General features: G+C 33.4%; 56 protein-coding genes and 1 tRNA gene (1 of these 57 running past the window's edge). 27 read left to right on the top strand and 30 right to left on the bottom strand.

Annotated features, from left to right (window positions below):
* The 11 genes from CSW08_RS06360 to hemA form a co-directional block, all read right to left on the bottom strand.
* Window positions 1–817, bottom strand: the 5' portion of a protein-coding gene (locus CSW08_RS06360) for a CNNM domain-containing protein (protein WP_106659077.1). It extends 302 nt beyond the left edge of the window; only the first 817 of its 1,119 coding nucleotides appear in the window; it begins with the start codon at window positions 815–817; the stop codon falls past the left edge of the window.
* 23 nt (window positions 818–840) lie between these two features.
* On the bottom strand, window positions 841–1,830 hold the full coding sequence (hemB, locus tag CSW08_RS06355) for a porphobilinogen synthase (RefSeq protein ID WP_106659076.1): 990 nt from the start codon (window positions 1,828–1,830) through the stop codon (window positions 841–843).
* A gap of 25 nt (window positions 1,831–1,855) precedes the next feature.
* Window positions 1,856–2,194, bottom strand: coding sequence for a ribonuclease E inhibitor RraB (locus tag CSW08_RS06350; protein ID WP_106659075.1), 339 nt, complete (start codon window positions 2,192–2,194; stop codon window positions 1,856–1,858).
* 1 nt (window position 2,195) lies between these two features.
* Window positions 2,196–3,098 carry an oxygen-dependent coproporphyrinogen oxidase gene (hemF, locus tag CSW08_RS06345; protein WP_106659074.1) on the bottom strand — a complete coding sequence of 301 codons (903 nt, stop codon included), beginning with the start codon at window positions 3,096–3,098 and terminating at the stop codon, window positions 2,196–2,198.
* Window positions 3,098–4,399 carry a Na+/H+ antiporter NhaA gene (gene nhaA / locus CSW08_RS06340; protein ID WP_106659073.1) on the bottom strand — a complete coding sequence of 434 codons (1,302 nt, stop codon included), beginning with the start codon at window positions 4,397–4,399 and terminating at the stop codon, window positions 3,098–3,100. The genes hemF and nhaA overlap by 1 nt, the downstream gene beginning before the upstream one ends.
* 10 nt (window positions 4,400–4,409) lie before the next feature.
* Window positions 4,410–5,435 (bottom strand): uroporphyrinogen decarboxylase, encoded by a 1,026-nt coding sequence (gene hemE / locus CSW08_RS06335; RefSeq protein ID WP_106659072.1) that lies wholly within the window; start codon window positions 5,433–5,435, stop codon window positions 4,410–4,412.
* A 30-nt stretch (window positions 5,436–5,465) separates the two neighbouring features.
* Window positions 5,466–5,822 carry a four helix bundle protein gene (locus tag CSW08_RS06330; RefSeq protein ID WP_106659071.1) on the bottom strand — a complete coding sequence of 119 codons (357 nt, stop codon included), beginning with the start codon at window positions 5,820–5,822 and terminating at the stop codon, window positions 5,466–5,468.
* Window positions 5,823–5,848: 26 nt separating this feature from the next.
* Window positions 5,849–7,432, bottom strand: coding sequence for a hydroxymethylbilane synthase (gene hemC / locus CSW08_RS06325; RefSeq protein ID WP_106659070.1), 1,584 nt, complete (start codon window positions 7,430–7,432; stop codon window positions 5,849–5,851).
* Between the two features lie 50 nt (window positions 7,433–7,482).
* Entirely contained in the window at window positions 7,483–8,169 is a 687-nt protein-coding gene (locus CSW08_RS06320) for a potassium channel family protein (protein ID WP_106659069.1), read from the bottom strand.
* A 12-nt stretch (window positions 8,170–8,181) separates the two neighbouring features.
* Window positions 8,182–9,921, bottom strand: a complete 1,740-nt coding sequence (locus tag CSW08_RS06315; protein WP_106659068.1) for a TrkH family potassium uptake protein — start codon at window positions 9,919–9,921, stop codon at window positions 8,182–8,184.
* 83 nt (window positions 9,922–10,004) lie between these two features.
* Window positions 10,005–11,267 (bottom strand): glutamyl-tRNA reductase, encoded by a 1,263-nt coding sequence (gene hemA, locus CSW08_RS06310; protein ID WP_106659067.1) that lies wholly within the window; start codon window positions 11,265–11,267, stop codon window positions 10,005–10,007.
* A 190-nt stretch (window positions 11,268–11,457) separates the two neighbouring features.
* Here hemA and CSW08_RS06305 point away from each other — a divergent pair, with 190 nt between their 5' ends.
* From CSW08_RS06305 to CSW08_RS06265, 10 genes are all read left to right on the top strand, one after another.
* Window positions 11,458–12,357 (top strand): AraC family transcriptional regulator, encoded by a 900-nt coding sequence (locus tag CSW08_RS06305; protein ID WP_106659066.1) that lies wholly within the window; start codon window positions 11,458–11,460, stop codon window positions 12,355–12,357.
* 6 nt (window positions 12,358–12,363) lie between these two features.
* On the top strand, window positions 12,364–13,101 hold the full coding sequence (locus tag CSW08_RS06300) for a ThuA domain-containing protein (protein ID WP_106659065.1): 738 nt from the start codon (window positions 12,364–12,366) through the stop codon (window positions 13,099–13,101).
* Window positions 13,102–13,128: 27 nt separating this feature from the next.
* Window positions 13,129–13,290, top strand: coding sequence for a hypothetical protein (locus CSW08_RS18240; RefSeq protein WP_203226853.1), 162 nt, complete (start codon window positions 13,129–13,131; stop codon window positions 13,288–13,290).
* A gap of 30 nt (window positions 13,291–13,320) precedes the next feature.
* Window positions 13,321–14,355, top strand: a complete 1,035-nt coding sequence (gene hemH, locus CSW08_RS06295) for a ferrochelatase (RefSeq protein WP_106659064.1) — start codon at window positions 13,321–13,323, stop codon at window positions 14,353–14,355.
* A gap of 3 nt (window positions 14,356–14,358) precedes the next feature.
* The gene (locus tag CSW08_RS06290) at window positions 14,359–15,729 is read left to right on the top strand and encodes an MATE family efflux transporter (protein WP_106659063.1); all 1,371 of its coding nucleotides are present in this window, start codon (window positions 14,359–14,361) and stop codon (window positions 15,727–15,729) included.
* Between the two features lie 3 nt (window positions 15,730–15,732).
* Complete coding sequence (locus CSW08_RS06285) at window positions 15,733–16,278, top strand: CopD family protein (RefSeq protein ID WP_106659062.1); 546 nt, start codon at window positions 15,733–15,735, stop codon at window positions 16,276–16,278.
* Window positions 16,279–16,406: 128 nt separating this feature from the next.
* Window positions 16,407–17,864 (top strand): sensor histidine kinase, encoded by a 1,458-nt coding sequence (locus tag CSW08_RS06280; RefSeq protein WP_106659061.1) that lies wholly within the window; start codon window positions 16,407–16,409, stop codon window positions 17,862–17,864.
* 121 nt (window positions 17,865–17,985) lie between these two features.
* A complete protein-coding gene (locus tag CSW08_RS06275; RefSeq protein ID WP_106659060.1) occupies window positions 17,986–19,131 on the top strand; it encodes a Gfo/Idh/MocA family protein in 1,146 nt (381 codons plus the stop codon).
* A gap of 57 nt (window positions 19,132–19,188) precedes the next feature.
* Window positions 19,189–19,560, top strand: coding sequence for a copper resistance protein NlpE N-terminal domain-containing protein (locus tag CSW08_RS06270; protein ID WP_106659059.1), 372 nt, complete (start codon window positions 19,189–19,191; stop codon window positions 19,558–19,560).
* A gap of 22 nt (window positions 19,561–19,582) precedes the next feature.
* Window positions 19,583–20,365, top strand: coding sequence for an enoyl-CoA hydratase/isomerase family protein (locus CSW08_RS06265; RefSeq protein WP_106659058.1), 783 nt, complete (start codon window positions 19,583–19,585; stop codon window positions 20,363–20,365).
* Between the two features lie 140 nt (window positions 20,366–20,505).
* Here the strand turns inward: CSW08_RS06265 and CSW08_RS06260 are convergent, their stop codons facing one another.
* Window positions 20,506–21,189 (bottom strand): hypothetical protein, encoded by a 684-nt coding sequence (locus CSW08_RS06260; protein WP_157831432.1) that lies wholly within the window; start codon window positions 21,187–21,189, stop codon window positions 20,506–20,508.
* 4 nt (window positions 21,190–21,193) lie between these two features.
* On the bottom strand, window positions 21,194–23,119 hold the full coding sequence (locus CSW08_RS06255; protein WP_106659056.1) for a hypothetical protein: 1,926 nt from the start codon (window positions 23,117–23,119) through the stop codon (window positions 21,194–21,196).
* A 252-nt stretch (window positions 23,120–23,371) separates the two neighbouring features.
* Here CSW08_RS06255 and CSW08_RS06250 point away from each other — a divergent pair, with 252 nt between their 5' ends.
* Window positions 23,372–24,445 (top strand): PA0069 family radical SAM protein, encoded by a 1,074-nt coding sequence (locus CSW08_RS06250; protein ID WP_106659055.1) that lies wholly within the window; start codon window positions 23,372–23,374, stop codon window positions 24,443–24,445.
* 60 nt (window positions 24,446–24,505) lie between these two features.
* Here CSW08_RS06250 and CSW08_RS06245 read toward each other — a convergent pair whose 3' ends face one another.
* On the bottom strand, window positions 24,506–25,117 hold the full coding sequence (locus CSW08_RS06245; protein WP_106659054.1) for a hypothetical protein: 612 nt from the start codon (window positions 25,115–25,117) through the stop codon (window positions 24,506–24,508).
* Between the two features lie 556 nt (window positions 25,118–25,673).
* The gene (locus tag CSW08_RS06240) at window positions 25,674–26,282 is read right to left on the bottom strand and encodes a hypothetical protein (RefSeq protein ID WP_106659053.1); all 609 of its coding nucleotides are present in this window, start codon (window positions 26,280–26,282) and stop codon (window positions 25,674–25,676) included.
* A 719-nt stretch (window positions 26,283–27,001) separates the two neighbouring features.
* On the opposite strand from CSW08_RS06240, the gene CSW08_RS06235 reads away from it, so the two are divergent.
* Complete coding sequence (locus CSW08_RS06235; RefSeq protein ID WP_106659052.1) at window positions 27,002–27,874, top strand: AraC family transcriptional regulator; 873 nt, start codon at window positions 27,002–27,004, stop codon at window positions 27,872–27,874.
* A gap of 1 nt (window position 27,875) precedes the next feature.
* On the opposite strand, the gene CSW08_RS06230 is transcribed toward CSW08_RS06235, so the two are convergent.
* The 6 genes from CSW08_RS06230 to CSW08_RS06205 form a co-directional block, all read right to left on the bottom strand.
* Entirely contained in the window at window positions 27,876–29,162 is a 1,287-nt protein-coding gene (locus CSW08_RS06230) for an SGNH/GDSL hydrolase family protein (RefSeq protein ID WP_106659051.1), read from the bottom strand.
* 170 nt (window positions 29,163–29,332) lie between these two features.
* Entirely contained in the window at window positions 29,333–29,977 is a 645-nt protein-coding gene (locus CSW08_RS06225; protein ID WP_106659050.1) for an HD domain-containing protein, read from the bottom strand.
* A 58-nt stretch (window positions 29,978–30,035) separates the two neighbouring features.
* Complete coding sequence (locus tag CSW08_RS06220; protein ID WP_106659049.1) at window positions 30,036–31,040, bottom strand: acyl-ACP desaturase; 1,005 nt, start codon at window positions 31,038–31,040, stop codon at window positions 30,036–30,038.
* A gap of 9 nt (window positions 31,041–31,049) precedes the next feature.
* A complete protein-coding gene (locus tag CSW08_RS06215; RefSeq protein ID WP_106659048.1) occupies window positions 31,050–31,790 on the bottom strand; it encodes a lysophospholipid acyltransferase family protein in 741 nt (246 codons plus the stop codon).
* A gap of 27 nt (window positions 31,791–31,817) precedes the next feature.
* On the bottom strand, window positions 31,818–32,207 hold the full coding sequence (locus CSW08_RS06210) for a hypothetical protein (protein ID WP_106659047.1): 390 nt from the start codon (window positions 32,205–32,207) through the stop codon (window positions 31,818–31,820).
* Between the two features lie 144 nt (window positions 32,208–32,351).
* The gene (locus tag CSW08_RS06205) at window positions 32,352–32,762 is read right to left on the bottom strand and encodes a BrxA/BrxB family bacilliredoxin (protein WP_106659046.1); all 411 of its coding nucleotides are present in this window, start codon (window positions 32,760–32,762) and stop codon (window positions 32,352–32,354) included.
* A 214-nt stretch (window positions 32,763–32,976) separates the two neighbouring features.
* On the opposite strand from CSW08_RS06205, the gene CSW08_RS06200 reads away from it, so the two are divergent.
* From CSW08_RS06200 to CSW08_RS06180, 5 genes are all read left to right on the top strand, one after another.
* A complete protein-coding gene (locus CSW08_RS06200; protein WP_106659045.1) occupies window positions 32,977–33,717 on the top strand; it encodes a TerB family tellurite resistance protein in 741 nt (246 codons plus the stop codon).
* 130 nt (window positions 33,718–33,847) lie between these two features.
* Window positions 33,848–34,387, top strand: a complete 540-nt coding sequence (locus tag CSW08_RS06195; RefSeq protein ID WP_106659044.1) for an RNA polymerase sigma factor — start codon at window positions 33,848–33,850, stop codon at window positions 34,385–34,387.
* 12 nt (window positions 34,388–34,399) lie between these two features.
* On the top strand, window positions 34,400–35,302 hold the full coding sequence (locus CSW08_RS06190; RefSeq protein WP_106659043.1) for a hypothetical protein: 903 nt from the start codon (window positions 34,400–34,402) through the stop codon (window positions 35,300–35,302).
* Between the two features lie 38 nt (window positions 35,303–35,340).
* Window positions 35,341–36,183, top strand: a complete 843-nt coding sequence (locus CSW08_RS06185) for a hypothetical protein (protein ID WP_106659042.1) — start codon at window positions 35,341–35,343, stop codon at window positions 36,181–36,183.
* Window positions 36,184–36,210: 27 nt separating this feature from the next.
* Window positions 36,211–36,633, top strand: a complete 423-nt coding sequence (locus CSW08_RS06180; RefSeq protein WP_106659041.1) for a WG repeat-containing protein — start codon at window positions 36,211–36,213, stop codon at window positions 36,631–36,633.
* A 94-nt stretch (window positions 36,634–36,727) separates the two neighbouring features.
* Here the strand turns inward: CSW08_RS06180 and CSW08_RS06175 are convergent, their stop codons facing one another.
* Both CSW08_RS06175 and CSW08_RS06170 read right to left on the bottom strand, forming a co-directional pair.
* Window positions 36,728–36,967, bottom strand: a complete 240-nt coding sequence (locus CSW08_RS06175; protein ID WP_106659040.1) for a hypothetical protein — start codon at window positions 36,965–36,967, stop codon at window positions 36,728–36,730.
* 53 nt (window positions 36,968–37,020) lie between these two features.
* Complete coding sequence (locus CSW08_RS06170) at window positions 37,021–38,040, bottom strand: S66 peptidase family protein (protein WP_106659198.1); 1,020 nt, start codon at window positions 38,038–38,040, stop codon at window positions 37,021–37,023.
* Window positions 38,041–38,212: 172 nt separating this feature from the next.
* Here CSW08_RS06170 and metG point away from each other — a divergent pair, with 172 nt between their 5' ends.
* From metG to CSW08_RS06145, 5 genes are all read left to right on the top strand, one after another.
* Window positions 38,213–40,354: a methionine--tRNA ligase gene (gene metG, locus CSW08_RS06165; protein WP_106659039.1), complete on the top strand. Its 2,142-nt coding sequence runs from the start codon at window positions 38,213–38,215 to the stop codon at window positions 40,352–40,354.
* A 108-nt stretch (window positions 40,355–40,462) separates the two neighbouring features.
* Window positions 40,463–40,981, top strand: coding sequence for a ferritin (locus CSW08_RS06160; RefSeq protein ID WP_106659038.1), 519 nt, complete (start codon window positions 40,463–40,465; stop codon window positions 40,979–40,981).
* Between the two features lie 419 nt (window positions 40,982–41,400).
* The gene (locus tag CSW08_RS06155) at window positions 41,401–41,871 is read left to right on the top strand and encodes a lipocalin family protein (protein WP_106659197.1); all 471 of its coding nucleotides are present in this window, start codon (window positions 41,401–41,403) and stop codon (window positions 41,869–41,871) included.
* An 8-nt stretch (window positions 41,872–41,879) separates the two neighbouring features.
* Entirely contained in the window at window positions 41,880–42,584 is a 705-nt protein-coding gene (locus tag CSW08_RS06150; RefSeq protein WP_106659037.1) for an OmpA family protein, read from the top strand.
* 80 nt (window positions 42,585–42,664) lie between these two features.
* Window positions 42,665–44,791, top strand: a complete 2,127-nt coding sequence (locus CSW08_RS06145) for a Tex family protein (RefSeq protein WP_106659036.1) — start codon at window positions 42,665–42,667, stop codon at window positions 44,789–44,791.
* A gap of 66 nt (window positions 44,792–44,857) precedes the next feature.
* On the opposite strand, the gene CSW08_RS06140 is transcribed toward CSW08_RS06145, so the two are convergent.
* Window positions 44,858–45,355 carry a hypothetical protein gene (locus CSW08_RS06140; protein WP_106659035.1) on the bottom strand — a complete coding sequence of 166 codons (498 nt, stop codon included), beginning with the start codon at window positions 45,353–45,355 and terminating at the stop codon, window positions 44,858–44,860.
* 590 nt (window positions 45,356–45,945) lie between these two features.
* Complete coding sequence (locus CSW08_RS06130; protein WP_106659033.1) at window positions 45,946–46,377, bottom strand: fructose 1,6-bisphosphatase; 432 nt, start codon at window positions 46,375–46,377, stop codon at window positions 45,946–45,948.
* A 322-nt stretch (window positions 46,378–46,699) separates the two neighbouring features.
* Between CSW08_RS06130 and mfd the strand changes: the two genes are divergently transcribed.
* On the top strand, window positions 46,700–50,107 hold the full coding sequence (mfd, locus tag CSW08_RS06125) for a transcription-repair coupling factor (RefSeq protein WP_106659032.1): 3,408 nt from the start codon (window positions 46,700–46,702) through the stop codon (window positions 50,105–50,107).
* Window positions 50,108–50,140: 33 nt separating this feature from the next.
* Window positions 50,141–51,469 carry a thioredoxin-like domain-containing protein gene (locus CSW08_RS06120; protein WP_106659031.1) on the top strand — a complete coding sequence of 443 codons (1,329 nt, stop codon included), beginning with the start codon at window positions 50,141–50,143 and terminating at the stop codon, window positions 51,467–51,469.
* Here CSW08_RS06120 and CSW08_RS06115 read toward each other — a convergent pair.
* Together CSW08_RS06115 and CSW08_RS06110 are read right to left on the bottom strand one after the other, a co-directional pair.
* A complete protein-coding gene (locus CSW08_RS06115; protein ID WP_106659030.1) occupies window positions 51,466–51,825 on the bottom strand; it encodes a YraN family protein in 360 nt (119 codons plus the stop codon). The two genes, CSW08_RS06120 and CSW08_RS06115, sit on opposite strands and share 4 nt — an antisense overlap.
* A gap of 36 nt (window positions 51,826–51,861) precedes the next feature.
* Complete coding sequence (locus CSW08_RS06110) at window positions 51,862–54,111, bottom strand: TonB-dependent receptor (RefSeq protein ID WP_106659029.1); 2,250 nt, start codon at window positions 54,109–54,111, stop codon at window positions 51,862–51,864.
* 106 nt (window positions 54,112–54,217) lie between these two features.
* On the opposite strand from CSW08_RS06110, the gene CSW08_RS06105 reads away from it, so the two are divergent.
* Window positions 54,218–54,877 carry a metal-dependent transcriptional regulator gene (locus CSW08_RS06105; RefSeq protein WP_106659028.1) on the top strand — a complete coding sequence of 220 codons (660 nt, stop codon included), beginning with the start codon at window positions 54,218–54,220 and terminating at the stop codon, window positions 54,875–54,877.
* A gap of 1 nt (window position 54,878) precedes the next feature.
* Window positions 54,879–55,700 (top strand): ZIP family metal transporter, encoded by an 822-nt coding sequence (locus tag CSW08_RS06100; RefSeq protein ID WP_106659027.1) that lies wholly within the window; start codon window positions 54,879–54,881, stop codon window positions 55,698–55,700.
* A gap of 66 nt (window positions 55,701–55,766) precedes the next feature.
* Here the strand turns inward: CSW08_RS06100 and CSW08_RS06095 are convergent.
* The 3 genes from CSW08_RS06095 to CSW08_RS06085 all read right to left on the bottom strand — a co-directional run bounded on the left by CSW08_RS06095 (window position 55,767) and on the right by CSW08_RS06085 (window position 56,504).
* A tRNA-Arg gene (locus tag CSW08_RS06095) sits at window positions 55,767–55,838 on the bottom strand.
* A gap of 79 nt (window positions 55,839–55,917) precedes the next feature.
* Window positions 55,918–56,115 carry a helix-turn-helix transcriptional regulator gene (locus CSW08_RS06090; RefSeq protein WP_106659026.1) on the bottom strand — a complete coding sequence of 66 codons (198 nt, stop codon included), beginning with the start codon at window positions 56,113–56,115 and terminating at the stop codon, window positions 55,918–55,920.
* Complete coding sequence (locus CSW08_RS06085; RefSeq protein ID WP_106659025.1) at window positions 56,112–56,504, bottom strand: hypothetical protein; 393 nt, start codon at window positions 56,502–56,504, stop codon at window positions 56,112–56,114. Before CSW08_RS06085 ends, CSW08_RS06090 begins: the two co-directional genes overlap by 4 nt.
* A gap of 274 nt (window positions 56,505–56,778) precedes the next feature.
* Here CSW08_RS06085 and CSW08_RS06080 point away from each other — a divergent pair, with 274 nt between their 5' ends.
* Window positions 56,779–57,657, top strand: a complete 879-nt coding sequence (locus CSW08_RS06080) for an IS982 family transposase (protein ID WP_106658080.1) — start codon at window positions 56,779–56,781, stop codon at window positions 57,655–57,657.
* The last annotated feature ends 14 nt before the right edge of the window (window positions 57,658–57,671 follow it).

The following is a 57,671-nucleotide window of genomic DNA, read 5'->3' as shown; positions in this document are numbered from 1 at the left end:
CATTCGCCATTTCCCTGAAAACATCATCTTTTAATACCAATCCTGTAATGTTATCGATTTCATCTTGAAATACGGGGATACGAGAAAAACGAACGTGCTGGTTTTCTTTAAAAAATTCTTCAACGGTCATATCTTCACTAACCGTTTTAATAACGGTACGTGGTGTCATAACATCTTTTGCCTGAATGTTTTTAAAAGTCAGTAAGTTTTTAATCACCGTACTTTCTGAGGCTTCAAAAAGACCTTCTTCTTCAGCTATTTGCGTCATGGCATAAAACCCGTCCCGACTCATAACACTATGATGCCCTTTGCCACCAATAAGTTTGGTAGTTAATTGTAGGAGCCATAAAATTCCTGTCCACTTTAATGGAAATATCAAGAGGTTTAAACTCACGGCTGTAAAGTTGCCCAATTGTCGCCAATATGTTGCACCAATCGTTTTAGGGATTATTTCAGAAGCTACTAAAATAAAAATAGTCATAACAGAGGAAACCACACCTACCATCAAATCTTCAGTAAATGGAAAGCCTAAAAACATCGTTTTTTCATTTCCGTAGATTTCTGCATAGGCTGTTTTGGCTTGTACACCCACTAAAATAGCGCCTACCGTATGTGCTATGGTATTAAAGGTTAAAATGGCTATCAGTGGTCGATCCACATCCTTTTTATAATTTGCTAAGATAACAGCAAACGATTTGCCTTCTTTTTTATTGATATTCAAATAAGTAGGTGTTAAGCTTAGAAATACAGCTTCAATAATGGAGCACCAAAAAGAGAAAACGATAGCGATTAGCGCATAGACTATTAGTAGTCCCATAACTATTTAAATTTTTGTTAAAGCTATGAAATTAATTTTACAATTTCCTTTGCAAAATAACTAGCAATGAGGTCGGCTCCTGCACGTTTTATAGCTGTAACTTGTTCTAGCATAACGGCATCGTGGTCTATCCAACCTTTTTCGGCAGCCGCTTTTAACATGGCATATTCACCAGAGACTTGATAAACCGCTACAGGTACATTCACAACATTTTTTATGTCTCTAACAATGTCTAAATAACAAAGCCCGGGTTTTACCATCACAATGTCGGCGCCTTCATCAATATCCATTTCGGTTTCACGTATGGCTTCAAAACGATTGGCATAGTCCATTTGATAAGTTTTTTTGTCTTTAGGGATATTTATCATATCAACTGGAGCAGAATCTAAGGCATCACGAAAAGGGCCATAAAACGACGAGGCATATTTAGCCGAATAACTCATTATGCCCGTATCTGTAAAACCCCCTTGTTCCAATGCTTCACGGATGGTCACTATACGGCCGTCCATCATATCACTCGGTGCTACAAAATTAGCACCTGCTTTGGCATGGGATACGCTCATTTCAGCCAACAAATCAACGGTTGCATCGTTCACAATAATGCCATTTTCTATAATACCATCGTGTCCGTAAGACGAATAAGGGTCTAAAGCCACATCGGTCATTACCAACATATCTGGACAAGCATTTTTTACGGTTTTAATGGCACGCTGCATTAATCCATTCGGATTTAAAGCTTCTGTGCCTTTGTTGTCTTTTAAATTATCTGGGACTTTTACAAATAGCAACACCGATTTTAATCCCAGTTTCCAAAGTTCCTTCACTTCTTTTTCCAGCAAGTCTAAACTAAAACGGAAGTAATTAGGCATGGATGCGATTTCCTCCTTAATGCCTTTGCCTTCAACCACAAAAAGCGGCACTAAAAAATCGTTTGGAGAGATTATGGTTTCACGAACTAAAGAGCGAATGGCTTCGTTGGTTCTTAATCGTCTGTTTCTTCTTAATGGGAACATGTTGTGTAATGTTAAAGGTTCAATGTTAATTTAGCTGTTGATGGTTTTCAATGGAAGTTTCCCAACCGTCATAACAGCCGTTATATTTTTCTGCAATTTCAGTAAATCTTTCAAAATATAAACTGAATACATCTTCATTAATAGCTTCTTTACTAAAAACAATAAGCAACAATTTATCAAAATCTTTTCTGATTTCAAGGTCCTTATACTGAGTTTTAAAACCAACATTGTTTAAGTGTAACTCGCACTTTTCCAAGTTGGTTAGGTTCTCAAAATAGAACCATTGGGTAACTTCACGTTTTTTATTAAACCTATCACCAAAAAGATTTAAAATATGAATGACTCTTCTGTTTAACTTTATCATTTTATAACCAATCTACAGGATTCTTTAAAACGTATAATAACTTTTCTTCGTCACTTCCTTTTTCAGGATGATGGTCATAAACCCATTGTACATGAGGTGGCAAACTCATTAAAATACTTTCTATGCGTCCGTTGGTTTTAAGTCCGAAAAGCGTGCCTTTATCATGGACTAAATTGAATTCCACATAACGCCCGCGTCTAATTTCCTGCCAAGTTCTCTGAGCATCCGTATAAGGTAAATCTTTTCGCTTTTCAACAATAGGCACGTAAGCATCTAAAAAGCTATTGCCAACATCTGTCACAAAGTGATACCAATCTTCTACGCTGATAGCTTCAGTAGCTTTGCAATAATCGAAAAACAAACCGCCAATGCCCCTGGCTTCTTCACGATGTGCATTGTAAAAGTAGTCGTCGCAACGTTTTTTATAATCTTTATAAAAATGCTCATTATGACGGTCGCAAGCCGTTTTACAAGTTTTATGGAAATGTATGGCATCGTCTTCAAAGAGGTAATAAGGGGTTAAATCTTGTCCGCCACCAAACCAAGAATCTACAATGTCTCCATCAGCATCATACATTTCAAAATACCGCCAATTAGCGTGAACCGTTGGCACCATGGGATTTTTGGGATGAAGCACCAAGCTCAATCCACAAGCAAAAAAATCGACATCACCAACATTAAAATACGCTTGCATGGATTTTGGAAGTTTCCCATGCACACCAGAAATATTAACACCACCTTTTTCAAAAACATGTCCGTTTTCAATCACACGGGTGCGTCCGCCACCGCCTTCAGGCCGTTCCCAAATATCTTCTTTAAAACAAGCTTTCCCATCTACTTTTTCTAATTTAGAAGTAATAGTATCTTGAAGGGAGTGAATGTATTTGAAGAATGTATCTTTCATTATATTGATTTAGTTGTTTTGACACTCAAAATAATATAACCAATGATGGCCGATACTAAAGACCCGATAAGAATACCAATTTTTGCAGAATCCAAATAAACAGGGTCATCTATAAAGGCCAAACTGGCAATAAAAATAGACATAGTAAATCCAATACCGGCCAAAAAGGAAACACCTATAATTTGCCTGAAGCTAATATCCAAAGGAACTTCAACAAGTCTTATTTTTTTTGCTAGGAATATAATGCTAGAAATACCTATGCTTTTACCAATAATTAGAGCGGCTACAATATTTATAACTAAAGCGGTATCTAAATGAATATCACTATTAATGATAACTCCTGCATTTGCCAATGCAAAAATGGGTATGATGAAATAAGCAACCCAATCGTGTAAGTTATGTTCTAAATGCTGAAGTGGCGATTGGTATCTTTTTGTCCAATCTTCCAAATTATCAATTTCATTAATTTGCTCTACTGAAAGGATGGGTTTTTTCAAAATAGAAGCCATTTTAATATTATTGGTAATGGTTACCAAATTATCTACAAACTCAGGTGTTTTAATCTTTTGTCCAATGGGAACAGAAAAAGCAAGTAAAACACCGGCAAGAGTTGGATGTATGCCAGCTTTTAAAAATAATGTCCAAATAACGATTCCAAATACAACCATTATAAACTTAGAGTAATAGCCTTTAAAAGATAAAAGATATAAAATGGCTAGTAGTATAATGGCAGCTATCAATAGCCCAAATTTAATACTTCCGCTATAAAACAAAGCGATAACCAAAACAGCTCCAAGATCATCAACAATGGCAAAAGCAGTTAAGAACACTTTTAAACTTAAGGGCACTTTATCGCCGAGAAGTTTGAGTACAGCTAAAGAGAAGGCAATATCTGTAGCCATAGGGATTCCCCAACCTTTAAATGTTTCGGGATTTTGATTTAAAACTATAAAAATACCAACAGGAACTATCATGCCCCCAAGTGCACCAAATAATGGAAAAGCTAATTTTTTAATAGAGTTTAATTCGCCTATTAAAAACTCCCTTTTAATTTCTAAGCCTATTAAAAAAAAGAAAATGGCCATGAGCCCATCATTAACCCATAAAATTAAGGGTTTATATAGCTCAAAATTTTGTGTTTTAAATCCTATTTTATATTGCCAAAGCGATTGATAACTTTCAGAAAGCGGAGAGTTCGCCCAGGCTAAGGCAACAATAGTTGCAATCATCAATAAGATACCACTAAAGCTTTCTATCTTGACAAATTTTTGAAATGGAGATAAGATTTTTTCAGGTATCATGTAATTGGTTTTAGTTTTTATATTCTTTCACGGCATCAATAAATGCTTTGGCATGGTCTAACGGAATGTTAGGTAAAATACCATGGCCCAGATTAACGATGTATTTGTCTTTGCCAAATTCGTTTATCATTTGATGCACCATTTTTTTGATTTCGGCAGGTGGCGATAATAAACGAGCAGGGTCAAAATTACCTTGAAGGGTTATGTTACCGCCTGTTAAATAACGGGCATTTCTAGGAGAACAAGTCCAATCGATTCCTAAAGCGGAAGCATTACTTTTTGCCATCTCACCAAGTGCGAACCAACAACCTTTACCAAAGGCTATAACTGGAGCATCATCTTTTAAGGCTTCAATTATTTGATTGATGTATTGCCAAGAAAATTCTTGATAATCTACAGGCGATAACATGCCTCCCCAAGAATCGAAGATTTGAACAGCGTCAACACCAGCTTTCACTTTTTCTTTTAAATAGGCAATGGTAGTGTCTGTAATTTTTTGAAGCAATACATGGGCTGCTACAGGATTTGTAAAACAGAATTCTTTGGCTTTATCAAATGTTTTGCTGCCTTGGCCTTGTACGCAATAACAAAGAATTGTCCATGGTGAACCAGCGAAACCAATAAGAGGAATCTCATCATTTAATAATTCCTTAGTGGCTTTTATGGCTTGATAAACATAATCCAACGCTTGTGTGACATCTGGAACAATGACGTTATCAACATCTTTTGCGGTGCGAACCGGATTCGGTAAATAAGGACCGAAATTTGGTTTCATTTGTACCTCAATATTCATGGCTTGCGGAATCACCAAAATATCGCTAAATAAAATAGCGGCATCCATACCGTAACGGCGAATAGGCTGCACGGTAATTTCGCTTGCAATTTCTGGTGTTTGGCAACGCGTAAAGAAATCGTACTTTTCGCGTAGGGCTATAAATTCTGGCAAATAACGGCCTGCTTGGCGCATCATCCAAACGGGTGGTCGGTTTACGGTTTCTCCTTTTAATGCTCTTAAAAATAAATCGTTTTTTATCATATCTAGCTTTTGGCTTTTGGCTATTAGCCTTTAGCCGTGTTTTATTTTATTGATTAAACTATTGATCATTTTTGCTTCTTTTTCAATGGCTTTAAAAATAGGTTCTAAGACTTCAAGCTTTATAAAACCTAGTTCTTGAGTAATAATTAATTGAGTCTCTAATTCAAATAAAGAACCTATGGCAATTTCTAAGAAGCGTTTAAATTCAACTTCACTATTTCTACTACAACCTTCTGCTATGTTAGAAGGAATTGATATTGATGTTCTAGTTATTTGACTTCTTAAACCAAATTTTTCTTCGGAAGGCAGTTTTTCAGACAATAGATAAATTTCCTTTACAAGGTCAATACCATTCTTCCAAATATCAAGTTTTCTAAAATCTCTCATTTTTTAATTTTGCTAAAGGCTAAAGGCTAAAGGCCAATATAATATTCATTCACCAATTCAATAACACTTTCAACTGTTGGTACTTTTGCAATCCGAACATCATCAAAATGTTTCTTGGCTTCGGTTGCCGTGGTTTCACCAATACAAAAAGCAATACCATTGGCGTGGTTCTTTTCTAAATAACTCTGAACGGTTGAAGGACTATAAAACATAACACCTTCAATGGAATCAGGAATTTTTATAGCATCCAACTTTGTTTGATAGGCTTCAACTTCGGTTACTTTAATATTATTTTCTTCTAAAATAGTTGGTAAATCATCCAGCCTTAAATCACTACAAAAATAAGTGACTTCTGTACCTTCCATATAGTCCACTAAATAATGGGCCAGCTTTTTAGCACTATTTTCCGAATGGGTTACTTTACCTATCTTTTTTTCAACTAATTGTTTGGTACGTCTGCCAACACAATATATATTTTTAAACTGTAATTCAATGGCAGAATAATTTGTGGTTAAAGATTCCACCGCATTTTTACTGGTTATTACCACGTTTTTGATTTCATTTTTCAGGAAACGTGGATGAATTCTATTCAAACTTATTTTTATGAAGTCGCCACTGTCAACCACTACTTTTTCATGAAATAAAAGCCGCTGACCTTCCGTAAGTGATTTTGTTGAATAGACATTCGTTTTTTTATTGGAATGCTTGATGGCGTCCATAAGGCGTTTGCCACCACGTTCAATCACAAAATTGGCACAAAATTCTGCCATGTCATGATGCTCGCCCAATTTTTTAACCCTTGTAACATCAATTCTTTTAGAGCCATCGGTGCTTAATAATACACCTTTAAAATTCACCTCTTCATTTTTAATATACGCAAGTGCTCCAATAGGTGCTGTACAGCCACCTTCTAGCTTATTTAAAAATGCGCGTTCAATGGTGGTACATATTTCGGTTTCTTCATGGTTAAGTTCTTTACAAATAGTTCTTATCTCTTCGTCATCTTGTAAAGCCGTAATCATAATGGCACCTTGCGCTGGGGCGGGAATCATCCATTCTAAATTTATGGCTTCTTCAGGTCTTAAACCAATTCTGCCTATACCGGCAGCGGCAAAAATGGCCCCATTCCAATCCTCGTTATCTTCTAATTTTTGTAATCTGGAATTTACATTGCCCCTTAAATCTACAATAGTGTGTGTTGGAAATCTATTTAACCATTGTGCACGCCTACGTAAACTTCCTGTGGCAATGATGCCTTTTTTTGAACTTAAAAACTCTTCATTATCTTTAAAAATCAATGTGTCATGTACGTTGCCACGCTTTATAACAGCCGCTTGAACAATCCCTTTTGGTAAAACAGTTGGAACGTCTTTTAAGGAATGTACAGCGATATCAATATCATGGTTTAACATGGCAATATCTAAAGTACGGGTAAAAATCCCTGTAATTCCAAGTTCGTATAAAGGTTTATCCAATACCAAATCGCCAGTAGATTTTACAGGAACTAATTGGGTTTTATGCCCTAGATTTTCGAGTTGACTTTGTACTATTTTGGCTTGCCATAAAGCTAATTCACTATCGCGGGTACCAATTTTTATTATTTTAGACATGTATAAAAGTTCAATTTTATGGGTGTAAATTATTTTTTTAAAGATTGATTTTAGCTCATATTTCCAATTTTAGAAATGTTATCATTCAAGCCAAAAACAACCAAGACATCATCGGTTTCAATAATGGTATCACCTGATGGAATTCCAATAACTTCTAACTGAGTTGTAGAAACGCCAATTAAGTTTGTTTTTTCCTTTTTGCGTAAAATGGTTACAATGTTTAAATTGTAATTGGTTCTAAAATTTATATCTAAAATGGTTTTGCCAATAAAAGCAGTAGGTGTTTTAACTTCAGAAATAGAATAGCGCTTGTCAATTTTAAAATTATCAACCATATTCTTAAGATTGAGCTTATCAGTTAGTTTGTCTGCAGCTTCTTGTTCTGGGTGTACAATAAAATCAATACCCATGGCTTGTAAAACAGTATCATGTATAGGTGATAGCGATCTACTTATAACTCGTGCCGTACAAAGTTTTTTAATGATTGCCGTAGTAATAATGGCAGCGCCTTCATTTTCGCCAATGGCTATAACAGCTATATCTGTTTGCTTTATTGGTAAGGCTTGATAGGCTTGTTCGTTTGTGGAATCTAAACAGATACTATGAGATATTTTGTCTTTTATTAAATTAACTTTTTCCATTTTATAATCAACTCCAATGACTTCATTGCCTGTTTCCGTTAGACTTAAAGCTAAAGACATTCCAAAATTACCGAGACCAAAAATGATGACTTTCATCTTGCTTAATTTTTAATTTATTAAAATATTTTCCTGTGGATATTGATAGAATTTTTGCCCTATTTGCCCCAACATGCCAAACAGTAAGTTTAACATACCTATCCTACCTATAAACATAACGATTATTATAACAATTTTGCTATTATATGATAGAGTTGGCGTAACATTCAAGCTTAAACCAACGGTACTGTAAGCCGAAAAACACTCAAAAGCTATTTCTAGAAGCGTTTTGTTAGGTTCAAAAAAGAGCAATAAAACAATGGCCATTCCTATAACAATTAATGAAATGGATATAATGGCAAAGGCTCTGTTTACGGTGCTACTGGAAATTTCCCTTGAGTTGATTTCTATTCTTTTTTTCCCTTTTGCGGTAGCAAAAATATTTAATGTTGCAATGGCAAAGGTACTGGTTTTTATACCACCCCCAGTTGACGCAGGCGATGCGCCAATCCACATCAATAACATTACAAAAAGCAATGAAGGGGTTGCTACCTGGGTATAATCAATGGTATTAAACCCTGCCGTTCTTGGGGTTACTGAAGAAAACATGGCAGTTGTTACTTTGCCAAAGGTAGATGTATGTTCTTTAAGCGTGTAGTTGGCTTCAAAAAAGTAAAAATAAATAAATCCAGATACCAGTAAAACGCTAGTTGTAACCAAAATTAACTTAGAATTTAGGGTAATAACCCTAACCGATTTTAGTTTTCTAGTTTTATAAAATAAATTAATAATAAAGTTTTTTAAATAGGTTAGTATGTTAAATACAATATTATAGCCCAAACCGCCAAAAATGATGAGCACCATAATAACCCATTGTAAAGAGTATTCAAAACGAAGACCAGGATCATAAAAACTAGTTGACGATGTTGAAAAACCAGCGTTACAAAAAGCGGAAACTGCATGAAAAATAGAGAAAAAGACCTTGTTTTCTACAGACGTAACGTCATTTATTGAGCCATAAATAAAGAAAACCCCAACGCATTCAAGGCCTAAAGTAAACAAAACGATTTTTACTGCTATTTTAAAAATATCTTGCAGGTTTTCTGAAGCCGTAAAATCTTTTAGATACATGCCTTCACTAAACGAAGAACTTTCTTTAAAGAAATAAGCAAAAAAAGACGTAAATGTTAATATGCCTAAACCACCAATTTGAATTAAAACCATAATAACGGTTTGCCCCAATTGTGTAAAATCGTTTGCGGTATCTAAAACGGCCAAACCAGTTACGCAAATAGCACTTGTTGAGGTAAAAAGGGCATCAATAAAAGAAATGCCATGCGTGGTTACTTTTGGCAACATTAAAAAGAGGGCGCCAATAAGCGAGAAAATGCCAAAACTGCCAACAAACAAAATGGCAGGATTAAAATATATTTTATAGATGTATTTAATTAAAAATGTCAGTCTTATCAGCAAATAAAAGAAGAGTCCTATTTCAAAAATAACTTTAGTTTTTACGGTAAGTTCAACAATTGAATAGTCGTAATTATATAGTATGAATGAGGTGGCGGCAATTAAAGTTGATAGTAGAAAAATGATGTTAAACCTGACTGATTTCCTTGAGCTTTTGTCTTTAAACTGATAGCTTTTTATCACATTAAAAGCTATTAACAGAAGTACAATAACAAAAAACCCTACTAGTTTATAGGGTTTATAAGTATCATCAATAGTGAAACCAAAATCAAAGATTAAGAAGAACAGAATGAATATATCTAAAAAACGATATAGATTTGTGAAGCTTTTGTTGTTTTTCATCTTATCTTAAAACTTAAGTTTTTTACTTTATGCTTGTAGTTAAAATTTAACCGCAAAAGAATAAAGTAGCAAATGTAAAAGTCTTAAACATTTGTTGGAGTTTCTTCTAGCTGAAATACTTTTTTAATAAACTCTAGACTATCATCAGTAGACATATTATCATTTTTTAAATGGTAAGCAAAATGATTGGTTATTTTTTGAATGAGGTTATTGCTAATCAATTCAGCCTGCACTTCATTAAAGTCTGAAAGTTTTTTACGTTGGGTATCTAATTCCGAAGCAGCAAAATCAAGTAATTTGTGCTTTAGGGCTTTAATGGTTGGGGCAAATTTTCTAGTTTCCAACCAATCATTAAATTCCGTGTTTACTTCTTTAATAATAGCTTCAGCAAAAGGGATATGTGTTTTTCTTTTTTCTAAAGTTCCATCGGTAATTTGGGAAAGATGATCTAAATGTACCAGTTTAACATTTGGTAAATTTTCAACGTTTTCGTCTACATTTTTAGGAATGGACAAATCTAAAATTAGAAGTGGTTTTTTTGTTTGAATAATATGTTTATCAATCGTGGGTCGATGTGCGCCGGTTGCCACAATTAATATATCTGATTTACTTATTTCTTCTTGTAAATTGGCATAATCCTTAACAATTAAATTAAACTTTCCAGCAATTTGTTCAGCCTTGTCTTTTGTTCTGTTTATTAAAGTAATATGCTCGTTTTTTGTGTGTTTTACTAAGTTTTCACAGGTATTTCTGCCTATTTTACCTGTGCCAAAAAGTAAAATATTTTTATTTTTAATGTCTTCAACCGTATTAAAAATATATTGAACAGAAGCAAAAGACACCGATGTTGCACCAGACGATAATTCCGTTTCAGTTTTAATACGTTTGCTGGCTTGAATTACAGAATTTACAAGACGCTCTATAAAAGGGTTCAACAAACCATTTTTTCTTGAAAGCTTAGCACTGTTTTTAAGTTGACTAATAATTTCAAAATCACCTAGAATTTGACTATCTAAACCAGAACCCACTCGAAACATATGGGTTATGGCATCTTTGTTTTTATAAATGTAGGCTACTTCTTGAAATTCTTCAACTGTACCATTAGTATTGTCACAAAGCAATTTAATAAGTTGATAAGGATGTTGGGCAAAACCATAAATTTCAGTGCGGTTACATGTAGAGGTAACAATTAAACTCTCAATATTTTCAGTTATAGCTTGAGTAAGCAATGCTTTCTTGGAGTCTTCATCCAAACTAAAGCGTCCTCTTATGTCTGCATCGGCCTTTTTATAGCTCAAACCAATGGCATAAAAATTATTACTTTTGGATATATTGTATTGTTGCATGCTTATAACTCGAAATTTCTCAAGCAAATGTATGTTGATGGCTATTAAAAAAATAACGCTCAAAGAACTTTTAATATCGTTTGTGGTTTTTTAGTATGTTTTTTGTCAAAAATATGATTTTTGTCATATTTTTGCATATTATACGATAGTTTTATCGATTTTATTTATAACGAATCTAAATAATAAACTTGTGATTGATGATAAAAGTCAACTAGAAAATGTCGCTAAAAGTCCTTTTGAGGAAACAAAAGTAGATGACGGATTTTTTATATTAACATATAAAAACGATAAAAGTATCGCTCAAAGTATTGTTAAAGAGATACATAGTGATTTTATTCAATTTCATTTTTGCCTTAAAGGGTCTTGTAAATTTGTATTTAATGAAGGCCGATATGCCTTGAACATTCTTGAAGAAAACTCATTACTTTTGTATAATCCACAACGTGAATTGCCAATTAATCTGGAAGTAAACCCAAATTCTTGGATTGTTACCGTGCTTATATCTATAAAAAAATTTCATGGTTTGTTTTCTCAAGAAGCCGATTACATATCATTTTTAAACGAAGATAACAAAGACAAAAAGTATTATAAGGATGGTGTTATTTCACCATCATTGGCCATTGTATTAAACCAGTTAATAAACTATAATTTAAATCAAACTATTAAAAACCTGTATTACAGAGGGAAAGCTTACGAACTTTTAAGCTTGTATTTTAACAGGAGTGAAGATGCTAATATTGAACAATGTCCGTTTTTAGTTGACGAAACCAACGTGATTAAAATAAGAAAAGCAAAAGATATTATAATTTCTCGTTTAGCGGAACCGCCAAGTTTACAAGAGCTCGCAGATGAAATAGGATTAAATCTTAAAAAGCTTAAGGAAGGGTTTAAACAAATTTATGGTGATTCGGTATTTAGCTTTTTATTTGATTATAAAATGGAAGTAGCCCGAAAATTATTGGAGTCTGGTGAAAATAATGTCAATGAAGTAGGCTTAAAAGTAGGTTACAGTACTTCAAGCCATTTTATTGCCGCTTTTAAAAAGAAATATGGTACAACACCCAAAAAATATATTATGTCTTTAAATTGATTTTTCATGAAAAATATTTTAATAGCTATCACTGTTTTTTTTACCCTATCGTGCAATACTACCGAGAGGGATAATGATTCAGACAATGTACTTACGGATAAAGTGCTTGTTTTTACAAAAACAAGCGGATTTAGACATCAATCTATAGAAATAGGTGTAAAAACTATTCAAGATTTAGGCAGGCAAAACAATTTTGAAGTCACACAAACTGAAGATGCGAGTTTGTTTTCTACAGAAAATTTAAAAAAGTACCAATTGGTTATTTTTCTTAATACTACAGGGAATGTTTTGAATGCCAATCAAGAACAAGCTTTCAAAGAATTTATTAATAATGGCGGAAGTTTTATGGGGGTTCATTCAGCCACAGATACCGAATATGAATGGGCTTGGTATGGAGAACTGGTTGGGGCTTATTTTTTAAACCACCCAGAGCAATCCATTGCCACCATAACTCGACTTAACAGTACACATTCATCTACCAAACATTTGCCAGAGCAATGGACTCGATACGATGAATGGTATAATTTTAAATCGATATATGAAGATATAAATGTATTGCTAAATTTAGACGAATCGACTTATGATGGTGGAGAAAATGGCGCAAATCATCCCATAGCGTGGTACCATGAATATGATGGTGGCAGATCGTTTTACACCGCTTTGGGGCATACCAACGAATCGTATGCAGAACCAGAATTTAAACAACACTTACTAGGTGGTATTTTGTATGGTTTAAAGCGGTAATTTTAGAATTAAAAAAAAGTTTAAGAAATGACATATTTAACCCCAGAAATCGAAGCTTTATCTAAAAACACGAATACTATATCTTTGGTTCGTTCGAATATATCTTGTGGTATTTTTCAAGATTGTGATTATAGTGAAGAACGGCCTAAATTATATCACCAACAAAAATTGGAGAATAATGAAGATTAATTCATTATTTAGATAATTATAAAATTGCAAATGAAAAAAGGTGTACTTCTTGTAAATCTTGGTTCTCCCGATAGTCCTGAACCAAAAGATGTAAAAAAATATTTAGGTGAGTTTTTAATGGACGAGCGCGTTATTGATATTCCGTTAATAGCAAGAACAGCGCTTGTTAAAGGGATTATTTTAAAAACACGTCCCAAACAGTCGGCTGCAGCCTATAAAAAAATATGGTGGGAAGAAGGCTCTCCCTTAATTGTGCTGTCAAAAAGGCTTCAAAATGCCATTCAAAAGGACGTGGAAATTCCAGTAGCTTTAGCGATGCGTTATGGCAGTATGACTATTAAAAAAGGTCTTCAGGAATTGGTTGATAAAGGTGTTGATGAAGTGTTGTTGTTTCCATTGTATCCGCAATTTGCCATGGCCACCACAGAAACGATTTTGGTATTGGCAGAAGCTATACAAAAAGAATTTTTTCCAAACTTAAAAATAGAATCAGTTCCTGCATTTTATAATAAACCAGATTATATAGACGTGCTTTCAAACTCCATAAAAAAGCATTTGGAAGGTAAACAATATGAACATATTTTGTTCTCATATCATGGGGTTCCAGAACGCCACATAAGAAAAAGCGATGTTACAAAATCACATTGTAAAATTGATTGCACCTGTTGTGTCACACCAAGTAAAGCACACGAATTTTGTTATAGACATCAATGTTTGGAGGTCACCAGATTGGTTGCTGAAAAACTTCAGATAAAAGAAGGCGCTTTTTCAACCTCCTTTCAATCCAGATTAGGATTCGATCCTTGGTTGCAACCTTATACCGATAGAACTATTGAGCGATTGGGCAAAAATGGGATTAAAAACATGGCGATTGTAACGCCTGCTTTTGTGAGTGATTGCCTGGAAACTCTTGAAGAAATAGCTATGGAAGGAGAAGAAATTTTCCATGAAATGGGAGGAAATGAATTTACAACAGTACCTTGTTTAAATGATGATTCAGAATGGGTAGCTTTACTATCAAAATGGATTAATAATTGGACTGTTTCCAAAACCCAAACGGTATAATTAATGGGAAAAGTAACCTCCCAAGATTTAGGGACACAATCCATCAGTAAATTGCTTGTTAAACAGGCACTTCCTGCCTCCATAGGTATTTTGGTGATGTCTTTAAATATTTTGGTGGATACTATTTTTGTAGGCCATTGGATAGGTTCTATAGCCATTGCCGCTATTAATGTGGTGCTACCGGTGTCCTTTTTTATTGCAGCTTTAGGCATGGCGATCGGTATTGGAGGCTCTTCCATTATATCAAGGGCACTGGGTTCAGAAAATAAAAGCAAAGCATTAAAAACATTTGGAAATCAAGTCACCCTAACGTTATTGCTAACAATAACCATGGCAATTCTGGGATTGTGGTTTACAGATTATATCATTGACTCGTTTGGAGGAAAGGGGGCTATTTTTGAACCAGCAAAAATTTATTATAAAATAGTGCTTTATGGCGTTCCGTTTTTAGCATTAAGTATGATGGGAAATGCTGTTATTAGAGCAGAAGGAAAACCTAAGTTTGCCATGTATGCCATGATGATTCCATCGGTTAGCAACTTACTTTTAGATTATCTTTTTATAAATGTATGGGGTTATGGTATGGAAGGTGCCGCTTGGGCAACTACGATATCTTACGGACTTTGCTTTATTTATATTATTTGGTTTTTTAAGTCTAAGCATTCCGAATTAAAAATTGGGTTTTCACATTTCGTATTAAATTTAGGTATCGTAAAAGAAATAAGTTCGTTAGGTTTTGTAACTTTAGCTAGACAAGCCGTGGTAAGCATTACGTATTTATTTATGAATAATATTTTATACCATTTAGGTGGTGAAATTTCGGTAACGGCGTATGCTATCGTTGGGCGTATGCTTATGTTTGCCATGTTTCCTGTTTTAGGTATTACCCAAGGGTTTTTGCCTATTGCGGGGTTTAATTACGGGGCTCAAAATTATGCAAGAGTTAGAGAGACCATTAATACAGCCATAAAATATGCATCCATCTTGGCAACTTTTGTATTCATTATTTTAATGTTTTTTCCAGAGGCTATTACCAGAATGTTCACCACAGATGCTGCCGTTATTAAGCAGACACCAAGTGCGATGAGATGGGTATTTGCGGCAACCCCCATTATTGCCGTTCAGTTAATTGGGGCAGCGTATTTTCAGGCCATAGGAAAAGCAACTCCAGCACTCTTGTTAACCTTAACAAGACAGGGGTTTTTCTTTATTCCACTCATTTTAATACTTCCTAAATTTTTTGGAGAATTAGGCGTATGGGTCTCTTTCCCAATTTCAGATGTGCTCTCAACGATTGTAACCGCTTATTTTTTAAATCGGGAAATAGTCAAAACGCTTAAACCAGATGTACAAGTTTCAGATTCAATATTATAAATTATGGAATACTATTATATAAAATCATTTCATCTTATTTTTGTTATCACATGGTTTGCAGGCTTATTTTATATTCCCCGGTTGTTTGTGTATCAAATTGAAGCGTTTCATAAGCCATCCCCCGACAAAGAGATTTTAGGAAAACAGTTAAAACTGATGACAAGACGTTTGTGGTATATCATTACGTGGCCATCAGCCATTTTATCAACAATATTTGCTATTTGGTTGCTTATTTTGCAACCGTTTTGGCTGCAACAAGGGTGGATGCAAGTAAAATTGGCTTTTGTTGTTTTGCTCATCATTTACCATTTAAAAACACACCAGTATTTCAATCAACTTCAAAATGATGTGGTTAAAAAAACATCAAGTTTTATGCGTATTTGGAATGAAGGCGCTACGTTTATTCTGTTCGCGGTGGTTTTTTTGGTCATTTTGAAAAGTGCTCTGGATTGGGTTTATGGCGTCGTTGGAATGATTGTTTTAGGGATTCTTATCATGTTAGGTTTTAAACTTTACAAGAACTTCAGAGAAAAAAATCCAGATGCTTAATCCTTGAGTTTAATTTTTTTTAATCAACATATAATATTGCTGTGTCTTTTTAAGGAACGTATTATTTTTAAATTCACACCTAACGTGTTTGGTTTGATTATTGCTATATTTATGCCATATTGCCTTTAATGAAACTAAAAAAACTATCACTTCGGACACGTATTTTTATAGCCATGATACTGTTGGTAGTATTGGCATCGGTACTTGTTGCTTATGTGGCTATTTATCAGTATAAAGGTGAAAAAGAAGAATACCATACAGAAAGATTAGGACAGAAAGAAGAAAATATTAAAACCCATATTAGTCGTGTTTTAAACGGAAGACAAAATACTTGGGAAGTGACAACGGAGAACATTCCGATAATCTTTAAAGAGGAATTAAGCAACATTGCAGACATCCATAAACTTCAAATCAATCTCTACGATTTAGAAGGCTCTCTTTTAATAACATCAAAAGCGAATTTAAAAAACGACGAAAAAGATAAATGTATTGATGCCGAAATTCTAAATGATATTTCAAATACGGCTTTACACAGATATGTAAATAAACATGTGTCTAATGGTGAGACATTTCTATCATCATACTCCTATATAACCGATTCTAAATTTAAGCCTATTGCTATTATTAATTTACCCTATTTAGAGAATGACGATATTTTCGCCAATGAGCTTAATAAATTTTTAGGACGATTAGGCTATGCCTATTTGCTTATTTTAATTATGGCCATTGTAATCGCTTTTGTACTGTCTAAATACATTACAAAAACCATTAAGACGATAAGTGATAAAATAAACACCACGCGCCTTGAAAAAAGAAATGAACGTATAGAAATAGAGGACACCAGCCAAGAAATATCAACATTGGTTAGTTCTTACAACAGTATGATTGACGAACTTGAGGAAAGTGCCGTAAAACTGGCCACTAGCGAACGAGAGCAAGCATGGAGGGAAATGGCCAAACAAGTGGCTCATGAAATTAAAAATCCGTTAACGCCCATGCGATTGACCGTTCAAAATTTTCAGCGCAAGTTTAATCCAGAGGATGAAAATATTCATTCAAAAGTTGATGAATATAGCAAAACCTTGATTCAGCAAATAGATACCATGAGTTCTATTGCGTCTGCGTTTTCAAACTTTGCAAAAATGCCGGCGCAACAGAATGAAACGTTAAATGTGGTCAGCATTGTAAAATTGGCTTTAGATATTTTTAATGAAGATTACATTTTTTTCACCTCAGATAAGGTTGAAATCATTGCCAAATTCGATAGAACCCAACTTATAAGAGTGGTTACAAATTTGGTAAAAAACGCCATTCAAGCGATTTCAGAAGATAGAAAACCAAGAATTATTGTCAATGTAAGTACTAATGAAAATGACGTTATTATAACGGTTTCAGATAACGGCGTGGGGGTTTCGGAAGAGAATAAGGAAAAAGTATTTGAGCCTAAATTCACCACCAAAACAAGTGGTATGGGACTTGGGTTAGCGATGGTTAAAAACATTGTAGAAACCTATAATGGCACGATAACCTTTGAAACTGAGAAAGATAAAGGAACAACCTTTATAGTTGCATTTCCTAAAGTATAAAACTATAAAACCTTATTGCTTAAATATTTGAACTTGGTATTTTTTGATTTTTTTGTTCACTTACTTAAAAATAATCGTAAATTTAAAAGGCAAAAACACCAACTAAACAAAAAACAAACTGATGGAAAAAATTAACAGAAGAACATTTAATGTTAAACTAACACAAGCCTTGGCAGGTGCTGCATTATTATCACATATACCTTTAAGTTACGGGCTTAATTCTGGTAGACAAGATAAAAAATTGGGCATTGCTCTAGTGGGTTTGGGAGGTTATGCTGGCGGACAATTAGCGCCTGCTTTACTGAAAGCTGAACATTGCTATTTAGCAGGGATTGTAACCGGTACGCCATCAAAAGAAAAGGAATGGATGGATAAGTACAGCATCCCTAAAGAGAATGTGTACAATTATGAAAACTTTGATAACATAGCAAAAAACGATGCGATTGATGTGGTATACGTTGTGTTGCCAAATAGCATGCATGCAGAATTTTGTATTCGCGCCGCTAAAGCCGGGAAACATGTGATTACTGAAAAACCCATGGCTGTAAGTGTTGCCGAATGTGATGCTATTATAAATGCCTGTAAAGAAAATGGCGTGAAATTAGGGGTTGGTTACCGTATGCAAACAGATCCTTATACCAATGAAATAAAAAGATTGGTAGCTGAAAAACCTATGGGAGAGGTACAATATATATCCTCGGATGCTGGATTTGTTTCTGGTAATAATCCTGACCAATGGCGCTTAAATAAAAAACTTGCAGGAGGCGGTGCCTTAATGGATATGGGTGTTTATGCCATACAAAGTAGTATTTATGGTGCGGGTGCTAACCCAGTGTCAATTTCTGCTCAAGAGTTCAAAACCAGACCAGATTATTTTAAAGAAGTTGACGAATCTATCACAGCCCAAATGAAATTTTCAAATGATGTGGTAGGGAATATGTTTACATCTTACAACGCGAACGCCAATAGGCTTTTTGTGAGTTTTAGACGCGGTTGGGCAGAACTCAATCCATGCCATAGTTACGGCCCATTAGCTGGACGCACCTCCAAAGGCGAGGAAATCAAATTCCCTTTTGAGAGGTATTATCAGCAAACCACACAAATGGATTCTTTTGCAAAACATGTTTTAACAGGAAGCACCAACTTTGCACCTGGAGAGATGGGAAAACGAGATATCATTATTGTTGAAGCCATTTATAAATCCATTGAAGAAGGCGGAAAAACCATTCCGTTAGATTTAGGAGATATGGGCATTGTTAAGGTTTAATGAACGTGTTATCTATCTATAAGAAATATAGTATTCTATGGGTTTTTAAGTTGCCATTTGGCATTTTTTGCACAATCAAAAATTGAATATGGCGATTATCAAGTGGATTTTTTGGATGATGAAAATGAAGGTATTCAATACACGCTGACTTTAAATGAAGAACATACATTTAAGTTTCATTTCTTCAGAAAGCCAAAGGGTGCTAACAATCCAAAAGAAAATTATTATGCAAAAGGCACTTGGGCTTCAGAAAACAACTTGATTGTTTTTGATGCTGAGGACGATTTAGATTTGAATGAAGAATACACCCTTAACTTTAAAAACTCTAAAGCAAGGTTTAATACAAAATCACCCAGAGATGTGTCAGCAAGAGTTGTAAAAACCTCCATAAATTTTACGATTCTGAACTATCTTGGGTTAAAGGATTAGAACTTTTTAAAATATAACCTTAGTGAGATACAATCATATTTTATCAAAATCAACAGATACTATAACGCTCATTTCTATTAACAGGCCAAACAAACTCAACGCTTTAAACATAGAAACGATTGAAGAACTTCACCATGCTTTAAAAAAAGCCAACAATGATAAAAAAACAAAAGTCATTATCATTACTGGAAGTGGCGAGAAAGCTTTTGTAGCGGGTGCCGATATTAGTGAATTTGCCGATTTTGATGAAGACGAAGGAAAAAATTTAGCCGCCAACGGACAAGAATTATTATTTGATTTTATTGAAAATTTACCAACACCCGTAATTGCCGCCATCAATGGTTTTGCGCTTGGTGGCGGACTCGAATTAGCCATGGCTTGCCATTTTAGAGTGGCGAGCGATAACGCCAAAATGGGCTTGCCAGAAGTATCTTTAGGTGTTATTCCCGGTTATGGAGGTACACAACGTTTACCACAATTAATAGGAAAAGGGCGCGCTATGGAACTTATTTTAACGGCAGGCATGATTGATGCCAACCAAGCACTTTCTTACGGATTAGTAAACCACGTTACCACACAAGACGAGTTATTGCCTTTTTGCGAAAAGATTGCCAGTAAAATTACGAGAAACTCACCCGTTGCCATAAGTGCCGCCATAAAGGCGATTAATGCTAATTTTGAAGATGGCATTGATGGTTTTGAAGTGGAGATAGAAGAATTTGGTAACTGCTTTGGAACCGAAGATTTTGCTGAAGGGACTTCGGCTTTTTTAGAGAAGCGTAAGGCTGATTTTTCTGGCGAATAGGGTTTAAGCGAATAGATTTTGAATCAATCAATTATTTTTACAAAGTGTTATAAAAGTTGTATGGAATCTATGTTTTAATATAAATTAAAAAAAATCCTATAATTAATATAATTTTAAGGTTATTGGAAATATAACAAAAGCTAAATTGGAATTTCAACGCCTAAACCAGTTCTCAAGCCTGACCAATTACTTTTGACTTCTTCTCCATTATTATTTTCTAAATAAAAATCATTATTCTCTTTAAATTTTAATGTGCCACCGAAGGTAATATCAAAACCTAAAGAAGCTTTAATAATAAAAAATGATACAGGGTACTCATAAATTAATCGACCTCCTAATCCAAAATTTATAGATTGAAGTTTAACTTTCTCATCAGTAATATTATTTAAAATTTGAGTGTAATTTTCCACTGTGAGATTTGATAACATGCTAAAAGCTCTTAAACCTAGACTAAAACCTTCTTTGTTTTTTGAAAAATTAATCTGATACTCCCCTCCAAATGTATAAGCATCTAATGGCTGAGTTATTCTAATAACTCCTGAATAGTCAGAATAAGATATTTTTCCTCCTGTTGAATTATAACTAAAAAACAAAGATGTATTAATTTTACCTACTTTATAGCCTAAAGTAAAACCAATATTTGATGGAAAGTTATCATTAACTTGTATTGGAATTTCGGGTATATCTTTTATAAACTCTTGTTGAAAGGATTTTAAAGAAGTATGTGAGAATGTATTATAATTAAACTCAAGAAAAATATTCCCACTTTGACTGTAACATATTGAGGAATAGATGATAAAAATTACTACGGCTTTTATTTTCATACTATTATTCATTAATATAATGATCTAAATAATATCCATTTCTATCTACATATCTGTAAATAAGTTTGTTGTTTGCAAACCAATAACCTCGAGGTATCTCTTCTGGATTCCATGCAGAAACAATATTGCCAACTTCAATTCTCTTAAACTCGTTAGTCATTAGACCATATACATAAGCGTAAGATGGAGTAGAATTGCCAAATCCATATTCACTTCTTACAAGTAGTAATTTTTTTGTATAGACATCATAATCCATAATATTTATTCTTGTAAAATCACTCAAAACAGTTTTTGTTTGACTAGCAAAATCAAATATTACAGGGTTGCCATCGTAAGTATTATAGATACATTTATTTAAACCTTCCATAAACTTAACAAGGTTTACAGAATTATTGGTGTTGGTTATTGTAAGGGGGATTACAATCTTATTGTTAATTTCAAAAATAGTGTCGTTAGCATAAAAATATCTGCCATTATCTGAGATATTGAAATAACCTGTTTTACTTACTGCATAAAATTGAGCTTTTGTACTCGAGTCATAAAAAATAATGTTGTCAACCTGCTCAATAACAATGATATTATCTCTATAAAATATATTACCGCTTTGTTCCCCAAATCCTGAAATTTCCCATTGATTAATAATTGAAAAATTGTTTTTATCTACTAATAATGAAATGCTACCCGCATCAAGAATTAAGTTATGGGTTATGGGATCGATTGTTAGTTCTTGATTATCATAAGCCTCAACAATGGCTATTACCTTTGAATCAATTATCTCTAAATCAATAGGATCTAATTTATATATAGTAATATTGTCAAGGCAACTCCCACAACTACTATCTATTTTCAAAGCATAAATAACATCATTATCTTCATTGTATATATATTCATTATATGAGCCTCCTGCACCAGAATCAAATTGTTCAAAATAAGATTCAAAAGTAAATAAACAACCCTTATAAATATCCTCCGACCCTGATTCTTGGTACAAACTAAATGTAACCCCTATATTTAAATTTGGAAATTTAATGGGCTCATCAACTATAATTTCTCCTCCCTGAGAACTAACTTTATGTACTGAATTATTATAATCATCATTAAATGAGTAATAATCAAAATTGTTATAAAGGGCATGTTTAGGTATAATTAATTTATATTCATTTTCATTTAAAATCAACTTTTGAATTTCAAATGGTTTTATAGATAAACTCACCTTGTTACTTATTGTGTTTCCTCTGGTGTTTTCAAGATATATTTCATACTCTAAATAGTTACCAGATTGACCTCCTGTGCAACTTGTTGACGTATGAACATAAGTGTCATTATAAGTTAAATTTAATAATTCTTGTTTAGTAATTTCCAGATAATTAGAATTGCCATTATTAGTAATAATGAGTAATGCCTTATCAAAATTAGTTTCAGTAATGGGTTCCCATTTCAGATAAATTGAACCATCAATAATTTCAACACTTTTCATTACTATAGTTGGTGGAGGAGATTTGTCAACAATAAAATTGTACTCTTCAGTCTTAATATAAGCTTCAACACCACTTACATCAGCTAAACTTCCAGAACCTGAAGAAAAAATATATTCTATTTTTAAAATATGATTACCATCTTCTAATGATTCTGTATCAATAATAAAATCTCCAGAATTCGTTGTGGTAGTTTTAATTTCAATGTTATCAATGTAAATTTTAATTTCGTAAAGACGGTGTTTGTTATTTCCATTATAACTAAAATTAACTCTTGTAGTGACATAAAATATTTGATTATCACTCAAGGAATTTAAACTAATAGATGCAGTAGGTGTTTTTTGTGTTACTTCAAAGAATGAGTCTTCTGAAAAGTCATAGGCACAATTTGATAAAATAATGGATAAAGTAATAATTGATAATATCTTATTAAATTTTCGATGTGTAGGTTTCATGCATTCTTTTATTTTTTTAATAATTTTAAAATCATTTAATACTTCTTATTATTCAAATATTTATGCAGCTGTTTATCTATAGACTTTTCAAAGGTCTATATCTTCCTTTACACGAAGGTCGTTGAAAAATTCTACAAATCAAGAATACAAAACTTTTTGTTAATAACCCAAAATCATTTTAACAATTTCCTTTTCAAATAATAATTAACTTTATAAAGTTACTACACTAGTATCTCCAAATAGTTTATTATTATGAATCCCAAATCTACCATAAAAGGGCGTGGAGCGCAACTGAATGTGCCTAATCGTTTCTTTGAATTAAGTTACGAAATGCGTGATGATTTTCTTGAATTTTGCCATAAAGACGGTGAGGAAAGCGACAAAAACAAAACATTGTATTTAGAGGTGTTCCCTAAAACCATCGTTAATAAAGTGGAAAGCCCAGATATTGGTATGGCATACTCCATGAATCCGTACCAAGGCTGCGAGCATGGCTGTATTTATTGTTATGCACGCAATAGCCATGAGTATTGGGGATATAGCGCTGGTTTGGATTTTGAGCGACGTATTTTAATAAAGAAAGACGCGCCTAAGCTTTTAGAAACACTTTTAAAAAAGAAAACTTGGAAAGCACACCCCATCGTGATGTCTGGAAATACCGATTGTTACCAACCAGCAGAAAACACATTTGAAATTACGCGCCAATGTTTAGAGGTTTTTTTAAAATATAAGCATCCTGTGTCCATTATCACGAAGAATGCCTTGATTTTACGGGATTTGGACTTGTTGAAAGCCTTAGCAAAAGATAATTTAATAGGCGTAAATATGTCCATAACGTCATTATCTGAAGATATTAGGCGTATTTTAGAACCTAGAACGACTACGATTAAAAAAAGATTGGAAACCGTTAAAATGCTTAGCGAAAATGGCATTCCGGTAAATGTGATGTTAGCGCCTATAATCCCGTCTATTAATAGTCATGAGATTTTACCGTTGGCAAAAGTAGTATCAGAACATGGGGCGTTATCCATTGCCCATACCATTGTGAGGCTTAATGGCGCGATAGGCGAAATATTTTCTGATTGGATAAAAAAAACCATGCCCGATCGGGCAGATAAAGTATTGCATCAAATTGAAAGTTGCCATGGCGGTAATTTAAACGACAGCCGTTACGGCACAAGAATGCATGGCGAGGGAAAAATAGCAGAGCAAATTAACAACTTGGTGAAAATGGCAAGGCACAAATATTTTAAAGGAAAGGTAATGCCTAAACTGAATTTAGATTTGCATGAACAGTTTAAAGAAGGGCAATTGAAATTGTTTTAAACAAAAAAAAGTGAGCCACCACAGCTCACTTTTACCAACTAAACTAAATAAGACATTAAACTAATTATTAATGAATTTTGTAAATTCTCTACCATTGGTAGTGAATACTATTTTATAGTCACCACTTTTTAAATCATCTGTTAATTTATAAACTCTTTGAATGTTTTTAGTGTCTTTAATAGTTTCTGTTAAAACAAGCTCAGAACTATTTAATTTTTCATAATAAACTTCAATTTTTAAAGGTTCATTATTAAGAGCAAGTTTAGAAACAAATACTAAATCATCTTTAATTCTCACTGTTGGTTTAAAAATTGTTTTTGCCATTTCAGTATCAAACTTAATGGTGTTAGACTCAACAGTAAAAGGAATCACTTTTATTTGTACTTCAGCATCAAGTTCAAAATGATATGCGCCATCTGGTAAAGCAGTTAAATCAAATCCTTTAACATAATGGCCATTACTTTTAATAAGTTCTTCATATAATTTAACACCGTAGCTATCTTTTATATATAACGTGTTTCCTTCTTTAACATAATCTAATGTAAGAGATGTTTTTTTAGCATTGCTTGCAAGTCTAAAAAATGGTGTTCCTTCGTTTGCGAAACTTAACGAGGCAGCAAGCATAGCTACCATTAAGATTCCTTTTTTTGTGTTTTTAATTACTTTTTTCATGATTTGGATTTTTTAACGTTCAACACCACAAAGGTATGTGGTATTAGAAGTCTACAAAACATTGATTTTTACATATTTATGTGCTATTTTATCTGTTATTATTACATTAAGTTTATGTAAAGTTAATTTAGCATAGAAGCGTGTTAATTGGCTATATGACATGAAAGAAACCACAACGATTTAAAAATTATAATATAATAGGAAACGACTAAGCGTTTTGCTTTAGAGTAATAAATATGAAAAAGCAAAGTGTAAGGATAAGGAAAGAAATCATTTTTTAGAAGAAAACCAGTTCTCATTGCTTGATGGAGAAACAGGATTAAAAAGTATCTTGATGTTTTGATTTTCCGTAATATATTAAATGTATCAAAATACGCTGTCGGGTTGTGTGCAATCGAAACCTTATATTAAAGCGTTAGGATGAATAAATAACATAATATGATTGTGGACTATCTGATACTATTTTGAATACTATATATTATAGTAAGAATATGAACCAAAAAAAAGTGAGCCACCACAGCTCACTTTTATCAACTAAACTAAATAAGATTTTAAACTAATTATTAATGTGTTTTATAAACTCTCTACCTTCAGTATTGAATACCATGGTGTAGTTTCCATTTTTTAAACCGGTTAACTTATAAATCCTTTCAATACATTTTGTGTCTTTAATAGTTTCTGTTAGCACAAGCTCAGAATTATTAGATCCTTCAAAATAAATGTCAATCTTTAAGGGTTTATTGTTTAAAGTAAGTTGGGATACAAACACTATATTGCCTTTAACCCTAGTTACTGGTTTGAAAATGGATTTCTCCATATCCTTTTCAAAAACTACTGTATTAGTCTCAACTGTAAACGGGATTGTTTTTATTTCTATATCACTATCAAGTTCGAAAATGTACTTTCCATTTGGTAAAGCGGTTAAATCGAAGCCTTTAGTATAGGTCCCTGTTTTTTGTATAACTTCTTTATATAGTATCATACCATTATAGTCTTTAATAGACAATAGGTTTCCTTCCTTTACAAGTGCTAAAGTAAGTGAGGTTCTTTCGGATTCATTTTTAATTGTAAAAAATGGTGTTCCTTCGTTTGCGAAACTTAACGAGGCAGCAAGCATAGCTACCATTAAGATTCCTTTTTTTGTGTTTTTAATTACTTTTTTCATGATTTGGTATTTTTAACGTTCAACACTACAAAGGTATACAGGTTGTTTAATTTGTAAAACATTGATTTTTACTTATTTATGTGCTATTTTATCTGTTATTTAATTATTATATTTATGTTAAATCAATTTAGCATAGATGCTTGTTAATTGGCTGTATTATATGAAATGAATTACAAATTGAAAATAATGTACTACCAAAGAAGATTTAAGTGATTGGATTTTTTGTGTTGATATTGAATAAAATTCGATAGAAATAAGCATAAAAAAAAGTGAGCCACCACAGCTCACTTTAACCAACTAAACTAAATAAGACATTAAACTAATTATTAATGAATTTTGTGAACTCCTTTTTATTCGGAGTTGAAATTTATATTGTAATTTTTTTTATCTAATTCTATTCCTAATGTTTTTTCTATAACTATCTTTCTAGTTGAAGCAGAAATTTCATTAGTACTTTGAAACATTGAATAAAACCATTCTCTTAAGATGAAACCTTTTTTTTGATATTAAGGTTGTAATTAATTTTATCCCACATTTACACTACAAATTTATAGAAAATGACAAGGTTGCAAAACATCTAATTTGACCACTTTATGTGTTATATTAACTGTTAATGTAGTGTTAATTCAATGTTAAGTTAAAATAACATACAATTGAGACAAATCTATATATATTTATCGTTTAATATATTGTAATTTTGTTGTAGAATAAATTGTGTTATGATTAATAAAAAACCTACTTTTAGGAAACTCACCCCAAGTTTCGGAAGTTCTATATTAGTAAAGCAACATATAGATACTGTGGATAAGAATGGGGCTTATTGGCATTTTCATCCAGAACTAGAACTTGTATATATAAATAAAGGACAAGGTAAAACTCATATTGGAAATCATTTATCGTATTTTAATAATAGCCAATTAATACTTATTGGATCCAATTTACCGCATAATGGATTTACCGATAGGTTAACAGCAAACGGAACAGAAACAACGGTTCAGTTTAAATCTAACTTTTTAGGTGACGACTTTCTGAATGTTCCAGAAACGGCTGGTATTGCGTCATTATTTCATAGGGCCAAACAAGGTATTCGCTTTAAAATGGAAACTAAGGCAGTTATTGGTAGCAAAATTGAAAATTTAATGGAGTATACAGGCTTAGAAAGAGTCATAAAATTTTTAGAGATTTTAAACTACCTGGCCTTTACGGACGATTATACATTATTAAACGCTGACGGGTTTGCTTTTGAAACAGAAGCCCAAGACAGCGGCAAAATCGATATTATTTTTAAATACGTTAATACAAATTTCCAAAACCACATTAGTTTAGATGAAATAGCCGATAAGGTTAGTATGACGGTACCAGCATTTTGTAGATACTTTAAAAAGGCAACAGGAAAAACATTTACACAATTAGTAAATGAGTATAGAGTAGTGCATGCTACAAAACTACTTATTGAAAGCCAAATGAGTATTACAGATATCTGTTTTGAATGTGGATTTAATAATTTTTCCCATTTTAATAAAACGTTTAATGATATAACTGGTAAAAGCGCATCGCATTACAGGAAAGAAATTAAACTAATCATTCAATAGTTTAATTAAGTACAAGTTTTACGCTTGTTTTAACTATTTTATTGTCTGTTGTAAATGTTAATGTTCCAAATATAAATTTAGAACTAGGTGAATTACTTTGATTTAGTAAAACAGGTACCGAATTAATACCCACGCTAAAATTGGTATTGTTTTCCAATAATTTCCTGCCTAAAATATCATAAAGTTCAATATTTAATTCTCCTGAAAATTCAGAAGTAAAGTCAATGTTAACATGATCTTTAGCGGGATTTGGATGAATTTTTAAATCATTAACATAATTAGCTGTTATCTCTTCAATGCCCAAAGATCCGCTCAAACAAGTAGTCTCAGCAATATTTTTATTTAGCACTTTATTAAATAAAATCTCATGGCCATCATTATTCAGGTGAATACCATCACCATCATCCAAATTACTTAGAATTTTTCCATCCACATCGGCTATACCATCCCAAAAATTTATAGACTTGTCTAAATAGATTGAAAGTATTTCATTTTTTACATCTATTTGGGTTTGAATATCAGAAGTAGATGAAAAATTTCGGGGCTGTGTTGTAGTTATCCATAAAGGAGTGGAATTATTGGATGCAGCAGTATTCAATGTTGCATAATTTTCTAATTGAGCACTAATTGAATAGCCTTCAGCTGTATCATTAGAGGGCATATTAATTATAATGGCTACAGGGTCATGAGATAATGCTTTGGTTATGTTTCTATCTTCATCAATGGTTACACTTACTCCATCAGGGAGCACTGTTCCTGTTGGGAGTATGTGGTACGTAGTATATCCTTGAGCACTCAAATTAATAATATTCAGTTTCGTGTTTTTTTGAAAAATGGCAGAATAGTATCGATTTACCCAAGAATTTTCTATTGGAGTCGCACCTATACCAAATGATGTAGAAGACCCTAAAACAACAATATTGCAGGAAGAAGCGTCTTCAGAGATTTCAAATACGTTATTACTTCTATCTTGAGTTGTATTAGATGTTGCACGAACCAAAGATTGCAAAGAGGCTGTATTTGGGATTGTCCATTCATAACTATTGCTAGTATTTAAAACAGTTGCAATAGGAAGCCAATTATTGCCATTATCTATAGAGTACTCTAAAATTACATCCGTTGATAAACCACTACTTTCCCAAGTAATTGATGGTGTTTTTCCAACCTGCCAATATTCACTCCCATTAGGGGCGGTAATGGTTATAGACTGTCCGTATACAGAAAAGGAAAATATGGTTACAAAAATAAAAAAGAGGATTTTATTGTTAGAGGTTAAGCTATATGACATTATAAATAGATTTTGAGTTTTTTGCAGGCGAAAATTAATCTAAAGAAATGATTATATCATCTGTTTGACGATAAAAAACACTTTTAGTTGATGAGATAACTTATTTGGATTTTTCATACAACCAAACGTGACAAAATGGTTTAATGGTGTAGCTAAGAAAGAAAGAATAATTAATGCCATTCCTTATAAAATTGGTCTAAAAAACGTAACATATAATTATGGCGTTCCAAAGCGATGGTACGTCCCGTTTTTGTATTCATCTTATCTTTAAGAAGTAATAATTTTTCGTAAAAATGATTGATTGTAGGCGAAGACGATGCTTTATATTCCGCTTTAGTCATATTAAGGTTTGGCTTAATATCTGGATCGTAAAGTGGCCTGTTTTTAAATCCGCCATAATTAAAACAACGTGCAATACCAATAGCTCCCATAGCATCTAATCTATCGGCATCTTGAACCACTTGTAATTCGGGCGAACTGAATTTTTGCGCCTCATTACCACCTTTGAACGATATGTTTTCGATAATTTTTATAACATGCTCGATAATAACAGAATCTACGTTGATTTTGAATAAAAACGCTCGTGCCATTTTGGGGCCTATGGTTTCGTCTCCATTATGAAATTTACTATCGGCTATATCATGCAGTAAAGCGCCTAGCGAAACCACAAAAACATCTGTTTTTTCACCCTTTGCGATGAGTAAGGAATTATTATACACCCTTATGGTGTGAAACCAATCATGTCCGCCTTCAGCATTTACAAGGGTTTCTTTTACAAAAACCATGGTTTTATTAATTTGTTCCTCTTCAGTCATGGTATAAAAATAAAAATTCCTTTCGGTTTGGAAAGGAATTAATTTTATTTGGGAGTCATTATGATTTTAAAGATGCGGGTTCAACCCACTTAAACTGATATGAGTTTTGGGGTATTTTGATTCTATCAGCCAATCGTATCATTCTCTCTGGTAATTTCATTAAATAATCCCGAGCTTTTTCGGCGTCATCATCAAGACCAGTTACTTTGTCGATTTCCCAACGTTCAATCAGTCTTTGTAAAATATCCACATAATCCTTAGATGTATAAACACCTATTCGTTGTGCCGTATTTGAAAACTCTTCAAAAGCGGTGCTTATTTTATCGCCAGACTCTCTTAAAAAATGCGCAGGCATGGTTATTTTTTGTTTCATCATGTATTGAAACGCCATCATCATTTGGCTTGGGTCTACCTTAAAAATACGTTCAACAAACTCCGAATAAGCATGATGGTGTCTCATTTCATCTCCAGATATGATTTTACACATTTTCCCTAGTTGTTTATTTCCGCTTTTACTGGCAATTTTTGCAACCCTATTATGTGAAACATAGGTCGCCAGCTCTTGAAAACTAGTATAAACAAAGTTTTTGTATGGGTCTCTATCGGTGCCAATATCAAAACCATCCGCAATAAGATGTTGCGTGGTTTTTTCAATTTCCTTCATATTAACGCGACCAGATAAATACAGATACTTATTTAGTACATCACCATGTCGATTTTCTTCGGCAGTCCACTGTTTTACCCATTTAGCCCAGCCGTTTCCGCCTTCGGTTACTTGGTCGACACCTTCAACATCCATAAGCCAAGATTCATAGGTTGGCAAAGCTTCTTCTGTAATCATGTCGCCCACAAGAACCACCCAAAAATCGTATGGCAATTCTTTTGATAATTCTCTAATCTCTCTAACTTCTTCAAAAAAGGTTTGGTCATCGGCTTCTGAATTTGGCAAAAAATCTGTTGGTTGCCAAATACTATCAATAGGAATAAGATATTTTTCTATTAGAGAATCGACATCTTTTTCCAAAAATTTCATGACTTCAAATCTCACATTTTTCAACGACATAACTATATTTTAAGGGTGAATATGTTCTTTTATGGTGGTTTCTATGTTGTTAATAAGCATTTCTTTATCTAATACAAAGGTAGACAATTTTATAGGCTTATGTACGGTAAATGTAATATGTGTGCCTAATCCTAGAGGGAATTTACCATATTTTAACATTTTCCATGAATTATTTATCGAAATTGGTACAATTAAAGCAGATGGCACTTTCTTAAATAAAACTTCCAATCCTCTAGTTTGAAAAGGTTTTGGTTCGCCATTTTTACTTCTGGTACCTTCGGGAAAAATAACAGCAGCACGTTTATTAGTTTCAATGTAGTCTCCAAAATTCATAAGAGCTGGCAACGCCTGACGGGGATTTTTTCTATCAATTAAAGCAGCGCCTCCATGACGCAAATTGTAAGAGACACTAGGAATGCCTTTTCCGAGTTCTATTTTACTAATGAATTTAGGATGGTGTTTCCGCATATACCATGTTATAGGATATATGTCATGTAAACTTTGATGGTTTGCTACAATTATTAGCGGTTGGTTGGTATCAATTTGATGTGGATTGGTAAATGTAAAGCGTGTTCCTAAAATATTGGCACAACGCATTAAACAAAATTGCAAAGCATCAACACTTTTTTTATGTGCTTGATAACCAAAAACATTAAAGCAAACCCATTGTATGGGGTGGAATATTACCAGTGTTAAAAAGAAAAACAGGTAATAAATAACGGATATGGGGTATGACAATAATTTTTGCATGCCCCAAAAATAAGTAAAAACTAAGTTTTAATAAATAGGAATACAGGTGTTATTTTCACAACTCAGTCCAGTAGGAGGCATTACAAGAGCACAATCTGAAATTATACCATGCTTTGTATTAAAATCGGTTTCCTTTTGATTGTATTCTTCAACTAACATCTCGAGGTTTTCAACATCGATAGACGTGGAATATAGCAAATAGCTCTTAGGGCCACCGCAAGCTTTGCTTCCAAAGGCAATATACTTGCATTCGGTGTTTTCATTACAAACCGAAGAACTGGCAAGGTCTTCAATAGTCTGCTTTAAAGCAGCCAATTCTTTTTTATCTTCTTCAATCAGTAAAGAACTATCCTCATCACATTTAAAAGCCGTAAAAATGAGGCAAATTAGTAACAGGGCAAAAAAGGTGTTTTTCATGGTTAAGGATTTATACTAATGATGCCCATTCTTTAAAAAGGTTGCGTTATAAAACAAAAAGAACCACAATTTTATCGTGGTTCTTACATTTATGTTTTAAAAATTTTAGCCTCTTTCCTTCGGAGAGAGGGTTAGGTGTGAGGCTTAACAATGCTCGTTATAAGCATCCATAAGGTTTTCTGCAATAAGTTCTGCAGGTCTACCTTCTATGTGATGACGCTCTAACATGTGCACCAATTCGCCATCTTTAAATAAGGCCATACTTGGAGAACTTGGAGGAAATGGAATCATAAGCTCTCTAGCTCTGGTTACGGCATCAAAATCGACACCTGCAAAAACGGTCACAATATGGTCTGGACGTTTGGCATTTTGTAAACTCATTCTAGCGCCTGGTCTTGCGTTTGCTGCAGCGCAACCACAAACAGAATTCACAACCACAAGTGTTGTCCCTTCTTTTGCTATAGCGGCATCTACTTCCGCAGGAGTATGTAATTCTTCAAAACCAACTTTGGTTAAATCTTCTCGCATTGGTTTTACTAATTCTGCTGGATACATATTTTTAAATTTTAATAATTAACATTTTATAGAGTGCAAAGATACAGAAAATTAAGTTTTCAGTCGCAGTATTCAGAGACACCTTTCATTAATTAAAACGACGTCCCCCTAAACAAATAACAACATAACAGTAAACCTTTTTAGTAACAAACACCAAGAAAACCCAACTAACAGTATTATATTTGAAATCATTTAATAAAATAAAGGAAATTACATGAGTTATTCAAAATGGATCGGCGCTGCTATTGGGTGGTCGTTTGGCGGCCCTATTGGTGCCATTATAGGTTTAGCATTGGGGAGTATTGTTGATTCTGTGGGTGTAAGTCTTCAAACGGGTAGTGAACAACAACCCATTTATACAAAACCGAAAACGCAATCAGGAGATTTTGAAATAAGTCTACTCATTTTAGCCTCCATAGTTATAAAAGCCGATGGCAAGCAAGACCAACGCGAGTTGGATTTTGTACGCAATCAATTTGTGGGCATGTATGGTAAAGAACGCGCCAATCATGCGTTTAAACTTTTTAAAGAGATAAACAAGCAACAAAATATCTCTACAAGGCAAGTATGTTTGCAAATCAGGCAAATGATGGAACATGCGTCGCGTTTGCAATTGATTCACTTTTTATTCGGAATTGCCAAAGCCGATGGGTTGGTAACAGAGGATGAGGTGCACCAAATTTATACCATTGCGGGTTATTTGGGGATTAGTCATAGCGATTATGAAAGCATCAAAGCGATGTTCTACAAGAGTGCCGATAGCGCCTATAAAATATTGGAAATCGAAAAAACGGCTACCAACGATGACATTAAAAAAGCCTACCGAAATATGGCTAAAAAATACCACCCCGATAAAGTAGTCCATTTAGGAAAAGAGCACCAACAAGGTGCTGAAGAAAAATTTAGGCAAGTGCAAGCGGCTTATGAACAATTGCAGAAGGAAAGAGGATTTTAGATTTTTGTCATTGACTTCGTCGAATCTTCGATTTCCTGCGAAAGCAGGAATCTATTTTTTACTTACAACAATTTTTAAAAAATTTAGGAGACCTTTTTGCAAATTGACCATTAAGTAATAAACAAGTTTTATGAACGATAAAAAAATCTTAGAACTTTTTAAGAATGGTCAACGAGAAAAGGCTTTTAGTAAATTATACGCTTTATATCCAAAAATTGAAGCATTAATTATTTCGAAAGGCGGACAAAAACAAGATGCTTCCGATGTGTTTCAGGAAGCATTGATTATACTCCATAGGAATCTGGAAAAGTCCGATTTTAAACTCACGTCTTCATTTTACACGTATTTATATTCTGTTTCAAGATTTGTCTGGAAAGATATTCAGAACAAATTTTCAAAAGAAGAACTTCATAATTTAGATAGTAATGAAGTTGAATACTTTCATAATGTTTTAGAAGAGAAAAATTACCAACTCGCTGAGATCGCATTTCTGGAATTAGGAGAACGTTGTCAAGAATTGTTACGCTTGTTTTATCAAAAAGCTAAGTCCTTTAAAGAGATTGCCATTATCATGCAATTTGCTTCTGAAAAAGTTGCCAAAAACCAAAAGTACAAGTGTTTGGCAAAAGCAAAAGACATCTATCAAGCGAGCAAAACGATTCAATCTTAATTCGGGAACATCATGGAAAATCACATTCAACATATAGAATTCATCAATCAGTATTTAAACAAATCGCTTTCAGCCAATGAATCTGAAATCTTTTTGAATACCTTAAAAACGGACAGTTATTTCAAAAACCTATATGAAGAACATATTGTTTTTCTGGAGGGCTTAAAACGTCAAACCTTAAAGACAGAAATTAAAAGCGCCAAACAGTATTATACTAAAATGAAATGGTTTAAGTATTTAGGAATTTCGGCAGTAATTGTTGTTATTTCCATTTTGGCGTATATGTTTTTATTTGGCAACACAACGGTTGAGCCGAAACCGATTCTTGATAATAACACAACAATAATTTTGGATTCCATTCCCTCTAAGAATGATAGTAAAAAGACAGAAATCTTAAAAGATACAGTGTATTCAATTGAAAACGATGCGATTGAAAAAACGATTGTTTCTTCTGAAAAAAAATCAAAAAAGGAAAATTCGAATTTCGAATCCTTAAAAAAAGCACCTCAAATTTTTGTTGTAGATTCTAAAAAAGATACCACAATTGTTTGCAAAGAAGGAACAAAATTAGTTATTAAAGGAAACTCTTTTGTTGATGCCAATAATGGAAAAGTGGAAGGCAAAATAAATATTGCTGTTACCGAGTATTATAAATTATCAGACATTTTATTGGCCAATTTAAGCACAACATCTAATGACAAACAGTTGGAAACTGGCGGTATGCTTTTTATTGAAGCAAAAAAGGATAATGCCATTTTAAAACTGGCTGAAAAATCAAGTATTGAAATTTTGTTTCCAACTCAAAATAAGAAAGAAAACATGCAATTGTTTTCTGGCGAATGGAAAGATGGCATTATAAATTGGGAGGTTTTAAATCAAGATAGTAAAAGTTTGAGGCGAAAACAGCTAAAATAGGTTCGGATATTATAGAGGTTTTAGAAGTAGAAGATATAATGGCTCCGTATTCTGTAGTTCAAGAAGTTCGAATATTTCCCGGTTGCAAAAATTTAGAGAAAGCACAACAAAAAAAATGTACAAGTGAAGCTATAAGTAATTTTATCAAAACTAATTTTGACGAATCTATAGCTGAAGGGTTAGATGTAATGGGAAAACATCTAATCAGTATGCAGTTTGTAATAAGCAATAATGGGGATATTACAGATATACAGGTAATGGCATCACATATTAAATTGGCACAAGAAGGTATTAGAGTCTTGGAAGTAATGCCAAAAATGAGCTCTGGGAAACAAAGAGGAAAAGTAGTTTCAGTTGTTTATTCGTATCCAATGTCTTTTATGGTTGGTAATAGTTTAAAAATAAATAACCGCAATCCTATACAGCTTAAAAGTAGAACAACATCAGATATAAAATTTGAAGAAAAATTAAAAAGAGAGGATAGCACAACGATTACAACACAAGAAGTATCTAATTACGTCTTTTCAACATCTCAATTAGGTTGGATTAACTGCGACCTTTTTACCAATAGAAACAATAGAATAAATTATAAACTTAAAGTTAAAAAAGAAGATGGTACTAAAGTAAACATGGTATTTAAATCATTAAATTCCATTTTACCCAGTCGTTATTTTGAAGGTTTTGATTTTGGATATGTGCCAAAAGATGAAGATGTGGTAATTATTGCGATAAAAATGAAAGAAGACAAACTCTATTTAGACCTTATCGAAGCTAAAACAGAAGCAAACCCAGATTTAAAATTTAATTTTAAAGAAGTAACTATTCAAGAACTGAAAGAGGAATTGAAAAAGTTGAATACATTGTTTTATCCAAAAGAATAATTAAAATTATTAAAAAAGCAAATTATTATGAAAAAGCATTATTTAACGTTAATTATGGTTATTATTACATATATAACCCATGGAAAATTACGTTTCGAAAAAATTTGGCCTTTTGAGGAAAATCATAAAGATTGGGCCATGGTAGCCAAAGATGGTTACTTAGGTTTTATTGATACAGATGGAAACGTGGTTGTAGAATCAAGGTATAATGAAATATCTTTGTTTGGAGAATACCTAGAGAACTGGGCTTTGGTTGAAAAAGAAGGCTATTATGGATTCATTGATAATGAAGGAAATGAGGTTGTAAAACCAAAATATAATAAAATATCTTTGTTTGGAGAATATCAAGGGAATTGGGCTTTGGTAGAAGAAGAAGGTTATTTTGGCTTTATAGATAAAGAAGGCAATGAAATTGGAGAATTAAAAATAAAAGAAGCCAAGATCAAATAGATTAATTTTTGATTACATAAAAAACCACCTATATATAAATGAATAGGTGGTTTTAATATACTTTTTATGATATAAAATATAAAGAAGTAATTAATTACTTGCTTAAATATACTTTGTCATCATTGCCTTTTGAAAAGACATAAACTAATTTTTCTTCAGAATTCATGTAAATTGATTTTAATTCCCAACCTTCACTTTTTGAAGCTTCTAAAAGACATTTACGCACATCTGGGTTAAATAAATTTAATTCTGAATTGATAATGGTGTCGGCTTTTACATTTATAGAAAGTAAAAGGATAATTGCAACTGATAAAAATTGTAATGTTTTTTTCATTTGGAGTCTATTTTAAAGATTATTAATATGTTATAACAATATTATAACATATTTCAATAATCTTTAAAAATAATGGTTGATTGTTCTTTATTTATCGTTAAATCAACCATTCTGCCCAAAATCATAGCACGATTGTCTTTTTCATGACCAGCAGGCATATTAAAAGCTACCGGGAAATCATAATCTGCTAAAGTATCTAAAATGAGTTGCTGTACAGGGCTTCCCCAAAGGGTGGTGTTTTTACGTATTTTAGAAATATCTCCAACAATAACACCTTTACAATTATTAAAATAACCGGCACGTTTTAAACTTTGCAACATACGGTCAATGCTATATTCATATTCACCAATTTCCTCAATAAACAATATTTTTCCAGAGGTATCAATACTGGTATTAGACCCCAACATACTGTATAAAATGGATAAATTGCCACCAACAATAGGCGCACATACGTTTCCTGGTTTATTATATTTGGAGCCTTGAAGCGTGTACGTTAAAGGGTTTCCAAAAAGCGCGGTTTTAAAGGTTGAAATGGTTTCTTTAATGTTTTCGGCACCATCTTGTAAACTGGTGCACATCATGGCGTGCAGACTTTCAAAACCTAAATTATGGACTTGATTGTGTAATGCGGTAATATCGCTATATCCAATAACCCATTTGGGTTTGATGTTAAATTTGGTATAATCTAATTTATCAAGTATTCTAACAGCTCCGTAACCACCACGGGCACACCAAATAGCCTTGATTTTAGGATCGTCCAGCGCATTTTGGAAGTCTTCAGCGCGCTCGGTATCGGTTCCTGCAAAATGGTTGTTCTGATTGAACACATGTTTTCCAACAACGGTATGTAGTCCCCAACTTTTTAAAAGCGCTTTGGCTTGCTCAATCTCGGCCGTTCTGTTTTTTAAAATGCCCGATGGCGCAACAATGGTAACGGTATCGCCAGCTTTTAAGTAGGGTGGTTGTTTCAAAGTTTTCGTTTGTTTTGATTGATTATCCTGTGCCTGCATAGGAGCTTTTCCTAAGAAAAAAGCAACACAACATAATGCAATTGTTAGTAGGTTTCTTGACATAACGTAAATGTACATTTTTTTTCTAAATCGGTTTCAAAATGTGTACTTTTATGCCTTCAAAAGATATGTCATTCCGAGCGAAGCGCGGGAATCTGTTAATTTAATTACTATTCATGAGATTGCCACAGTCGTACCTCCTTCGCAATGACGTTATAATTAATTTATAGATTTAATGAACAAACCAAAACGATATACCATCACCTCCGCATTACCTTATACCAACGGCCCAATTCATATTGGACATTTAGCAGGGGTGTATGTGCCAGCCGATATTTATGCACGTTTTTTACGCTTAACAGGAAACGATGTGGTTTTTATTGGCGGAAGCGATGAACACGGTGTGCCTATCACCATTAAAGCAAAAAATGAAGGGGTGTCTCCACAAGATGTGGTTGATAAATATCATGCTATTATTAAAAAATCGTTTGAAGAATTTGGGATTTCTTTTGATAATTATTCACGGACTTCGGCTAAAATCCATCATAAAACCGCATCAGAATTCTTTAAAACCTTATATGATAAAGGCGAATTTATTGAGGAAACATCCGAGCAATTGTATGATGCACAGGCCAATCAGTTTCTAGCCGATCGGTTTGTAACGGGGACTTGTCCTAAATGCGGGAATGAAGAAGCATATGGCGATCAGTGTGAAAAATGTGGAACAAGTTTAAATGCCATGGATTTAATAAATCCGAAATCTGCCCTAACAGGCAACGTACCTACTTTAAAGGAAACTAAACATTGGTATTTGCCTTTAGATAGACATGAAGATTTTTTAAAGGAATGGATTTTAGAAGGTCATAAAAAAGATTGGAAACCGAATGTGTACGGACAAGTAAAATCTTGGATTGATGATGGTTTGCGTCCACGTGCCGTAACACGCGATTTAGATTGGGGTATTCCTGTGCCTGTTAAAGGAGGGGAAGGCAAAGTGTTGTACGTTTGGTTTGATGCGCCTATTGGTTACATATCTTCTACTAAAGAGTGGGCGGCGAGAGTAGGCAAAGATTGGGAGCCATATTGGAAAAGCGAAGATACCAAATTGGTGCACTTTATAGGAAAGGATAATATTGTGTTTCATTGCATTATTTTCCCGGTGATGTTAAAAAGGGAAGGCAGCTACATTTTGCCAGAAAATGTTCCGGCCAACGAGTTTTTAAACTTAGAAGGCAATAAATTATCCACATCTAAAAACTGGGCAGTTTGGTTGCCAGACTATTTGTTGGAATTCCCAAATCAACAAGATGTATTGCGTTACGCGTTGACCGCTAATGCACCAGAAACGAAGGATAACGATTTTACATGGAAAGATTTTCAGGCTAGAAATAACAATGAATTGGTAGCCATTTTTGGAAACTTCATTAATCGTGTGGTGGTGTTGACCAATAAATATTACAGTGGTGTGGTGCCTAAACCTAATGACTTATCTTCAGTTGATGAAGAAACTTTGGCAGCTGTAAAAGCCTATCCAGACGTTATTGCCAGTTCTATTGAGCGTTACCGTTTTAGGGAAGCACAACAAGAACTCATGAATTTAGCACGACTTGGAAACAAGTATTTAGCTGATGAAGAGCCTTGGAAAGTCTTTAAAGTAGATGAAGAAAGAACTAAAACCATTATGTATGTCGCATTACAAATAGCTTCGTCATTAGCAACGTTAAGCGAGCCTTTTTTGCCGTTTACTTCAGCAAAACTTAAAGGTATTCTTGGGTTACGTCATAACGAGGAGCAAAGCGACGTGGTTATCTCTTCAAATAAACAGATTGCCACGACTCATAAGGATGAGTCTAGCAATGACGCATTAGGTTGGAACGACATTTCAACAAAAAACATAATACTCCCATCAGGACACCAAATAGGTGACGCCGAATTATTATTCTCTAAAATTGAAGATGATACCATACAGTTTCAATTAGATAAATTGGAAGCCAGTAAAAAAGCAAATGCTTCGACAAGCTCAGCACAGCCTCCGCAGCCACAAAAAGAGGAAATCACTTTCGACGATTTTACAAAATTAGATATTCGTGTAGGGACTATTTTAGAAGCCGAAAAAATGCCAAAAGCTAAAAAATTATTGGTGCTAAAAGTAGATACAGGTATTGATGTACGCACCATTGTATCAGGTATCGCCGAAAGTTTTACGCCAAAAGAAATCATTGGAAAGCGTGTAACCGTTTTAGTGAATCTTGCCCCAAGAGAACTCCGAGGGGTTGTTAGTCAGGGCATGATTTTAATGACAGAAAACGCCGAAGGAAAATTGGTTTTTGTAAATCCTGATGATGCTAATGTGCCAAATGGATTGCATATAAGTTAATTTTTTAAAAGATTTAATCTTATTATAATTTTTAATCTTTAGCATTATTGTATTAAGTCTACTTTGAATGCTTAAAGAATTTATTAACTTTACAGAAAAAGCAAAATTATGTTATCAGAAAATATAGAAAAAGCACTGAACAACCAGATAAAAATTGAAGCTGAATCGTCACAAATTTATTTAGCTATGGCGTGCTGGGCAGAAGTTAAAGGGCTAGAAGGTGTTGCAGGTTTTATGTTCAAGCAATCGCAAGAAGAGCGTGACCATATGCTAAAATTGGTTAAATACGTCAATGAACGTGGTGGCCATGCCCAAGTATCAGCGCTTGCCGCACCAAACGTGACGTTTAACTCATTTAAAGAAATGTTTGAAGAACTCTATAAGCATGAAATTTTTGTTTCAGATAGTATTAATGAATTAGTTCATATTAGTTTACAAGAAAAAGATTATTCAACACATAACTTTTTACAATGGTATGTTGCGGAACAAATTGAAGAAGAAGCCGTGGCGCGTACTATTTTAGATAAGATAAATTTAATTGGTGACGATAAAGGAGGCTTGTATTTGTTTGATAGAGATATTGTTACCTTAACAGTAAATTCAGCTTCAACAGTAAATCCTCAATAATTTAACATTTAATCTTATTTAGAATTAATAAAAATAATTATTTTTGCCATTCTATTGACAATACCGTGGGTAAAAAGAAGCAAAAAAGGGCAATAAAAAAACTTGAAAAGGCTGGAATAATACTTCCAAGTAAAGTAAAGGATAGTTGCTGTGAAAAATATAAAAAAGCGGAGAACAAACGTTGTAAAAAATGTCCTTGTTTCGATTTAATTAAAAAAGTAGCTTAACCAAAAAAATCTAACATCCTTATAATTTACAAAAGCAGACTTTTATTTAAAAGGGGTCTGCTTTTATATGGATTACTGTATTAATCCGATAAAACGCTTAAGTGGAAATTTTATAATCAAATACAGTCAATGATGTAATAGGATATAAGAAACAAGGTTGCATCTTTGTACCATAATTAAATGCAAAAATTTATGAAAAAATTAATAATAGGCATATCCATTTTAATAATGGTTTTATCTTGCGGAACCTCTAAAACAGTAAGAACTTCCAAAAAAGTAATTAAAGGCGATTGGGTGTTGAGTTCAATAACCTACAGCGAAGCAGGCACTTACAATACAACCTTGCTTAATGATGCTTCTAAAACTTGTTTTGAAGGCAGCATTTGGCAATTTGTCCCTAACAATAATACAGGGGTTTATACCATTAATAATACAACTTGTTCAACAGGTGAAAGATATTTTGTATTCACCATTCAAGAAGTAAATGCAGAAACAGGGTTATATGATTTTTTATTAAAACCAACAGACGAAAGACATAGGTCTGAAACCAATCAAGGTTTTAGGTTAAAACTTTCAGCACTTTCTGATACGGCGATGCAATGGCAACAATCGGTTAATGTTTCAGGTAGTTCGCTTACAATAAATATGAACTTCACTAAATAATAAACATAATGAAAACAATTATAAATAGAATTACAATTTTAACTTTAGTAGTGGTATTATCTATTGGATTTACCAATTGTAAAGCAGTTGAAAATGCTAATAATAAACAAAAAGGTGCCGTTATTGGTGCCACAGGTGGTGCTATTTTAGGTGCTATTATTGGGAATAATGTAGGTAAAGGTGGTAATGGCGAATTAGGCGCTGTTATTGGTGGTGTCGTTGGTGGTGGTGCCGGCGTTCTTATTGGTAGTAAAATGGACAAACAGGCTCAAAAAATTGAAGAGGAAATACCAGGTGCACAAGTAGAGCGTGTTGATGATGGTATTGTGGTGACTTTTGATGAGAGTAGTGGGGTATATTTTGATACCGAGAAATACAACATCAATAATGCTTCACAAACAACATTAAATAAACTAATCGGTGTTTTTAAAGAATATCCAGACACTAATATTTTGGTTGTAGGGCATACAGATAGCCAAGGTGCAGAAAGTTATAATATGACACTTTCTAAAAACAGAGCTTATGCCGTAACTAATTATTTATCCCAAAATGGGATATCTAGTGGTCGACTTACCACTAATTGGTTTGGTGAAAGTCAGCCCATGCATGATAATGGTACTGCTACAGGACGTGCTAAAAACAGACGTGTAAACGTGGCCATTTTGCCAAATGAAAAAATGATAGAAGACGCTAAATCACAAGCAGGAAATTAAAAACAATATTATATTTGTATAAATCTCGTTTTCAATGTTATTTTGAAAACGAGATTTTTTTTGTAATAAAACGATATTAAATGACCCAATTGCTTGAGTATATTATTCATTACACCCAACTTTCTGAAACTTCAGTAAAAAACACCATTCAACTTTTAAATGAAGATTGCACCATTCCGTTTATTTCCCGTTACAGAAAAGAACGTACAGGTAATTTAGATGAGGTTCAAATTGGGGATATTGTAAAATATAAAGACCAGTTTGAAGCTTTAGAAAAACGCAAAGCAACTATTCTTAAAGCACTTGAAGAACAAGGTGTTTTAAGTATGGAATTAAGACAAAAAATTGAAACAGCTCCAGACATAACAAACCTTGAAGATTTATACTTGCCCTTTAAAAAAAGCAGAAAAACCAAAGCAGAAACCGCTAGAAGGAATGGGCTGGAACCTTTGGCAAAAATAATCATGAGTCAAAATGCCAATGATGTGGAGTCGTTAGCATTTAAACATGTAAAAGGTGAGGTGGCATCCGTTGAAGATGCTTTGGAAGGCGCAAGACACATTATTGCGGAATGGATTAACGAACGTACCGATATTAGAAATAATATCAGGCAGCAATTAGAACGTTTCGCTATAATTTCCACAAAAGTGGTAAAAGCAAAAGAATCCGAAGAAAGTGCTCAAAAATTTAGAGATTATTTTGATTGGGATGAATCGTTAAACAAAATGCCATCACACAGATTACTGGCCATTTTAAGGGCAGAAAATGAAGGATTTGTTAAAGTTAAAATAAACATTGATGATGATAAAGCAATAAGCAAAATGGTAGATAGAATCATTCGATCCAACAATGCTTGTTCAGAACAGATTCAATTAGCCATTAAAGATGCTTATAAAAGGCTATTGTTGCCATCGTTATCAAACGAAGCATTACAGCAAGCCAAAGAAAAAGCCGATGAGTCTGCAATTCGCGTATTTGCCAACAACTTGAAACAATTGTTATTAGGTTCTCCCATTGGTGAAAAGCGTGTTTTGGCCATAGATCCAGGGTTTAGATCGGGTTGTAAAGTGGTATGTTTAGATGCACAAGGGCAATTAAAATATAACGAAACGATTTACCCACATCCACCAAAAAGTGATGCTATTGGCGCAATGAAAAAAATAAGTTCATTGGCGGATGCTTATAAAATTGAAGCTATTGCCATTGGAAATGGTACGGCATCAAGGGAAACAGAAGATTTAATCCGAAAAATTCATTTCAAAAATGATCTTCAGGTTTTTGTAGTAAGTGAAGCCGGGGCGAGTATATATTCGGCTTCAAAAATTGCTAGGGAAGAATTTCCTAATTATGATGTTACGGTGAGAGGAAGTGTTTCAATTGGAAGAAGGCTTCAAGACCCATTAGCAGAATTAGTTAAAATCGATGCCAAATCCATAGGTGTGGGACAATATCAGCATGATGTCGATCAAACCAAACTTCAAAAATCTTTGGATTTTGTTGTTGAAAATTGTGTGAATACAGTCGGCGTTAATATCAATACAGCCAGTAAATCCTTGTTAAGTTATGTGTCAGGGATTGGTCCAAAACTCGCCGAAAATATTTTTGAATACAGAAATGGACATGGCGCATTTTCTTCAAGAAATGATATTAAAAACGTACCACGTTTAGGTGATAAAGCTTTTGAACAAGGTGCTGCTTTTTTGAGGATAAAAGATTCTAAAAACCCATTGGATGATTCATCAGTCCATCCAGAAAGCTATTCTATTGTTGAACGCATGGCAAAGGATTTGGGCAAAACGGTTCAAGATTTAATTGGGAATTCAGAATTGCTTCAAAAAATGGACTTGAAAAAATACTGTACGACATCCGTTGGTTTACCAACACTTCAAGACATCATAAAAGAATTGGAAAAACCAGGATTGGATATTCGCGCGCAAGCCAAAGTGTTTACCTTCAATCAGAATATAAAAACCATTAATGATTTACGAGAAGGGCAATTGCTTCCGGGAATTGTAAATAATATAACCAATTTTGGTTGTTTTGTAGATGTTGGAATTAAAGAAAGCGGCTTGATTCACGTGTCAAACCTTTCAGATAGTTTTGTAAGTGATGTGAATGCGCATGTGAGTTTGCACCAACAAATTATTGTCAAAGTTTTAGAGGTTGATATTCCGCGAAAACGTATTCAATTAAAATTGCATAAATAAAACAAAAAATAGCCACAAATACACCAAGATTAAAAGTGTATTTGTGACTTTGATAAAAAAGCAAAACTAAGACGCTATTCTAACCTGTTGAGGCTCAACGATGGCATTTTTAATGTGTGCATGCCAATTTTCAATACGTTGTAATTCAAAATCTTCACTTAAATCGTTGTCTATATTAAAAAAGTTAATTAGAGTATTTGGTTGACTTGAATAATAGACCAATTCTAAATCTAAATTTTTTAGTGCCACGGCTTTGTTTGTACTGTTTTTGTAGTTCCCAATAATGTTACATTGTTTTATATCTCTCAAAGATATATTACGTATTAAGGGTTTGTCTTCTTTAAAGTGCATGTAGGTCAGTATGGTTTTATCTGTACTGATACCAATAAAGTTTTTGCGCCATATCTCTTTTGCACCATAAATGATTCCATTATTTTTTATTAATAACTGGGATTGTTTTTTTACACTCATTGTGTTTTTTGCGCCATTGTAAATAAATATAGCAAAGGGAACAAATACGCTTAATATTAAAAGCGCAGAAATAATAACTAAGGAAGTTTTCATCTTGTATATTTTAAATTAATTTTTTTTGAAATAGATAAAGCCACCATTCAGTACTTAATGGTGGAATTTTTATAAATACAATAAAATTAAATTGCTACAAGAAGGAGTGAAACGGAAAAATGATGGTATGTGTGGTTAAATTTAAATCTATAAGATTACATAACTTAAGATAATTAAAATGCTCATCTAAAAACATTTTTTTCAAACAAGTAAACGTGTAAATAAAATTGGCGTTGGTTAGCTTTTGTTTGTCAAAATTTAATAATTCATGGAAAGAATTATTAGCTGAGATAGCAAACGCATTATATAAACCATCAATTTTAATATCATGCGTATGCGTAATTGCCTGAAATGAAATTGTGCTTTCTGTTTTAAACAGAAATAAGGAGAAGAAACTTATGGTAACCGTTAAAAGTAAACAGTTAAGTTTTAGCATTTGGCCTTAAATTATAATACGCAAATATATGGAGAAAGAACGTTAATAAATTAATAATTTTTTTATCATTATTTGAAAGCATTTAATTCAAATGGTATAAACAAAAAATGCGAACCATTTTAGGCTCGCATTTTTCATTTTGAACATAAATGCACTATCTGTTCATATTTTTTATTTCGGTTATAAAAGTTTCCAAATCCGCACCATTACTAACCAGCGTTAATGCCTTGTCAACAATATATTTTACGTTTACAGCATGAAATCCTAGACCGACCCCAATTTTATTTAGAAGTTTGTGTTCTGGGTCACCATCAATTTGATCTACATGCACCATTCTTACTAAATCATATAAACGCTCTAAACGTCTGTCATACTCAAATGGCGGATTAATAGGATGCGATTTATAATCTTTTAAAATAATTTTATAATCTGCTTCGCTAATATCTAAATTTCGGGCTAATCTGTCCAAAAACGCTTTTTCATCATCAGAAATAAAACCATTATCCATGGCTACTCTTACTATAGAAGCAAAATGGTCTTCATTACGCTTTTTAAATCCACTATCAAATAAATCAGAAAACGACATATATTTTTGTTTTTTAAAGAGGTGCAAACCTACATATTTTTTTCATTTTTTTTGCACTAAACAAAGTGAAAAAAAACATAAAAATTCAATATATCTAAGTTACTCATTGGGTTTATAAGTTCAAAATTTTATTAAATTATTTTTCTTTTGGGTATTTGCATATTTAACAATGGCTGGGCTTTACTCGATTTGATATTTTATAAATCCAACTACGCCTTAATCGTTAAGGAAAAAATATATTAAAATTACACATAGACATATTATTTATTAGAAGCGAATATCTGTAAACCTTATATTTGCAATCTTTAAAAACCATAATTACGTGAGTAAAACCAATCTCTCGCAAACCTATTCACAGATTTTACAAGTACAAAATCTGCAAAAAGCTATTGCCCAAAACAAAAGTAGAACACATCTTAAAGGCCTTGTAGGGTCTTCATTTTCCTTTGTTTTGTCAAGTGTTTTTAAAGATGCCGATAAACCTTTTTTACTGGTATTTAATGATAAGGAAGAAGCGGCTTTTTATTTAAACGACCTTGAACGACTTATTAACACTAAAGATGTGTTGTTTTATCCGGGAAGTTATAGAAGGCCTTATCAAATTGAAGAAACAGACAATGCCAATGTGTTGCTGCGAGCCGAAGTTTTAAACCGAATTAATTCACAAAAAAAACCAGCGATTATAGTTACCTATCCTGATGCGCTTTTTGAAAAAGTAGTTACGAGAAAAGAATTGGAACGCAATACACTAAAGATTAGTGTTGGTGATAATTTGTCTATCGATTTTGTTAACGAAGTTTTGTTTGAATACCAATTTAAACGTGTTGATTTTGTAACCGAACCGGGCGAATTTTCGGTTAGAGGTGGTATTGTAGATGTGTTTTCGTTTTCTAACGATGAGCCTTACCGCATTGAATTTTTTGGAGATGAGGTGGATAGCATTAGAACCTTTGATGTTGAAACCCAATTATCCATTGAACAGATAAAAAAAATCAACATCATTCCGAATGTTGAAAATAAATTTTTGAATGAAGAACGCGCCAGTTTCTTAAAATATATCGCCTCAAAAACAGTGCTTTGTTTTAAAAACATGGACTTGTTTTTTTCTAGAATAGATGATTTTTATGGAAAGGCAGAAGATGCTTTTAAAACGCTTTCAACAGAGATTAAGCACGCCAAACCAGAAGAATTGTTTTGCAATTCAGCATTGTTAAAAAGGCAACTTTTGGATTTTTCGATTATTGAGTTTGGGAGTTCCTCAGTTTTTAATAACGTCATTGCGAGTGCAACGAAGCAATCTGCTTCAATTGATGAGATGGCTTCGTCCCAAACTCCTCGCCATGACGAAATCATTTTTAATACCTCTCCACAACCTTCTTTCAATAAACAGTTCAACCTATTAATTGAAGATTTAAATACTAATTACGATAAAGGCTTTACAAATTATATTGCCTGTGTAAGCGAACAACAAGCGAAGCGTTTTCATGATATTTTTGATGATTCACATTTGGAAGTGAAACCGTATAAAACCATCACACTATCGTTACACCAAGGTTTTGTGGATTATGATAACAACATCGTCTGCTATACCGATCATCAGATTTTTGAACGTTACCACAAATTTCATGTCAAAAATGGGTATGCTAAAAAGCAATCCATTACCTTAAAAGAACTCACTAATTTAGATATTGGCGATTATGTGACACACATAGACCATGGTATTGGTCGCTTTGGTGGCTTACAAAAAATTGATGTGGAAGGGAAACAACAAGAAGCCATAAAATTGGTTTATGGTGAACGCGATGTGTTGTATTTAAGCATTCACTCCCTTCATAAAATCACAAAGTTTAACGGTAAAGATGGCAAACCTCCAAAAATTTACAAACTGGGAAGCAATGCGTGGAAAACCCTTAAAGAAAAAACAAAATCGAGGGTTAAGCATATTGCGTTTAATCTGATACAATTATACGCCAAGCGAAAAACCGAAAAAGGCTATCAATACCATCCAGATAGTTATATGCAATTGGAGTTGGAATCGTCTTTTTTATATGAAGACACACCCGATCAAATAACTGCAACGGCCGATATTAAAAGCGATATGGAAAGCGAACGCCCCATGGATCGATTGGTGTGTGGCGATGTGGGTTTTGGAAAAACCGAAGTTGCTATTCGTGCGGCATTTAAAGCAGTTGACAATGGCAAACAAGTCGCCGTGTTGGTGCCAACAACCATTTTGGCATACCAACATTCCAGAACGTTTTCTGAACGTTTAAAAGATTTCCCGGTAACGGTAGATTATTTAAACCGATTTAGAACCACAAAAGAAAGACGGGACACGCTTGAAAAGTTAGAAAACGGCAAAGTCGATATAATTATTGGCACACATCAGTTGGTTAATAAAGATGTAAAATTTAAAGATTTAGGACTTTTAATTGTAGATGAAGAACAAAAATTTGGCGTCGCTGTTAAAGAAAAACTAAAAACTTTAAAAGAAAACGTTGATGTGTTAACTTTAACTGCAACGCCCATACCTAGAACGCTTCAATTTAGTTTAATGGCGGCAAGGGATTTATCGGTTATTACAACGCCTCCGCCAAATCGGTACCCCATTGAAAGCCATGTCATTCGATTTAATGAAGAAACCATACGCGATGCCGTGAGTTATGAAATTCAGCGTGGCGGACAAATATTTTTTATTCACAATCGCATAGAAAATATTAAGGAAGTGGCCGGTATGATTCAACGTTTGGTGCCAGATGCTAAAATTGGCATTGGCCATGGACAATTGGATGGTAAAAAATTGGAACAATTGATGTTGGCTTTTATGGAAGGTGCGTTTGATGTATTGGTTAGCACCACGATTGTTGAAAGTGGATTGGATGTGCCAAATGCCAATACTATTTTTATAAACAATGCCAACAATTTTGGGTTGAGTGATTTGCACCAAATGCGAGGTAGAGTAGGACGAAGCAATAAAAAAGCATTTTGCTATTTTATTACGCCTGAATATTCGGCAATGACCGATGATGCCAGAAAACGTATCACCGCCCTGGAACAGTTTACGGAATTGGGCAGCGGATTTAATATTGCCATGAAAGATTTGGAAATTCGTGGTGCAGGCGATTTATTGGGTGGTGAACAAAGTGGGTTTATTAATGAAATAGGTTTTGAAACGTACCAAAAAATATTGAACGAGGCCATTGAAGAACTTAAGGAAAATGAGTTTAAGGATTTGTACAAAGAGGATATAGATAATAAAATCTATGTAAAAGAAGTGACTATTGATTCTGATTTCGAGTTGTTATTTCCAGATAATTATGTGAATAATATTGCCGAACGCTTGAATTTATATACGCAATTAAACGATTTAAAAACAGAAGAAGAATTACAAAAATTTGAAACCCATCTTATAGATCGTTTTGGTGAATTGCCAACCCAGGTTTTAGATTTAATGAATAGCGTTCGCATCAAATGGATTGCTACCAAAGCTGGTTTCGAAAAAATAATTATGAAACAAGGTAAATTTATCGGGTATTTTATAAACGACCAACAAAGTAGTTTTTATCAAAGTAATAATTTCACAAAAGTGCTGCAATATGTTCAAGCAAATCCGAAAATCTGTCAGATGAAGGAAAAGCAAACCCGCAATGGTTTAAGGTTATTATTAACGTTTGAAAACATAAAAACGGTAAAACAAGCTTTAACGGTTTTAGAACCTATTGTGGCTTAATTATTGAATCAATTTTTTTAAAAATAGTTATAAATGAAACGTATCATTTTTTTAATTGTCATTATTCCAAACATATTTTTTGGTCAACATACCATCAAGGGAACTTTTTCTCCAGCAGCAGATTTTACCGCGGTATTATTATACAAAATAACGCCTTCAAAACTTGAATATATAGATAATGCAAAATTAAATGAAGATGGCAGTTTCGAGTTGAAATTAGATCTAACAGCAACTAAAGGCATGTATAAATTAATATACGCATTACCTGAAGACGAGCATTTTATTGACATCATCTACAATGCAAACGAGGATATTGAATTTACGTTCAATCTGAATGACAATGTGGTTTATAAATCATCGAAAGAAAATAAACTAATAACTTCTTACATGCACAGTATGGCCATGATACAACAAAGTATAAACAATTTTTTCTCTCAAAAAAGTGAAGATTATAAAGCGTTGGAGACCATTTTTAAAACCCAACGAGAAACACAAACTAATTTTGAAGGTGCCGCTATAGGGACTATTGCATTACATTTTATTGAGGCAAACAGATTCTATATTCCAGAAAAGCAAGAAGATGTTAAAACCTATATGAATAATTTAGAAACCCATTTTTTTGATCATGTGGATTTTAATAATGAAGTATTGCAAAGCTCTAATTTTTTAAGTGAACGTATGTTTAATTATGTGTTTAGATTATCTCATTTCGGACTTGACGATGTTTCAAATTATAATAGGAACATAGATGTTTTTTACAAGGCCATGAGCGATGCCCCTTTAAACATTAAGAGTAATTTGCTTTTAGAATTATGGGAACGTATGGGAAAAGATGGTCTTGAAGAAGTTGCCAATTATATTGCAGATCGTTATTTAATTGATATAGCAAAACTTCAAAACAATAAGGAGCTTGTATATAAGTTAACCACATTCAGGAATATTTCCATAGGACATAAAGCACCAGATTTTTCGTTTGAAATCAAAGAAAACAACAAAAACACCATAAAAAAATTAAGTGAATTACAAGGTGCTGAAAACTATATAATTGTGTTTTGGAGCAGCACATGTGCACATTGTTTACATGAATTGCCACAGTTACACGATTTTGTAAAAAGCCAAGAAAAAGATAAGCTAAAAGTCATAGCCATAGGATTGGAAGGTGAGGCAAATAACTGGAAAGACACCATTACTAAATTCCCTGATTTTATTAATGTATTCGGTGAAGGAAAATGGGAGAATGTTATAGGAGATGATTACGGCGTTGTTGCAACACCAACCTATTTTATTCTGAATAAAGACAAAGAAATTATAGCCAGACCAGACGATATTGTTGCTTTAAAAACGTTTTATCAGAACGATTAGAAATGATAAAAAGCATTTTCTAAATGCTCTATTTTAAAGCCTTTGCCGTCTTTTATAATGGCTATAATATCAAACCGCACTTCAACATCTAATTGGTTAACAGTCACATATTGATCTACTGCCTTTACAAACTGTTGAATTTGTCTAGGTTTTACAAAATTTTGTGGATTACCAAAATCGATAGTGGAACGCGTTTTCACTTCTATAATAGCTAGTATGTCTTTTTGTCTGGCGATGATATCTACTTCGGCTTTGTTAAAACGGTAATTACGTTCCATAATGTCATAACCATTTTTTATTAGAAAATCTACAGCAAGCTGTTCTCCTTTCGTGCCTAGTTCGTTGTGTTGTGCCATAATTAAAAGTACTAATTATTTAGTAATTATAACCTATTAATCAATTTTGTAACGCAAACCAAAAAACAATCTCCGACCTTGATTTGGTGCAAAAACATAACTTGGGTCGAATGTTAATGCGTATGGATTCTCGTTGTTGGGGATAACTTGTCCGCTAGAATCAAATTCCACATTCTTATCAAAGGGGTCGTGAGCTCTTGCAATTATAAAGGGGTTTCCTTTATTTGGTGTCCAGTTCAATAGGTTTTTTATTCCCGCATAGAATTCAAAATTGTGTAATCCATTATAGGAAAACTGAATGTTTTGAATGCTCCAAGTGGGAGAATATGCTTGTCTTGGGTCTAATGCGCCTAACAAAGGCAATCTCATGGGGCCATATATATTCCCCGAGTAATCTACAAGGATATTTGTTTTATGGTTTTTATAGGAAAGTGCCCAAGTTCCTGAGAATTTTTCGGTTAAAATAGGTCTGGTTTTTATATTATTTTCCGTTTTTGAAACCTCTTGAAATGTAACGCCCAGTAATGCCTTAAAGTTGCTGTTAAACGTGCTGTCAAAATTAAAACTAAATCCTTTTGTGGTTGAAAATCCATCTAAATTATTATAGATAATTTGGTTTGGATTGGTGTCATAATCAGGTATAATAGCATTGTTGAAATAGGTGTACCAAGCTGAGGCATCAAAAGTGAACATCATTCCATTTTCAAGATACATTTTTTTTAGATAGTTGAAATTAATGTTATAGGATGTTTCTGGGCTTAGGGTTTCTGTAATAATAACGTCCCTAGCACCAGTTAAGGCGGCATGTTCTTCAGTAAATAAGTTTACCACTCTAAAGCCTGTTCCTGCATTCATCCTTAAAATATCATCATCAGTTAGTTTATAACTATATGCGATTCTAGGCGTTACTATGGAGCCATGTCTATTATCGTAATCATATCTTATGCCAAGTAACAGTTTTTGTTTTTCACTGAGTTTTATTTCGTCTTGGACAAATACTGAAGGAATGGTTATAACATCAGCATTTGGTGTCGCCGTGGTATTGTCGTCATAAAAATTATATCTGGCACCCATTCCAAATAATAAGTCATGACGGTTCAACGTTTTATCCCAGATGAATTGACCAAAACCAATACGTTGCTTTGCCATATATAAAGTGCTACCGTAAACGGAATTTTGATCATGGTCTGAATACGAAAATTGAAATCGCACTTTTTCTTTTATCGGAAGCTCATAATTACCTATAACTTCATAGCGTGTTGTATAAATGCTTTCTCCATAAACGCTATCACCTCCTCTAAAAGTTTTGTTCCATTGAAGTTCTCCACCCCATCTATCTTCATAAAAAAACCGACCAGCTAATGAAAGTTTATTTCCCTTCTTATGTTTGAATTCCCATTTTTGAAATACAGATATGCGTTCTTGAAGGGTGACATCGGTAAAATTATCATGGTTGTTATCAATGGGATTGTTATAGTTAAAATAATTTGTGCCCAATAAAAGTGAGCCATTATTTCCAATTTTAGCTTTTAGACCGACATCTAAATTGAATTCGCCCCAAGAGCTTGTAAAACTATCGGCAAAAAATAAGGGAGCGTTTTCAGGTAGTTTAGTAATGATGTTAATCAAGCCACCAACGGCTTCACTTCCATAAAGTGACGATGCAGGACCCTTGACAATTTCAACTTGCTCGATAAGTGAATTGGGAATACCACTTAATCCATAAACCGTTGATAAGCCGCTTACAATAGGCATCCCATCGATAAGCACAAGCGTGTAAGGGCCTTCCAAGCCGTTGATATGAATATCGCCCGTGTTGCACACATTGCAATTAATCTGGGGGCGCACCCCATTTACATTTTGAAGCGCTTCAAAAATGTTTGGTGTCGGATTTTTTTTAAAGAAAGTTCCACTATAAACCTCAACAGGTATGGGTGTTTCCAATCGGCTTACAGGTTTCATTGTGCCTGTAACAACTACTTCGTTTAAAGATTCGGTTTCTTCTAAATTGAAGTTTACCACAAGGTTTTTATTAGTAATCTCAATATTTTTTTTAACCGTTTTGTAACCTGTAAACGAGGCATAGATAGTATAATTTCCGGGGGATAAGTTGTTTATTAAATACCTGCCATCTTCCTTTGTTGCGCTTCCAAAAGTGGTGTTTGCAATATAAATATTGACGTAAGGCAATGATTGTCCGTTTGAAGTGACTGTCCCTTCAATTGTAAATGTGTTTTGTGAGTGGATTATAGATACACTAAATATTAATACAAAAATGAGTTTCATTCTAAAAAATAATTTTTACAAATATAAATATATTTTTAGACAAGACTAAAATTATATTTATATAAAAGTAAATATAATTTATATCTTTGTGTTTTAAAGTGAGAACATGGTAACATTATCTGAAGAAAACTATTTAAAAGCGATATATCATTTAGGGAAGCAAGGCAGTTTGGAGGTAAGCACGAATGCCATTGCAGAACAAATGGAAACTAAAGCATCTTCGGTTACTGATATGATTAAAAAGTTAGCCGATAAAAACCTAGTCAATTATATAAAATATCAAGGTGTTAGTTTAACGAAGGACGGGCGTTTAGCAGCAGCATCAGTTGTTAGAAAACACCGTCTTTGGGAAGTTTTATTGGTAGAAAAACTTAATTTTTCTTGGGATGAAGTACATGAAGTTGCCGAACAGTTAGAGCATATAAAATCTGAAAAACTAATTAACGAATTGGATGCCTTTTTAAATTACCCCGAGGAAGATCCACATGGTGACCCGATTCCCGATAAAGATGGGAATATTAAAAAAGTTGAGAAGTTACTATTGTCACAAGCAGATGTTAACAACACTTGTATTTGTGTTGGGGTCAAAAATTCTTCCGCCGATTTTTTGAAGTATTTAGATAAGCACCATATCGCCTTAGGAACCTCAATACAAATCATTTCTAAAGAAAAATTTGACGAATCAATGACCATTCAGGTTAATAATACGCTCATCAATATTTCAAAAACAATTTCCAATAATATTTTTATAAAAAAAGCACTATAGTATGGATAGCATTATCAATTATTTTGAGACTATAGACCCTATTTTAGGAGCCTTGTATGCGTCGTTGTTCACTTGGATTGTAACAGCTTTAGGTGCGTCGTTGGTTTTTTTAATTAAAGGGATAAATAGGGCATTTTTTGATGGGATGCTAGGTTTTACAGGAGGCGTAATGGTGGCGGCTAGTTTTTGGAGTTTATTGGCTCCGGGTATTGAAATGAGTCCGGGTGAAGGTTTTGTAAAAGTAATTCCTGCAGCAGTGGGTTTTGCTACAGGAGCATTTTTTATTTTCGGATTGGATAAAGTGTTGCCTCACTTGCACATAAATTTTAAAGAAACCGAAAAGGAAGGTGTTAAAAGTCCGTGGCACAGAACCACGTTGCTGGTTTTGGCTATTGCGCTTCACAACATTCCAGAAGGTTTAGCGGTTGGTGTTTTATTTGGAGGGGTTGCTGCGGGTATTCCAGAAGCAACTATTGGTGGAGCCGTTGCTTTGGCTATTGGTATTGGTATTCAAAATTTTCCAGAAGGATTGGCGGTTTCCATGCCCTTACGCCGTCAAGGTGTGAGTAAATTTAAAAGTTTTTGGTTCGGACAAATGTCTGCTATTGTTGAACCCATTGCGGCCGTTATTGGCGCGGTTGCTGTTACTTTTTTCATTCCTATTTTACCTTATGCCTTGGCTTTCGCTGCTGGCGCCATGATTTTTGTGGTTGTTGAAGAAGTGATTCCTGAAACGCAACGTGATAAATATACCGATATTGCCACACTTGGTTTTATTGGTGGATTTATCATAATGATGACATTGGATGTGGCGTTGGGTTAATTTTATTTCAGTTTATAACAAATGATGAGGAATGAATTCAGTTAAAGTTTATTAGAAATATTATAGTGACTCCACCAAGATTCGAACTTGGATCTAAAGTTTAGGAAACTTTTGTTCTATCCCTTGAACTATGGAGCCTTAAAATAAAAAAATTTACATTTGTATGTAAATTTTTTTACTACATTTAGTCAATGTGAATTCTGTAAAAATAAGTTTTTTATTTATTACTGTAAAAGAATATATCTTCTATTTTTAAGTTGAAAAGTTCTGCCATTTTGAAAGCCGTTGGTAAGCTGGGGTCAAACTTTTCCTTTTCTATGGCATTAATGGTTTGTCTCGATACGCCAATAATATCTGCCAATTCCTCTTGAGTCAATTTTTTTAAGCTTCTTAGCTCCCGTAACTTATTTTTCATCTGTAACGTCTTGAGTTTATTAGCATGGATACCAAATAGGTTAACCCAATAAACAAAACCACCACACTAATCTCAGCATTAAAGCTTATAATATTGATGCGGTCTAAAAGCGCATAAGTTAAAGCAAAAACAACAGTCAAGCCAAGCGTTATTCCCATAGCTTCTAGATGTATTTTTCTTTCTAGTTGATCAAAATCATTAAATAAATGCCTGTTGGCAATAATCATTAAAATACCATTAGTACAGTTAACTATAACAGCAAACGTGCTTAAAAATGGATGGTGATCCCAAATAAATTTTGGCCCAAATGTGGCTAGAGCTAGCGTTGCCACCCAACTCCAGGTCCATAAAGCTAATTGACGAAGTCTTTTTTTTCTTTCTTGTTTCATGATTTAAATGTAAAGTTAACTTGACAAATGTAATAAATAATTTTAAAAGTCAAGTCTTATTTACATTTTATTTTTTTAATGGAGTACAAAATTGATAATAGATTCATAAAAATGTGTTTGGATTGGTAAATTGAGACTCGTTGTTTATTATGATTTAAAGCGTTCAGTGAGAAGCTTTTAATTAATTCAACCCGTTGTGCATTATGATTTAAAAGAAAAAAGTTGTCCATATTACTGATAATCAGTAAATTGTTTTAGCGATAAAACATTAATTATGAACAACTTAAATGCAAATTACGAAAGAATATTGGAAGTATTACAAAAAATATCAAAAGAACAACTTTTGGACTATCAAAGACGTCGACCGAAGCTGAGTGATTTGGAACTGATTTGTTTAAGCTTAACAGCTGAATTTATGGGAATAGATAGTGAGAATGATTTATTTAGAAAGCTCCCTGTCATTATTGCCTCAAAAATAGACAGGAGCGTCTACAATCGAAGAAGACGGAAATTAGTAGGTTACATGGATGATATCCGATTAAGATTAGCCTCTCATTTTAATGAATTTGAAGATTATTTTATAGTGGACAGTATGCCTTTAGAGGTTTGTAAATTATCACGAAGTTCCCGTTCGAGAGTCTGTAAAGAGGATGCCTATGCTTTTCCTGACAAAGGCTATTGTGCCTCCCAAGGTTCCAATTATTATGGTTATAAGCTGCACGCCGTCTGTTCTATTAAAGGTGTTTTTCAAAGTGTCGATTTGAGCCCTGCATCGGTACACGATGTCAATTACCTTAAGGACATTAAAGCACAAATGGGCGATTGCACTTTAATTGGAGATAGAGGGTATCTATCAGCAGAAATACAGCTCAATTTGTTTGAAACCTGTAACATAAAGCTAAATACACCTATGAGAAGCAATCAAAAAGATTATAAAAAACAACCTTACATTTTCAGAAAAAAGAGAAAAAGAATAGAGACATTGTTCTCACAATTATGTGACCAATTTATGATAAGACGTAATTATGCCAAGTCTTTTCGAGGATTTAAGACTAGGATCCTATCTAAAATAGCGGCCCTTACAACAATTCAATATATCAATAAGTTTATTTTTGATAGAAACATCAACAATATTAAAATTAGCATTATTTAAAATGCACAACGAGT

This window comes from Confluentibacter flavum (genome assembly GCF_002843175.1).
GTDB lineage: Bacteria > Bacteroidota > Bacteroidia > Flavobacteriales > Flavobacteriaceae > Confluentibacter > Confluentibacter flavum.
Note: the sequence above shows the minus strand (reverse complement) of the source record. Positions and strands in the feature narration are given on the sequence as shown.

Bases quoted from the DNA above. Each gene is read 5' to 3' on its own strand.
- hemB (WP_106659076.1), bottom strand. From the start codon at position 1,830: ATGTTCCCATTAAGAAGAAACAGACGATTAAGAACCAACGAAGCCATT.
- CSW08_RS06350 (WP_106659075.1), bottom strand. From the start codon at position 2,194: ATGATAAAGTTAAACAGAAGAGTCATTCATATTTTAAATCTTTTTGGT.
- hemF (WP_106659074.1), bottom strand. From the start codon at position 3,098: ATGAAAGATACATTCTTCAAATACATTCACTCCCTTCAAGATACTATT.
- nhaA (WP_106659073.1), bottom strand. From the start codon at position 4,399: ATGATACCTGAAAAAATCTTATCTCCATTTCAAAAATTTGTCAAGATA.
- hemE (WP_106659072.1), bottom strand. From the start codon at position 5,435: ATGATAAAAAACGATTTATTTTTAAGAGCATTAAAAGGAGAAACCGTA.
- CSW08_RS06330 (WP_106659071.1), bottom strand. From the start codon at position 5,822: ATGAGAGATTTTAGAAAACTTGATATTTGGAAGAATGGTATTGACCTT.
- hemC (WP_106659070.1), bottom strand. From the start codon at position 7,432: ATGTCTAAAATAATAAAAATTGGTACCCGCGATAGTGAATTAGCTTTA.
- CSW08_RS06320 (WP_106659069.1), bottom strand. From the start codon at position 8,169: ATGAAAGTCATCATTTTTGGTCTCGGTAATTTTGGAATGTCTTTAGCT.
- CSW08_RS06315 (WP_106659068.1), bottom strand. From the start codon at position 9,921: ATGAAAAACAACAAAAGCTTCACAAATCTATATCGTTTTTTAGATATA.
- hemA (WP_106659067.1), bottom strand. From the start codon at position 11,267: ATGCAACAATACAATATATCCAAAAGTAATAATTTTTATGCCATTGGT.
- CSW08_RS06300 (WP_106659065.1), top strand. From the start codon at position 12,364: ATGAAAAATATTTTAATAGCTATCACTGTTTTTTTTACCCTATCGTGC.
- CSW08_RS18240 (WP_203226853.1), top strand. From the start codon at position 13,129: ATGACATATTTAACCCCAGAAATCGAAGCTTTATCTAAAAACACGAAT.
- hemH (WP_106659064.1), top strand. From the start codon at position 13,321: ATGAAAAAAGGTGTACTTCTTGTAAATCTTGGTTCTCCCGATAGTCCT.
- CSW08_RS06290 (WP_106659063.1), top strand. From the start codon at position 14,359: ATGGGAAAAGTAACCTCCCAAGATTTAGGGACACAATCCATCAGTAAA.
- CSW08_RS06285 (WP_106659062.1), top strand. From the start codon at position 15,733: ATGGAATACTATTATATAAAATCATTTCATCTTATTTTTGTTATCACA.
- CSW08_RS06280 (WP_106659061.1), top strand. From the start codon at position 16,407: ATGAAACTAAAAAAACTATCACTTCGGACACGTATTTTTATAGCCATG.
- CSW08_RS06275 (WP_106659060.1), top strand. From the start codon at position 17,986: ATGGAAAAAATTAACAGAAGAACATTTAATGTTAAACTAACACAAGCC.
- CSW08_RS06260 (WP_157831432.1), bottom strand. From the start codon at position 21,189: ATGAAAATAAAAGCCGTAGTAATTTTTATCATCTATTCCTCAATATGT.
- CSW08_RS06255 (WP_106659056.1), bottom strand. From the start codon at position 23,119: ATGAAACCTACACATCGAAAATTTAATAAGATATTATCAATTATTACT.
- CSW08_RS06250 (WP_106659055.1), top strand. From the start codon at position 23,372: ATGAATCCCAAATCTACCATAAAAGGGCGTGGAGCGCAACTGAATGTG.
- CSW08_RS06245 (WP_106659054.1), bottom strand. From the start codon at position 25,117: ATGAAAAAAGTAATTAAAAACACAAAAAAAGGAATCTTAATGGTAGCT.
- CSW08_RS06240 (WP_106659053.1), bottom strand. From the start codon at position 26,282: ATGAAAAAAGTAATTAAAAACACAAAAAAAGGAATCTTAATGGTAGCT.
- CSW08_RS06235 (WP_106659052.1), top strand. From the start codon at position 27,002: ATGATTAATAAAAAACCTACTTTTAGGAAACTCACCCCAAGTTTCGGA.
- CSW08_RS06230 (WP_106659051.1), bottom strand. From the start codon at position 29,162: ATGTCATATAGCTTAACCTCTAACAATAAAATCCTCTTTTTTATTTTT.
- CSW08_RS06225 (WP_106659050.1), bottom strand. From the start codon at position 29,977: ATGACTGAAGAGGAACAAATTAATAAAACCATGGTTTTTGTAAAAGAA.
- CSW08_RS06220 (WP_106659049.1), bottom strand. From the start codon at position 31,040: ATGTCGTTGAAAAATGTGAGATTTGAAGTCATGAAATTTTTGGAAAAA.
- CSW08_RS06215 (WP_106659048.1), bottom strand. From the start codon at position 31,790: ATGCAAAAATTATTGTCATACCCCATATCCGTTATTTATTACCTGTTT.
- CSW08_RS06210 (WP_106659047.1), bottom strand. From the start codon at position 32,207: ATGAAAAACACCTTTTTTGCCCTGTTACTAATTTGCCTCATTTTTACG.
- CSW08_RS06205 (WP_106659046.1), bottom strand. From the start codon at position 32,762: ATGTATCCAGCAGAATTAGTAAAACCAATGCGAGAAGATTTAACCAAA.
- CSW08_RS06200 (WP_106659045.1), top strand. From the start codon at position 32,977: ATGAGTTATTCAAAATGGATCGGCGCTGCTATTGGGTGGTCGTTTGGC.
- CSW08_RS06195 (WP_106659044.1), top strand. From the start codon at position 33,848: ATGAACGATAAAAAAATCTTAGAACTTTTTAAGAATGGTCAACGAGAA.
- CSW08_RS06190 (WP_106659043.1), top strand. From the start codon at position 34,400: ATGGAAAATCACATTCAACATATAGAATTCATCAATCAGTATTTAAAC.
- CSW08_RS06185 (WP_106659042.1), top strand. From the start codon at position 35,341: ATGGCTCCGTATTCTGTAGTTCAAGAAGTTCGAATATTTCCCGGTTGC.
- CSW08_RS06180 (WP_106659041.1), top strand. From the start codon at position 36,211: ATGAAAAAGCATTATTTAACGTTAATTATGGTTATTATTACATATATA.
- CSW08_RS06175 (WP_106659040.1), bottom strand. From the start codon at position 36,967: ATGAAAAAAACATTACAATTTTTATCAGTTGCAATTATCCTTTTACTT.
- CSW08_RS06170 (WP_106659198.1), bottom strand. From the start codon at position 38,040: ATGTCAAGAAACCTACTAACAATTGCATTATGTTGTGTTGCTTTTTTC.
- metG (WP_106659039.1), top strand. From the start codon at position 38,213: ATGAACAAACCAAAACGATATACCATCACCTCCGCATTACCTTATACC.
- CSW08_RS06160 (WP_106659038.1), top strand. From the start codon at position 40,463: ATGTTATCAGAAAATATAGAAAAAGCACTGAACAACCAGATAAAAATT.
- CSW08_RS06155 (WP_106659197.1), top strand. From the start codon at position 41,401: ATGAAAAAATTAATAATAGGCATATCCATTTTAATAATGGTTTTATCT.
- CSW08_RS06150 (WP_106659037.1), top strand. From the start codon at position 41,880: ATGAAAACAATTATAAATAGAATTACAATTTTAACTTTAGTAGTGGTA.
- CSW08_RS06145 (WP_106659036.1), top strand. From the start codon at position 42,665: ATGACCCAATTGCTTGAGTATATTATTCATTACACCCAACTTTCTGAA.
- CSW08_RS06140 (WP_106659035.1), bottom strand. From the start codon at position 45,355: ATGAAAACTTCCTTAGTTATTATTTCTGCGCTTTTAATATTAAGCGTA.
- CSW08_RS06130 (WP_106659033.1), bottom strand. From the start codon at position 46,377: ATGTCGTTTTCTGATTTATTTGATAGTGGATTTAAAAAGCGTAATGAA.
- CSW08_RS06120 (WP_106659031.1), top strand. From the start codon at position 50,141: ATGAAACGTATCATTTTTTTAATTGTCATTATTCCAAACATATTTTTT.
- CSW08_RS06115 (WP_106659030.1), bottom strand. From the start codon at position 51,825: ATGGCACAACACAACGAACTAGGCACGAAAGGAGAACAGCTTGCTGTA.
- CSW08_RS06110 (WP_106659029.1), bottom strand. From the start codon at position 54,111: ATGAAACTCATTTTTGTATTAATATTTAGTGTATCTATAATCCACTCA.
- CSW08_RS06105 (WP_106659028.1), top strand. From the start codon at position 54,218: ATGGTAACATTATCTGAAGAAAACTATTTAAAAGCGATATATCATTTA.
- CSW08_RS06100 (WP_106659027.1), top strand. From the start codon at position 54,879: ATGGATAGCATTATCAATTATTTTGAGACTATAGACCCTATTTTAGGA.
- CSW08_RS06090 (WP_106659026.1), bottom strand. From the start codon at position 56,115: ATGAAAAATAAGTTACGGGAGCTAAGAAGCTTAAAAAAATTGACTCAA.
- CSW08_RS06085 (WP_106659025.1), bottom strand. From the start codon at position 56,504: ATGAAACAAGAAAGAAAAAAAAGACTTCGTCAATTAGCTTTATGGACC.
- CSW08_RS06080 (WP_106658080.1), top strand. From the start codon at position 56,779: ATGAACAACTTAAATGCAAATTACGAAAGAATATTGGAAGTATTACAA.